The sequence below is a fragment of the Intrasporangium zincisolvens genome, assembly GCF_034724055.1.
Classification (GTDB): Bacteria; Actinomycetota; Actinomycetes; order Actinomycetales; family Dermatophilaceae; genus Monashia; species Monashia zincisolvens.
This window is the reverse complement of the sequence record NZ_JAWIIL010000009.1, coordinates 1-57,671: the sequence shown is the minus strand read 5'-3', so window position 1 is coordinate 57,671 and position 57,671 is coordinate 1. Positions and strand designations below refer to the sequence as shown.

Annotated in this window: 48 protein-coding genes (1 of these 48 running past the window's edge); 38 read left to right on the top strand and 10 right to left on the bottom strand. The window is 73.0% G+C overall.

What is annotated here, in order from left to right:
- Window positions 1-9,794, top strand: partial view of a calcium-binding protein gene (locus RY076_RS19105; RefSeq protein ID WP_323100832.1) — the 3' portion only. Its footprint begins 769 nt before the window's first position; 9,794 of the gene's 10,563 nt are visible here — the last part of the coding sequence; its start codon lies beyond the left edge, outside the window; it ends in the stop codon at window positions 9,792-9,794.
- A 72-nt stretch (window positions 9,795-9,866) separates the two neighbouring features.
- Here RY076_RS19105 and msrA read toward each other — a convergent pair whose 3' ends face one another.
- Both msrA and thrS read right to left on the bottom strand, forming a co-directional pair.
- On the bottom strand, window positions 9,867-10,571 hold the full coding sequence (gene msrA, locus RY076_RS19100; RefSeq protein ID WP_323100831.1) for a peptide-methionine (S)-S-oxide reductase MsrA: 705 nt from the start codon (window positions 10,569-10,571) through the stop codon (window positions 9,867-9,869).
- A gap of 140 nt (window positions 10,572-10,711) precedes the next feature.
- On the bottom strand, window positions 10,712-11,941 hold the full coding sequence (gene thrS / locus RY076_RS19095; protein ID WP_323100830.1) for a threonine--tRNA ligase: 1,230 nt from the start codon (window positions 11,939-11,941) through the stop codon (window positions 10,712-10,714).
- 293 nt (window positions 11,942-12,234) lie between these two features.
- Between thrS and RY076_RS19090 the strand changes: the two genes are divergently transcribed.
- The 5 genes from RY076_RS19090 (at window position 12,235) to RY076_RS19070 (ending at window position 16,763) form a co-directional block, all read left to right on the top strand.
- Entirely contained in the window at window positions 12,235-13,251 is a 1,017-nt protein-coding gene (locus tag RY076_RS19090) for a GNAT family N-acetyltransferase (protein WP_323100829.1), read from the top strand.
- Window positions 13,248-14,246, top strand: a complete 999-nt coding sequence (locus RY076_RS19085; protein ID WP_323100828.1) for a GNAT family N-acetyltransferase — start codon at window positions 13,248-13,250, stop codon at window positions 14,244-14,246. Before RY076_RS19090 ends, RY076_RS19085 begins: the two co-directional genes overlap by 4 nt.
- A gap of 183 nt (window positions 14,247-14,429) precedes the next feature.
- A complete protein-coding gene (locus tag RY076_RS19080) occupies window positions 14,430-15,239 on the top strand; it encodes an amino acid ABC transporter substrate-binding protein (protein ID WP_323100827.1) in 810 nt (269 codons plus the stop codon).
- A gap of 61 nt (window positions 15,240-15,300) precedes the next feature.
- Window positions 15,301-15,969, top strand: a complete 669-nt coding sequence (locus tag RY076_RS19075; protein ID WP_323100826.1) for an amino acid ABC transporter permease — start codon at window positions 15,301-15,303, stop codon at window positions 15,967-15,969.
- The gene (locus tag RY076_RS19070) at window positions 15,966-16,763 is read left to right on the top strand and encodes an amino acid ABC transporter ATP-binding protein (protein ID WP_323100824.1); all 798 of its coding nucleotides are present in this window, start codon (window positions 15,966-15,968) and stop codon (window positions 16,761-16,763) included. Before RY076_RS19075 ends, RY076_RS19070 begins: the two co-directional genes overlap by 4 nt.
- Window positions 16,764-16,782: 19 nt before the next feature.
- On the opposite strand, the gene RY076_RS19065 is transcribed toward RY076_RS19070, so the two are convergent.
- Entirely contained in the window at window positions 16,783-17,502 is a 720-nt protein-coding gene (locus RY076_RS19065; protein WP_323100822.1) for an SGNH/GDSL hydrolase family protein, read from the bottom strand.
- 101 nt (window positions 17,503-17,603) lie between these two features.
- On the opposite strand from RY076_RS19065, the gene RY076_RS19060 reads away from it, so the two are divergent.
- From RY076_RS19060 to RY076_RS19050, 3 genes are all read left to right on the top strand, one after another.
- On the top strand, window positions 17,604-18,782 hold the full coding sequence (locus RY076_RS19060; RefSeq protein ID WP_323100821.1) for a cystathionine gamma-synthase: 1,179 nt from the start codon (window positions 17,604-17,606) through the stop codon (window positions 18,780-18,782).
- A gap of 19 nt (window positions 18,783-18,801) precedes the next feature.
- Window positions 18,802-20,154 (top strand): glutamate mutase L, encoded by a 1,353-nt coding sequence (locus RY076_RS19055; protein ID WP_323100820.1) that lies wholly within the window; start codon window positions 18,802-18,804, stop codon window positions 20,152-20,154.
- Between the two features lie 1,064 nt (window positions 20,155-21,218).
- The gene (locus RY076_RS19050; RefSeq protein WP_323100818.1) at window positions 21,219-21,971 is read left to right on the top strand and encodes a hypothetical protein; all 753 of its coding nucleotides are present in this window, start codon (window positions 21,219-21,221) and stop codon (window positions 21,969-21,971) included.
- A 251-nt stretch (window positions 21,972-22,222) separates the two neighbouring features.
- Here the strand turns inward: RY076_RS19050 and greA are convergent, their stop codons facing one another.
- The gene (greA, locus tag RY076_RS19045) at window positions 22,223-22,711 is read right to left on the bottom strand and encodes a transcription elongation factor GreA (protein WP_323100816.1); all 489 of its coding nucleotides are present in this window, start codon (window positions 22,709-22,711) and stop codon (window positions 22,223-22,225) included.
- Between the two features lie 237 nt (window positions 22,712-22,948).
- On the bottom strand, window positions 22,949-23,317 hold the full coding sequence (locus RY076_RS19040) for a DUF4307 domain-containing protein (protein WP_323100814.1): 369 nt from the start codon (window positions 23,315-23,317) through the stop codon (window positions 22,949-22,951).
- Between the two features lie 236 nt (window positions 23,318-23,553).
- Between RY076_RS19040 and mca the strand changes: the two genes are divergently transcribed.
- Complete coding sequence (gene mca, locus RY076_RS19035; RefSeq protein ID WP_413785801.1) at window positions 23,554-24,606, top strand: mycothiol conjugate amidase Mca; 1,053 nt, start codon at window positions 23,554-23,556, stop codon at window positions 24,604-24,606.
- Window positions 24,606-24,887 carry a hypothetical protein gene (locus RY076_RS19030; RefSeq protein WP_323100810.1) on the top strand — a complete coding sequence of 94 codons (282 nt, stop codon included), beginning with the start codon at window positions 24,606-24,608 and terminating at the stop codon, window positions 24,885-24,887. Before mca ends, RY076_RS19030 begins: the two co-directional genes overlap by 1 nt.
- A gap of 100 nt (window positions 24,888-24,987) precedes the next feature.
- Here the strand turns inward: RY076_RS19030 and trhA are convergent, their stop codons facing one another.
- Window positions 24,988-25,707, bottom strand: a complete 720-nt coding sequence (trhA, locus tag RY076_RS19025; RefSeq protein WP_323100808.1) for a PAQR family membrane homeostasis protein TrhA — start codon at window positions 25,705-25,707, stop codon at window positions 24,988-24,990.
- Between the two features lie 228 nt (window positions 25,708-25,935).
- Here trhA and RY076_RS19020 point away from each other — a divergent pair, with 228 nt between their 5' ends.
- The 7 genes from RY076_RS19020 (at window position 25,936) to RY076_RS18990 (ending at window position 32,384) form a co-directional block, all read left to right on the top strand.
- On the top strand, window positions 25,936-26,697 hold the full coding sequence (locus RY076_RS19020) for an isoprenyl transferase (protein ID WP_323100806.1): 762 nt from the start codon (window positions 25,936-25,938) through the stop codon (window positions 26,695-26,697).
- Window positions 26,698-26,794: 97 nt separating this feature from the next.
- Window positions 26,795-27,751 (top strand): WXG100 family type VII secretion target, encoded by a 957-nt coding sequence (locus tag RY076_RS19015; protein WP_323100805.1) that lies wholly within the window; start codon window positions 26,795-26,797, stop codon window positions 27,749-27,751.
- Between the two features lie 37 nt (window positions 27,752-27,788).
- The gene (locus RY076_RS19010; RefSeq protein ID WP_323100803.1) at window positions 27,789-28,493 is read left to right on the top strand and encodes a hypothetical protein; all 705 of its coding nucleotides are present in this window, start codon (window positions 27,789-27,791) and stop codon (window positions 28,491-28,493) included.
- The gene (locus RY076_RS19005; protein WP_323100802.1) at window positions 28,490-28,813 is read left to right on the top strand and encodes a hypothetical protein; all 324 of its coding nucleotides are present in this window, start codon (window positions 28,490-28,492) and stop codon (window positions 28,811-28,813) included. Before RY076_RS19010 ends, RY076_RS19005 begins: the two co-directional genes overlap by 4 nt.
- A complete protein-coding gene (locus RY076_RS19000; RefSeq protein ID WP_323100800.1) occupies window positions 28,804-29,109 on the top strand; it encodes a hypothetical protein in 306 nt (101 codons plus the stop codon). Before RY076_RS19005 ends, RY076_RS19000 begins: the two co-directional genes overlap by 10 nt.
- A gap of 467 nt (window positions 29,110-29,576) precedes the next feature.
- The gene (locus tag RY076_RS18995) at window positions 29,577-30,812 is read left to right on the top strand and encodes a PhoH family protein (protein ID WP_413785803.1); all 1,236 of its coding nucleotides are present in this window, start codon (window positions 29,577-29,579) and stop codon (window positions 30,810-30,812) included.
- A gap of 342 nt (window positions 30,813-31,154) precedes the next feature.
- A complete protein-coding gene (locus RY076_RS18990; RefSeq protein ID WP_323100797.1) occupies window positions 31,155-32,384 on the top strand; it encodes an aggregation-promoting factor C-terminal-like domain-containing protein in 1,230 nt (409 codons plus the stop codon).
- Between the two features lie 77 nt (window positions 32,385-32,461).
- Here the strand turns inward: RY076_RS18990 and coaA are convergent, their stop codons facing one another.
- Window positions 32,462-33,460 (bottom strand): type I pantothenate kinase, encoded by a 999-nt coding sequence (coaA, locus tag RY076_RS18985; RefSeq protein WP_413785800.1) that lies wholly within the window; start codon window positions 33,458-33,460, stop codon window positions 32,462-32,464.
- 82 nt (window positions 33,461-33,542) lie between these two features.
- Between coaA and glmS the strand changes: the two genes are divergently transcribed.
- The 9 genes from glmS to tsaD all read left to right on the top strand — a co-directional run bounded on the left by glmS (window position 33,543) and on the right by tsaD (window position 42,947).
- Window positions 33,543-35,402, top strand: coding sequence for a glutamine--fructose-6-phosphate transaminase (isomerizing) (glmS, locus tag RY076_RS18980; RefSeq protein WP_323100796.1), 1,860 nt, complete (start codon window positions 33,543-33,545; stop codon window positions 35,400-35,402).
- A gap of 1 nt (window position 35,403) precedes the next feature.
- Entirely contained in the window at window positions 35,404-35,754 is a 351-nt protein-coding gene (locus RY076_RS18975; RefSeq protein WP_323100794.1) for a holo-ACP synthase, read from the top strand.
- Between the two features lie 56 nt (window positions 35,755-35,810).
- A complete protein-coding gene (locus tag RY076_RS18970) occupies window positions 35,811-37,382 on the top strand; it encodes a bifunctional ADP-dependent NAD(P)H-hydrate dehydratase/NAD(P)H-hydrate epimerase (RefSeq protein WP_323100793.1) in 1,572 nt (523 codons plus the stop codon).
- 140 nt (window positions 37,383-37,522) lie between these two features.
- Complete coding sequence (alr, locus tag RY076_RS18965; RefSeq protein ID WP_323100791.1) at window positions 37,523-38,812, top strand: alanine racemase; 1,290 nt, start codon at window positions 37,523-37,525, stop codon at window positions 38,810-38,812.
- Entirely contained in the window at window positions 38,809-40,095 is a 1,287-nt protein-coding gene (locus tag RY076_RS18960) for an alpha/beta fold hydrolase (RefSeq protein ID WP_323100789.1), read from the top strand. Before alr ends, RY076_RS18960 begins: the two co-directional genes overlap by 4 nt.
- Before the next feature lie 3 nt (window positions 40,096-40,098).
- Window positions 40,099-40,590, top strand: a complete 492-nt coding sequence (gene tsaE, locus RY076_RS18955; protein WP_323100788.1) for a tRNA (adenosine(37)-N6)-threonylcarbamoyltransferase complex ATPase subunit type 1 TsaE — start codon at window positions 40,099-40,101, stop codon at window positions 40,588-40,590.
- Between the two features lie 31 nt (window positions 40,591-40,621).
- Window positions 40,622-41,356 (top strand): tRNA (adenosine(37)-N6)-threonylcarbamoyltransferase complex dimerization subunit type 1 TsaB, encoded by a 735-nt coding sequence (gene tsaB / locus RY076_RS18950; RefSeq protein ID WP_323100786.1) that lies wholly within the window; start codon window positions 40,622-40,624, stop codon window positions 41,354-41,356.
- A gap of 5 nt (window positions 41,357-41,361) precedes the next feature.
- On the top strand, window positions 41,362-41,904 hold the full coding sequence (rimI, locus tag RY076_RS18945) for a ribosomal protein S18-alanine N-acetyltransferase (protein ID WP_413785799.1): 543 nt from the start codon (window positions 41,362-41,364) through the stop codon (window positions 41,902-41,904).
- On the top strand, window positions 41,901-42,947 hold the full coding sequence (gene tsaD / locus RY076_RS18940; protein WP_323100784.1) for a tRNA (adenosine(37)-N6)-threonylcarbamoyltransferase complex transferase subunit TsaD: 1,047 nt from the start codon (window positions 41,901-41,903) through the stop codon (window positions 42,945-42,947). The genes rimI and tsaD overlap by 4 nt, the downstream gene beginning before the upstream one ends.
- Before the next feature lie 26 nt (window positions 42,948-42,973).
- Here the strand turns inward: tsaD and RY076_RS18935 are convergent, their stop codons facing one another.
- On the bottom strand, window positions 42,974-44,287 hold the full coding sequence (locus RY076_RS18935; RefSeq protein WP_323100783.1) for a glycoside hydrolase family 3 N-terminal domain-containing protein: 1,314 nt from the start codon (window positions 44,285-44,287) through the stop codon (window positions 42,974-42,976).
- Window positions 44,288-44,420: 133 nt separating this feature from the next.
- Here RY076_RS18935 and RY076_RS18930 point away from each other — a divergent pair, with 133 nt between their 5' ends.
- The 4 genes from RY076_RS18930 to RY076_RS18915 are packed head-to-tail and all read left to right on the top strand — an operon-like array spanning window position 44,421 to window position 47,188.
- The gene (locus RY076_RS18930) at window positions 44,421-45,479 is read left to right on the top strand and encodes a nucleoside hydrolase (protein ID WP_323100781.1); all 1,059 of its coding nucleotides are present in this window, start codon (window positions 44,421-44,423) and stop codon (window positions 45,477-45,479) included.
- Window positions 45,479-46,303 carry a ribokinase gene (locus RY076_RS18925; protein ID WP_323100779.1) on the top strand — a complete coding sequence of 275 codons (825 nt, stop codon included), beginning with the start codon at window positions 45,479-45,481 and terminating at the stop codon, window positions 46,301-46,303. Before RY076_RS18930 ends, RY076_RS18925 begins: the two co-directional genes overlap by 1 nt.
- Window positions 46,304-46,355: 52 nt before the next feature.
- On the top strand, window positions 46,356-46,697 hold the full coding sequence (locus RY076_RS18920) for an ArsR/SmtB family transcription factor (RefSeq protein WP_323100778.1): 342 nt from the start codon (window positions 46,356-46,358) through the stop codon (window positions 46,695-46,697).
- Window positions 46,694-47,188: an SRPBCC family protein gene (locus RY076_RS18915; RefSeq protein WP_323100777.1), complete on the top strand. Its 495-nt coding sequence runs from the start codon at window positions 46,694-46,696 to the stop codon at window positions 47,186-47,188. Before RY076_RS18920 ends, RY076_RS18915 begins: the two co-directional genes overlap by 4 nt.
- Before the next feature lie 39 nt (window positions 47,189-47,227).
- Here RY076_RS18915 and RY076_RS18910 read toward each other — a convergent pair whose 3' ends face one another.
- Window positions 47,228-48,490 carry a class I SAM-dependent methyltransferase gene (locus tag RY076_RS18910; protein WP_323100776.1) on the bottom strand — a complete coding sequence of 421 codons (1,263 nt, stop codon included), beginning with the start codon at window positions 48,488-48,490 and terminating at the stop codon, window positions 47,228-47,230.
- Between the two features lie 225 nt (window positions 48,491-48,715).
- Here RY076_RS18910 and groES point away from each other — a divergent pair, with 225 nt between their 5' ends.
- Together groES and groL are read left to right on the top strand one after the other, a co-directional pair.
- Window positions 48,716-49,012, top strand: a complete 297-nt coding sequence (gene groES, locus RY076_RS18905) for a co-chaperone GroES (protein WP_076259712.1) — start codon at window positions 48,716-48,718, stop codon at window positions 49,010-49,012.
- Window positions 49,013-49,136: 124 nt separating this feature from the next.
- Window positions 49,137-50,753, top strand: a complete 1,617-nt coding sequence (groL, locus tag RY076_RS18900; RefSeq protein WP_323100774.1) for a chaperonin GroEL — start codon at window positions 49,137-49,139, stop codon at window positions 50,751-50,753.
- 228 nt (window positions 50,754-50,981) lie between these two features.
- Here the strand turns inward: groL and RY076_RS18895 are convergent, their stop codons facing one another.
- Window positions 50,982-51,269, bottom strand: a complete 288-nt coding sequence (locus tag RY076_RS18895; protein WP_323100772.1) for a WhiB family transcriptional regulator — start codon at window positions 51,267-51,269, stop codon at window positions 50,982-50,984.
- Between the two features lie 463 nt (window positions 51,270-51,732).
- Here RY076_RS18895 and RY076_RS18890 point away from each other — a divergent pair, with 463 nt between their 5' ends.
- The 5 genes from RY076_RS18890 to RY076_RS18870 form a co-directional block, all read left to right on the top strand.
- Entirely contained in the window at window positions 51,733-52,308 is a 576-nt protein-coding gene (locus tag RY076_RS18890) for a sigma-70 family RNA polymerase sigma factor (RefSeq protein ID WP_323100978.1), read from the top strand.
- Window positions 52,305-53,327 carry a hypothetical protein gene (locus tag RY076_RS18885; protein WP_323100771.1) on the top strand — a complete coding sequence of 341 codons (1,023 nt, stop codon included), beginning with the start codon at window positions 52,305-52,307 and terminating at the stop codon, window positions 53,325-53,327. The genes RY076_RS18890 and RY076_RS18885 overlap by 4 nt, the downstream gene beginning before the upstream one ends.
- A 42-nt stretch (window positions 53,328-53,369) precedes the next feature.
- Window positions 53,370-54,890 carry an IMP dehydrogenase gene (gene guaB / locus RY076_RS18880; protein ID WP_323100770.1) on the top strand — a complete coding sequence of 507 codons (1,521 nt, stop codon included), beginning with the start codon at window positions 53,370-53,372 and terminating at the stop codon, window positions 54,888-54,890.
- Between the two features lie 60 nt (window positions 54,891-54,950).
- A complete protein-coding gene (locus RY076_RS18875) occupies window positions 54,951-56,072 on the top strand; it encodes a GuaB3 family IMP dehydrogenase-related protein (protein ID WP_323100768.1) in 1,122 nt (373 codons plus the stop codon).
- Between the two features lie 169 nt (window positions 56,073-56,241).
- The coding region (locus RY076_RS18870) for a glycosyltransferase family 2 protein (protein WP_323100767.1) at window positions 56,242-57,671 on the top strand (1,430 nt) is incomplete at its 3' end.

Here is a 57,671-nt window from a genome sequence, read left to right as displayed (position 1 = left end):
CTGACGGCGAGCTGGCCGCCGACGGCTCGCTCGCCGGGCTCGTGTCGGCCGCGCTCGACCCGACCGGGTCGCCGACCGACCCGGGCACCGCCGGTTCCGTCTCGGGCACCCTGCACGTGGCTGCTGACACGAGCGGCCTTGCCGGAGTGGCCTTCCCGACGAACGTGGCCGCCGACGTCACGGTCGCCTGGCCGAACATCGCCACGGGCGCCCCGACCGTCACGGCCCCGACGCTCGCCGGGCTCGTCGGCAAGTTCCAGAACATGAGCCTGCGCGACCTCGCCGACGGCCTGGCCCAGGTGGCCACCGCGCTGACCGGCATCCAGGCCGCGAGGTTCGACCCCGACGGCGCCGGCCCGCTGCCCTCGACCGGCAACCTCGACCTGCCCTTCCTGCGCGGCACGGTGTCCGACGCCGTCAAGGCCAACCAGGTGCTCGTCGACTTCCTCAAGGCCAACGTCGTGCAGGCGCCAGACCCGAACCAGCCCTCGCCGCCGGGCTTCGACGCGTCGACCGTGGGCAACCCGACGTTCGACTCGCTCCAGGACCTCGTCGCCAAGCTCAAGACCGCCGGCATCGGCCTCGACAACCTGTCGTGGGACGCGACGACGAGCAAGCTCGTGTTCCGGATGCGCATGGTGAAGACGGCGCCCTCCGCCGGCATCGCGATGGATGCGGGCGCCGCACGCACGTCCCGCCCGTCGGCGACGTACTCGGCGAACGGCCTCGCGCTCGACGACGGCACGCAGCCGTGGACGGCGAACCAGTGGGTCGGCATGCGCGTCATGGCGGGGACCTCGGCCGGTGAGATCACGGCCAACACGAAGAGCTCGCTGACCCTCGCCAGCACGTGGATCGGTGGGCAGCCCTCCGCGAGCACGCCGTTCGTCATCGTCGGCCCGGAGGCGCAGCTCGGCGCCGTCACGTTCGGCGACCAGCTGACCGACCAGCCCGGCGGCACCGGCCCGCGACGCGGCATCCTCCGGGCGAACTCCGCCCAGACCTTCGCCACGGTCAAGCCGTCCTTCGCCGCCGACCTCACCCTCGTGCTCGACCTGCAGGACCCGAAGACCGGCACCGACTGCATCGGCGTCGAGGGCAACACCCAGGCGTGCCCGTTCGTGCAGAAGACCGGTGCGTTCTCGACGAACGTCACCTCGCTCCCGCTCGGCCCCGACCGCATCATGGTGCGCACCGGCAGCCCGCTGCTCACCGCGGACTTCCCGATCGACACCGCCGTCGACTTCACCGCCAATGCCGGCTTCTTCCAGGTGCGGCTCAAGGGCTCGCTGTCGGTGTGCAACAGCTCGGCGCCGGCCGACTGCTCGGCCGCCGGCACCGGCCACATGCTCTCGATCGGCCTCAAGCAGGCCGGCGACGCCCAGCACGACCTCCGGCTGCGCGACCTCTTCGCCACCCTCGTCACCGACACCCCGACGGGCACGAGCCAGGCCGGCGACCTGCTCGACGTCGACGTCAACGTGCGTGCGACCGCCGACCTCAAGGTCTCGGTGCCCGACGCCGCCGGGTTCCTCCCCGCCGGCTCCGACGTCGGCGTCTCGGCGCACTGGAACGACCTGACCCAGGTCAGCGGCGCCGACGGCCCGCAGCTCGACCTCAGCCGGCTGAGCAGGATCTTCGCCCTCGACATCAAGCCCGGCTCGCAGGCCGAGCTGTTCGCCATCGTCCTCAAGACCCTCCAGACGCTCGCCGCCCAGCTCGCCGAGGCGCAGCCCGGTGGTGCGTCCGGCATCTACAGCCGCGAGATCCCGGGCACGGGCACGTCGCTGCGCGACCTCATGCGCCGCGACGCGTCGGGTGTCGGCTCGGACGTCAACTACGGCACGAACACCCTTCAGCACGTGGGCCGCACGTTCGACGCGTCGTTCGTCGGGCGCACCGTCGTCGTCGGCACGCAGGTGGCCGTCGTCGCCTCGGCATCCGGCGACACCGTCACGCTGACCGAGCCGTGGACGACGAAGCCCGCCGACGACACGGCGTACTCGTTCCGCTCGCCGCTCGACGACGCCATCGACCTGATCTCTCTGCACCCGCCGCAGAACATGCAGGACCTCGTCAAGGTCCTCGACGACCGCCTCGGCACCGGCGCCCTGCACTTCCGCTACCTCGACACCGGCGGCACCCCGAACGTCGTGCTCGACCTCGACTGGAAGCGCGACTACCGCACGAGCACGCCGGTGCAGCTCGACCTCGGCGGCGACAAGTCCCTCGTCACGGCCGCCGCGACCGGCCAGGGCGCCGCCCACGTGACCGGCGGCGTCAAGGTCGGCCTCGTCGTGCCGCTCGCCCCGGGCACCGGGCCCGACGACGCGGCGTCGCTCAAGGTGCTCGCCGACTCGAAGGTCAGCATCGCCGCCGCCGCCGCCTTCGACGGCCGCGCCGCCGGCACCATCGGCCCGCTGACGGTGTCGGCGGGCGACCCCGGCGGCGACCCGGCCAAGCAGGCGAAGCTGCGGGCCGACCTCAGCCTCGAGCTGTCCGACGCCGGTGCCGCGGCGGACACCCCGGTCAGCTTCTCCACCTTCCTGTCCGGGCTCGACGTGAGCTTCAACGCCTCGAACACCCCGGTCGACTGCGGTGAGGGCCTGAGCACCCCGCTCATGGTCTGCGGCGTCATCCCGCTCTACGCGACGGTGTCGGGCGGGCCGACCACCTCGCTCGGATCGGTGGCCCTGCGCCTGCAGGACTCCACCGACCCGGCCACCCTGCTCGACCTGTCCGGCAACCTGCCGGCCCCCGACGACGCGAAGAAGCGGTTCGAGCTGCCCGACCTCTCGGCGGCCTTCGCGAACGCCTTCGCCGACTTCACCCAGATCGGCCCGGGCCTCGACGGGTACCTCGAGAAGATCGAGCAGTCGATGCGCCTCGCGACCTTCGACGGCAAGCTGCCCTTCGTCGGCAAGGACCTCCAGCAGGGCGCCGACTCGATCGGACGCCTGCGCGCCGAGATCAAGGCCAAGCTCGGCAACGTCCCGGCGAGCCCCAAGGAGGCCAAGGACTACGTCAACACCAAGATCGCCGAGGCGATCACCGCGGCCGGGCTCCAGAAGACGAGCCTGACCGTCGACTACGAGTGCAAGGCGAAGCTCGAGCCGACCGCCGCGCCGACGCTGGCGGCGACGCCGTCGACAACCGGTGCGACGAAGTGGCGCTACGAGATCGTCGCCAGCCAGGGCTCCGGCTCGGGCACCGACGGCGACACCGTCGCCTCGTCGCCGAGTGCGGAGACGACGACGTCGTGGACCGCGCTCGGCAGCGGCAACTCGATCAAGGTGTCGTGGACGAAGACCGACGGCGCGACGAAGTACAAGGTGCTGCGCAGCAAGGACGGCGGCGCCTTCCAGCTCGTCAAGGTGCTCGACGCCGTGTCCGGCAGCGCCCAGACCTTCACCGACGACGGCAGCGCGACCGCGACGGCGTACACGCCCGTCACGACGAAGCCGATGCTCGTCGACTGCCCGACGACGAGCATCAACGGCGTCAACCTCGCGTTCGACGTCAAGGCCGGCACCGTGACGCCCGACGACGGCTGCGTGCCCGGCTCAGGCTGCCTCGGCGACGGCAAGAAGCTGCCGCTCGACATCGGCATCCCGGGCCTCGCCCTCAAGGCCGGCGACGACGACGCGATCACCTACGGGCTCGGCCTGCAGCTGCACGTCAAGGCGGGCATCAACACGGACGACGGCTTCGTCATCTACACCCACGACAGCTGGCAGGACGGCGCCCCCGCACCGGAGTTCGGCCTCGGGGCGCGGTTCGACATGCCGGCGACGATGAAGGCCCAGCTGGCCTTCCTCGACATCGACGTCAAGAAGAACGGCACCGCGCCGCTGTTCGCCGGCGCCTTCCTCATCGACCTCACGTCGCGCGACGCGACGGAGACGGCCGACAGCGTCCTGACGATCTCCGACATCGCCCGCGGCGACGCGTCCTCGCTCTTCGGCATCTCGCTGACCGCGAAGATCAAGGCCGACTGGCTCGTCAAGGCGTCCGTCGACTCGGTGCTGCCGGGTGTGCAGGCGAACTTCGTTCTCGGGTGGGAGTTCTCGAACAAGAACCTCAAGAGCCTCGGCGCCCCGACGATCGAGTTCAAGGACGTCGCGATCGACGCGGGTGGGTTCCTGTCGAACCTGCTCGGGCCGGTCCTCAAGAAGGTCAAGTCGGTCACCGGGCCGCTCCAGCCGGTCATCGACACCCTTTACGCGCCGATCCCGGTGCTGTCCGACCTGAGCAGGATGGCCGGTGGCGGCGACGTCAGCCTCATCACCCTGGCCAAGACGTTCAACACGCTCGCGGGCGGCCCGAAGCTCGACTTCGTCGACAAGATCGCCGCCCTCACAACCCTCATCAACAACCTGCCCGACTGCGGTGGCGGGCCGGGCGACCCGACGTGCCTCATCCCGATCGGCAAGTTCTCGGTCGACGGCGACAAGGCGCTCGGCACCAGCGTGTCGCCGACCAGCAGCCTGTCGCCCGGATCGGCGAGCTCGCTCATCAAGACGGCCACGGCGGCGAGCAAGGACGCCGTGAAGGACGCCCTCAACAGCAAGGGCGGCAAGGGCAACGTGTTCGGCTCCGGCGCCACGGCCGGCAGCGCGAACAAGTCGGGCTTCACGTTCCCGATCCTCGACGACCCGGCGTCGGTCTTCAGCCTGCTCATGGGCAGCGACGTCTCGCTCGTCGAGTTCGACAGCGGGCCGCTGACGCTCGGCTTCACGTGGCGCCAGTCGTTCGGCCCGGTCTATGCGCCGCCGCCGGTCATGGTGACGCTGTCCGGCTCGGCGTCGGTGACGCTGCGCTTCATGGCCGGGCTCGACACCGCCGGCATCCGGTACGCGGTCGAGGCGGCCCAGGCAGGCACGTCCGTCGACGCCGTCAAGCTCCTCGACGGCCTCTACTTCAAGACGACCGACGCGAACGGGGTGCCCGTCCCCGTCGTGCAGCTCGACGGCGAGATCGCTGCAGGCGCAGCGGTGTCCGCGGTCATCATCACCGTCGGCATCGAGGGTGGACTGCATCTGACGATCGGCTTCCACTGGAACGACCCGAACAACGACGGCAAGTTCCGCGTCAGCGAGTTCCTCCACGCGGCGGCCAACAACCCCTTGTGCCTCTTCACGACCACCGGACGGCTCAGCCTCTTCCTGCGTCTCTACGTGACGCTCGGGTTCTCACCGTTCAGCGTGTCCTTCTCCATCAACATCGCCGACATCACGCTGCTCGACTTCACGGCGAAACCGAACTGTGAACCGCCACCGCCCAGGCTGGGCGGCACGACGGGTGACACGCTCGTCGTGTTCGCCGGGCGCTTCGGCACCGACGCCGCCCGCGGGACGCCGTGGGGGAACACGGCGGACACCGAGTCCGACACGGTCAAGGTGACGGCGCTCCACTTCGCCCAGAAGCCGGGCGACGACGCCGGCACGGACCCGGGCTTCGACGGCTTCAAGGTGCAGATGCTCGGCGAGACGCGCGAGTACCTCGACCCGGACCTCAAGCGAGTCGTGGTCGACGGGCGCGGCTCCTCGACGCCGCTCGTCGTCAGCTTCGTCGGCGACGGCAAGAAGGACTCGAACCCGTCGTCGTCGACGACGCAGGCCGACCTGTCGGTCTTCGACAAGGACGCCGTCGTCTTCGGCACCCCCGGCAAGGACCAGATCTCGACCGGCACCGGCAACGCGTGGGTCGACGGTGGCGCGGGCGACGACCGCATCGTCACCGCCGACGCCGTCGGCAAGGTCGCCCGCGTCGCGGGCGGTCCGGGAGCCGACGCCATCACGACCGGCCAGGGCAAGGACCTCGTCTCGGGCGACGGCGCCCTGCCGACGTCCGTCACCGACGTCGCCGCCGCGCTCAACCCCGTCGACGTCGACAACTCCTCGCCGAAGATCACCAAGGTCGACCTCACCGGCGTCGTCGACTGGACCAAGCTCGACGTCGACCCGACCCAGGGCGACCAGGGCAGCGGCGGCGCCGACGTCATCAGCGTCGGCCTCGGTCAGAACCGGGTCAACGGCGGTCCGGGCGACGACAAGATCGGCGTCGCGTCCGACCGCCCGGGCGCCACGGCCGGCACGACGATCGCCTCGGAGGGCAACGTCCTCATCGGCGGCCTCGGCAGCGACTCGGTGACCGGTGGCTCCGGCCCCGACACCATCTACGCCTCGACCGAGGGCACCTTCGGCGTCGACGCGGCAGGCACCTCCGACACGCTGACGACCCCGGCGGGCAAGCCGTCGATCCCGAACATCATCGAGACCGGCTCGGGCGACGACGAGGTGTGGGGCAGTTCCGTCGAGGACGTCGTGACGAGCCACTCGAAGAGCGGCGAGCACGCGCGGATCGTCGGTGGCGGCGGTCCCGATGCGCTCGTCGGCGGCTACGGCACCGATGCCGTGTACGGCGGTCCCGGCGACGACTACGTCATCGCCGAGCCGAGCCAGGTCGGGGCCCGTGGTCTCGACGCGGCCGGCAACGCCCGCGGGTCAGACGTCATCGAGGGCGTCGACTTCGGGGCCTTCCGCGTCGTGACGCACCTGCCGATCCCGGCGGGGGAGAGCTCGTCGCGCAAGACGCTCGTCGGCGGCCTCGGCAACGACCACGTCATCGGCGGCGACGGCCCGTCCACGGTGTTCGGTGACACCCTGCGTGACGCCGCGACGCTCGACGCCGCGAAGGACGAGACGTGCCGGCCCGGCAGCCTCGTCGCGAGCGACCCGGTGCCCGAGGGCACCTCGGCCGCCGGCGGCGACGGCAACGACCTCGTCCTCGGCGGGGCCGGCGTCGACACCATCTCGGCGGGCGGCGCGAGCGACCGCGTCCTCGCCGGCGGCGGCGCCGACCTCGTGTGCGGCCAGGAGGGCAGCGACGTCCTCTTCGGCGGCGACTACGCGGACCGCGTCTGGGGTGGCAGCGGCGACGACCGCGGCTACGGCGACGCCGGGGCCGACCTCGTCTTCGGCAACACCGGCCAGGACCAGCTCTACGGGCAGGCCGGAGCCGACGTCGTCGAGGGCAACAACGGCTCCGACCGCATCAGCGGCGGCGACGGGGACGACGTCCTCTACGGCGGCACCCGTGCCGCGGGTCGCACCGACGTCGGGCCGGCCGAGGCAGGAGACACGATCTCCGGCGACACCGGCAACGACGTCATCGTCGGCGACAACGGCACGGTCCACGACCCGACGAGCAGCGCCGACGCCCCGGCGATCCCGTACGACCTCGACGGCCTGACACCGAACGCCGGCCGCGGCGACGTCGTGTACGGCGGCGCCGGCGACGACACCGCGTACGGCGGCCTCGGCGACGACGAGGTCAACGGTGGCGACGACGCCGACCACCTCGAGGGCAACAACGGCGCCGACCTCGTGCACGGCGACGCCGGCGAGGACGAGGTCGTCGGCGGGTCCTTCCAGGAGGCGAGCCCCGGCGTCGGACGGCCCGACACCGGTGACCGCCTCTACGGCGACGCCGGCGCGGACCTCATCGCCGGCGACAACGCGGTCCTCGGGTCGGGGGTCGCCCCGGCCGACTCGACGCCGATCACACGGATGCGCGGCTTCGCGCGGACGCACCGGGTGACGCTGCTCGACCTCGGTGTGAGCCCGGTCCTCGCCAACTCCGGCGCCGACCAGGTCTTCGGCGGTGACGGACAGGACGTCATCCTCGGCCAGAGCGGCACCGACCGCCTCAAGGGCGAGGGCGACGACGACTACGTCGAGGGCGGTCCCGACGTCGACTGGGTCGAGGGCGGCCTCGGCGACGACGACCTCGTGGGTGGCAGCTCGACGCCGTCCGCCGGGGCAGGCCTCTCCGGCGCGACGACCGTCGGCCAGCCCGACACCGACGACGCCGTCTTCGGCGGGCCCGGCGACGACGTCGTGCTCGGCGACAACGGCCAGGTGCTGCGTCCGGTTTCCGGCCAGGCACCGAGCTCGGTCACGGTCCGCCTCGGCAGCACCGCCGGCACGGCGATGACCCCGCGGGTCATCCAGCCGTGGGACCTCGGCGCGAACCCGCTGACGACGCCCTCGGCGACGCTCTACGGCTTCGACCGGCTCTCCGGCGGCGACGGCGTCGACGTGCTCCTCGGCCAGGACGGCAACGACGCGGTCACCGGCGACGCCGGCGCCGACCACGTCGAGGGCAACGGAGGCGCCGACCAGATCTTCGGCGACCTGCCGTTCGGCCAGGCCTCGGCCCACGGCACGACGGTCCTGGCGGTCACGGCGCCCTGGCCCGGGTCGGCGAGCCCGGTCGCGCTGCTGGGCGGTACGAGCTCGGCGCCCGGACAGGACGACCTGATCGGCGGCTCCACGGCCCCCGGCTTCCGCGACGGCTCCGACGTCGTCGAGGGCAACGGCGGCGACGACGTCGTCCTCGGCGACAACGGCTCGCTCCTGCGCACCCTGCAGGGCAGCCCCGGGGCGCAGACCGAGAAGGTCTACGCCGACCGCTACCCCGACGGCGCAGTGCCGGCGGACGCCACGGCGTCGCGCACCCACGACCCGGCGCTGCCCGGTCCGAGCACCCGCTTCTGCACGACCGCGCAGGCGACCTGCGAGGTGGCCGGGGCGTTCGGCGCCGACACGCTCTGGGGCGACGACGGCAACGACGGCGTCTGGGGCCAGGACGGCAACGACGTCATCTCCGGCGGTGACGGCGACGACGACCTCTACGGAGAGCTCGGCGACGACCGGATCAACGGCGACGCAGGTCGTGACGCGATCGTCGGCGACCGCGGCGGCGTCGTGAACCAGTACCTGAGCGCCGGCGACAGCCCCGCCCAGGCGTCGGTGACGCTGAACAGCCCGCCGAAGGAGACGTTCACCGCGTTCGCGCGGGGCGCCTACGACCGACGCGTCGACCTGCTCCACGACGTCGACGGCGACCAGTGGGTCGGGGCCTCGACCGCCGCCGCCATGCCGCACAACGGCATGGACGAGGGCGGGCGCGACCTCATCCGCGGCGGCTCCGGCGACGACGCCATCCACGCCGGCTACGGCGACGACGTCGCGAACGGTGACAGCGGCGGCGACGACGTCTTCGGCGGCGACGGCGAGGACGTCCTCTGGGGCGGGCAGGGCTGCGACGCCGTGCTCGACGCCACGACGCCGGACTGCCTCGTGAACGGCGTCTTCACGCCGAGCTCGCGCGGCACCGACGACCGGTTCGTCGACCACCTCTTCGGCGGCGCCGGCGAGTCCGACCCGGCCAAGCAGGACGTGCTCGGCTCCGACCTGCTCGACGTGCGGCCGCGGGGCTCCTACGCCCCCGGCAGCGGGTGCACGCTCGGCGACTGGCCGCTGACGACCGGCACGAAGAAGGCCGTCGTCACGGTCGACCCGTGCCTGTGGTTCGAGATGACGGGGCTGGCCGACGCCGACCCCGCCAACGACAACCACCACCAGGGCACCGACTGGATCTACGGCGGCTGGGACCGCGACGTGCTCCAGGGCGACGTGACGGCCAACGGGCCCAACCCCGGCGACCGGCTCATCGACTGGAACGGCGCGTACAACCTCTTCACCCACTGCAACGCGGCGTACGGCGGCTTCAACGACGTGCGCGGGCACTCCCCGGCGATGCAGAGCTGGCTCCAGCAGCTGGCGTGGTCCTCGAGCGCCGGCCGGCCCGGCTCCGACGTGACGACCGACGGCACTGCGGCCTTCCGGGAGCTCGCCATGGTCTACCCGGGCCAGAACGAGCACGGGGCGGGGCAGGCCTACCCGGGCACGCCCGGCCACTTCGACGAGACGGCCTGCACGCCCTGACGTCGAGCGTGGACGCACGGACGCCCCCACCCGGTTCGGGTGGGGGCGTCCGTCGTTCTGGGCGTCGACGCGTCAGGCGGGCGGGGCGATGTCCTGCTGGGAGGGCAGCTGGTCCTGGCGCACGATCCCGACCGGGCACGTCATGCCGTTCGGACCGTGGTTGCAGTAGCCGCCGGGGTTCTTGTGCAGGTAGCCCTGGTGGTAGTCCTCGGCCAGGTAGAACGGCCCGGCGTCCTCGGCCGAGCGGATCTCGGTCGTGATCTGCCCGAACCCGTTGTCGTCGAGGACCTTCTGGAACGCCTCGCGGGTGGCCTCGGCGGCGAGCCGCTGGCCCTCGGTCGTCCAGTAGATGGCCGAGCGGTAGGCGGTGCCGATGTCGTTGCCCTGCCGGTTGGCCGTCGTCGGGTCGTGGTTCTCCCAGAAGGCCTTGAGCAGCAGCTCGGGGGAGGTCTTCTCGGGGTCGTAGACGACGCGGACCGTCTCGGCGTGACCGGTGCGCCCGGTGCACGTCTCCTCGTAAGTGGGGTTGGGCGTGTAGCCGCCCATGTAGCCGGCGGCCGTGCTGATGACGCCGTCCTGGCGCCAGAAGATCCGCTCCACGCCCCAGAAGCAGCCCATCGCGACGTAGAGCACCTCGGATCCCTCCGGCCACGGGCCCTCGAGCGGCGTGCCGAGGACGACGTGGGTCGGGTTCACCTGGAACGGCCGATCCGCACGGCCGGGGAGGGCCTCCTCGCGCACGGGCATCTGGGTCTTCCTGCCGAGTCCGAACACCATTCCAGTGTCACATCCTTCGTGTGGGGCGGGTCCTTCGCTCCTACAACACCGGGGCGCGCCCCCGTATGCCGGACGCCGCGGGAGGCCCGGTGGTGCGTGGTTCGCGGGGTCCTGGCCCCACGAACCACGCACCACACCCATCACGCCCAGTCGACGCTCGGGCAGCGTCCGTCGCGGGCGGCGACGACGCCCGCGACCAGGACGTCCACCGGCACGACGCCCCGGAACCCGCCCGCGACGTCGGTGACCTGCGCCGACGCATCCGCGGCCTCGCGCGCGCCGACGACGGCCACCACGGCCACCCGGCACCGTCGGGCCTCGCGGATCCGCGACCCGAGGGAGTCGCTGCAGTCGAGCTCGACCCGGACGCCGTGCGCGCGCAGGGCGTCGACGAGGGCCCGCGCGGGCCCGTCCTGCTCGGCCGACACCGGCAGCACGGCGACCTGCACCGGTGCGAGCCAGAGCGGCAGGCGGCCGTCGTAGCGCTCGAGCAGGGCCGCGGTGACGCGCTCCATCGACCCGACGGTGCCGCGGTGGATCATGACGACACGGTGCCGATCGCCGTCCTCGCCGTGGAAGGACAGGTCGAACCGCTCCGGCTGGTTGAAGTCCACCTGCACGGTGGCGATGGTCTCCTCGTGGCCGCGGTCGTCGACCACCTGCAGGTCGAGCTTCGGACCGTAGAAGGCCGCCTCGCCGGCGGCCTCGACGAGGGGCAGCCCGTGGTCGTCGAGCACCGACCGGGCCGCGTCGCGGAGGGCGTCCTGTGCGCCGCCCCACTGCTCGCGGCTGCCGAGCCACGCGTCGGACTCGTCGCGCAGCGACAGCCGCACGTGGTGCACCGGCAGGCCGAGGATGCGCTGGGCCTCGAGCGCGGCCCGCAGACCGCGGGCTGCCTCGTCGCCGGCCTGGTCGGGGCGGCAGAAGACGTGGGTGTCGTCGAGGCTGATCTGGCGCACGCGGGTCAGGCCCGAGAGCACCCCGGAGCGCTCAGCCCGGAACATCGGGGCCAGCTCGTTGAGGCGCACCGGCAGCTCGCGGTAGGAGTGGCTGCGCGCCTTGTAGACGAGGGCGTGGTGCGGGCAGTTGGCCGGGCGGAGCACGACCTCCTCGTCGCCGATGCGCATCGGGGGGAACATGTCGTCCTCGAACTTGGCCCAGTGCCCGGACCGCTCGAAGAGAGCGCGCTTGCCGAGCACCGGGGTGTGCACGCCCACGCACCCGTCGGCGTGGGCGAGGTCGCGGGCGAGTCGTTCTAGCTCGTGGCGGATCACCGAGCCGGCGGGCAGCCAGAGCGGCAGCCCGGCCCCGGCGAGCGGGTCGGTCGCGAAGACGTCGAGATCGTGGTTGAGGTCGCGGTGGTCGGGCATCAGGGTCTCCGTTCGGGCGGGCGGTCACGGTGGGTCGGACCGGAGCCGGCGGGAGACGACGAACGCCCCGGAGACGGCTCCGGGGCGTGGTGTGCGATCGGTGCTAGAGCAGCAGCAGCGCGCCGGAGAGGTCCGGCGTCGTCGTCTGCTGCGAGCGGTGCATGGCTCGAGGGTAGGCCGACGCGTCCTGCGCGGCAACGCGTTTGGCGCGAGGTGGGGCCGGCGCGACCCAGCAGCGAGGACCACCGACAAATGGGTGGCCCTCGCCGGACCGTCCCGACAGACTCGGGCCCGTGAGCGACGACCTCGACATCAGACCCATCGACCTGCTCGACGCCGCCCAGGAGGACGCGGCCCGCGCGTGGATCGGCGTGCACGGGTCGGTGCAGCGCGAGCTCTTCGGCGACCAGGGCAGCGAGTGGACGCTCGAGGAGATCCGCGGCTTCCACCAGTCGTCGACGAGCCGGCGCGTCGCCCTGGCGGCCTGGTCGGACGAGCGCCTCGTCGGCGCCCTCGAGGTGCGGATGCCGCTGGCGGACAACCTCGACCTCGCCCTCGTGTGGCTCTCGGTCCACCCCGAGCACCGACGCCGAGGGGCCGGGGGAGCGCTCCTGCGCGCGGGCGAGGCGGTCGCGGCCGAGCACGGCCGCGGCACCCTCATGGGGGAGACCGAGTGGCCCGAGGGGCGCTCCGACGAGTCGGAGCGCTTCGCCGGGCAGCACGGCTACTCCGTCGGCCAGACGATGCTGCGCAGCTCGATGGCATTGCCTGCGGACCGCGACTCGCTGACGGCCCTGGCCGCCGCCGACGACGACTACGCCGTCGAGACGTTCGTCGACCACATCCCCGAGGCCTGGCTCGAGGACCGCGCGGTCCTGCAGCAGCGGATGAGCACCGACGCGCCGCTCGACGACCTCGCCCTCGAGGAGGAGGCCTGGGACGCCGAGCGGCTCCGGGAGACGTTCGCCCGAACGCTCGCCTCCGGGCGTCGCATCGTCGAGTCCGCCGTGCGGCACGTGCCGACGGGCCGCCTCGTCGCCTTCACGACGGTCGCCGTCTCCGCGGGCAGCCCCGACCTCGGCTTCCAGCAGGACACGCTCGTGCTCAAGGAGCACCGGGGTCACGGTCTCGGCCTGCGGCTCAAGGCCGTCAACGCCCTGGCCGTCATGGACGAGCTGCCTGCGGTCACCTCGATCCGCACGTGGAACGCCGCATCGAACGAGCACATGCTCGCCGTCAACCGCCGCCTCGGCTACCGCGTCGACGGGTACAGCCGCGAGTGGCAGAAGCAGACTGGGGCTACCGAATGACCAGGCCGCTCAAGGAGATCCAGCTCGCACCCGGTGAAGCCACCAGCGAAGCCTGGCTGGAGGTGCACCACGCCGCCAACCGAGCTGTGTGGGGCGCCGGCGCGCAGCGCGCCACGGTCGAGGAGATCATCGACCTCACCGGCCGGCGTCACGACGCCCGGCGCACGTTCGGCGTCTGGGTCGAAGGCGCCGACGATCCGGTGGCCGCCGCACAGACCATCCGGAACACCCGCGAGAACACCGAGACGGGCGGCGTCTGGCTCTCGGTGCACCCCGACCACCAGCGTGCCGGCCACGGCCGGCGCCTGCTCGCCCACTGCGAGCAGGTGCTCCGAGACGAGGGCTGCACCCGCGTCCACGAGCACAGTGGCTCCCCGGTCGAGCACGGCGATGCCGCAACGGAGTTCGCGCTCGCCAACGGCTACCGACAGACGCTGGTGGACCTCCGCCAGGACCTCACCCTGCCGGTCGAGGCGGGGACGCTCGAGGCCCTCACGCCTGCCCTAGACGCGGGTGAGTACGTCGTCGAGGTGGCGGTCGACGGGTTGCCGGAGGAGTGGCTCGAGGACCGTGCCCTGCTGGCGCGACGCATGAGCACCGACGCGCCGATGGGCGACATCGACCTCGACGAAGAGGACTGGGACGCCGACCGGGTGCGCCAGCAGTGGAACACCCCGAGCCCGATCTGGGCGATCGAGTCGGTGGCCCGGCACGTGCCGTCGGGCCGGCTCGTGGCGTTCACCGACCTCGTCGTGCGTCCGGGGCAGACCGACCTCGCCCTGCAGGGGGACACCCTCGTGCTGCGCGAGCACCGCGGCCGCGGTCTCGGGCTCGCGACGAAGGTGGCCAACCTCGCGGCGCTCCAGCGGGAGAAGCCGGGCGTCACGACGGTGCGCACGTGGAACGCCGACACCAACACCCACATGATCGCCATCAACGAGCGGATGGGCTTCGCGGTGACCGGATGGACGAGGGAGTGGGCCACCGACCTCTGAACCAGGGCTGACCGGGTCCGCCCGGGCTGGGCATCCGGGCCCGGGAATGTCCGGGCGGGGCCGTGGGTTGACGCCTGACGGGGATTCGCACGTTCGATTATGTCGATCCCAACACTGCGTTATATCGTGCGCCGTCGACGCATCCCGCCCACCGACCCGCCTCCAGATCAGGAAGTCCCACCCATGCGCTCGAGGTCCGCCCTCACCGTCCTGCTCGTCACCCTCCTGACCGCGGTGCTCGCCGCGTGCAGCTCGACCTCGGGCGGCGGCTCGGACCTGCAGGCCGTCAAGGACGCCAAGGTCCTCAAGGTCGGGACCGAGGGCACGTACTCGCCCTTCTCCTTCCACGACCCGAAGACCAATGCCCTCACCGGCTACGACGTCGAGGTCGCCAAGGCCGTCGCCGACAAGCTCGGCGTCAAGGTCGAGTACGTCGAGACCCCGTGGGACGCGATCTTCGCCGGTCTCACCTCCAAGCGCTTCGACGTCGTCGTCAACCAGGTCACGAAGAACCCCGAGCGCGCCGGCCTCTACGGACTGTCCTCGACGTACACGTGGTCCGAGGGCGTCATCGCGACGCGCGCCGACGACGCGTCGATCACCTCGATGGCCGGCCTCTCCGGCAAGAAGTCCGCGCAGAGCCTGACGAGCAACTGGGCGCAGGTCGCCAAGGACGCCGGCGCCCAGGTCGAGTCGGTCGAGGGCTTCACCCAGGCCGTCACCCTGCTCAAGCAGAAGCGTGTCGACGCCACCGTCAACGACAGCCTCGCCGTCCTCGACTACCAGAAGTCGACGGGTGACCAGGGCGTCAAGATCGCCGCGAAGACCGGCGACGTCTCCGAGCAGGTCGTCGCCACCCGCAAGGACTCCGACCTCGTCGCCGCCATCGACAAGGCCCTGGCCGACCTCGAGGCCGACGGCACGCTGAAGAAGCTGTCGGAGAAGTACTTCGGCTCCGACGTGTCGGTCAAGCCCGCCGCGTCCGCCTCCTGACCCGGGGCACGGCGACCCGCATGACGACGACTCCCATGCCGACCCCGACGTCCACCGCCTCGTGAACGACCAGACCGTCCAGCTGATCCTCGACTCGCTCGGGCCGCTGCTGCGCGCGACCGTCACCGCGACGATCCCGCTCACCCTCATCAGCTTCGTGCTCGGGCTCGTCGTGGCGCTCGCCGTCGCCCTGATGCGCCTGTCGAAGGTGCGCGTCGTGTCGGGCATCGCCCGGGTCTACGTCTCGGTCATCCGCGGCACGCCGCTGCTGCTGCAGCTGTTCATCATCTACTACGGCCTGCCCTCGCTCGGCGTCAGCTTCGACCCCTTCCCGGCCGCGATCCTCGCCTTCACCCTCAACGTCGGCGGCTACGCCGCGGAGATCATCCGCTCGGCGATCCTGTCGGTGCCCAAGGGGCAGTGGGAGGCGGCGTCGACGGTCGGCATGGGCTACGTGACGACGCTGCGACGCGTCGTCCTGCCGCAGGCGGCGCGCACCGCGATCCCGCCGCTGTCCAACACCCTCATCTCCCTCGTCAAGGACACCTCGCTGGCCTCGACGATCCAGGTGACCGAGCTGCTCCGCGTCGCCCAGGAGGCCGCGGCCCCGACGTACCAGTTCTTCGCGCTGTACAGCGTCGCCGCGGTCTACTACTGGGTCGTCTGCCTCGTGCTGTCCATCGGGCAGGCCCGGCTCGAGGAACGACAGAACAGGTACGTGGCCGCATGACCGACCAGCCCACCACCCCAGCGTTCCCCGACGCGACGCGTCCGCTCGTGTCGGTCACCGGCCTCGCCAAGGCGTTCGGCGAGCACGAGGTGCTCCGGTCCGTCGACTTCGAGGTGCCGGCCGGCAGCGTCACCGTCGTCATCGGGCCGTCCGGCTCCGGCAAGACGACCCTGCTGCGCTCGCTCAACGCCCTCGACGTCGCGGACGCCGGGCTCGTGCGCATCGGCGACGTCGAGGTCGACTTCGGCGCGCGCCCGGTGACCAAGCGGCAGGTCGCCGACCTCCGGGCCCGCAGCGGCATGGTCTTCCAGGCGCACAACCTCTTCCCGCACCTCACCGTGCTGCAGAACGTCACGTCAGGGCCGGTCCTCGTGCAGGGCCGCGACCGGTCCGTGGCCGAGCGCGAGGGCCGCGAGCTGCTCTCGCTCGTCGGGCTCGCCGAGAAGGCCGACGCCTACCCCTACCAGCTCTCCGGCGGCCAGCAGCAGCGCGTCGGCATCGCCCGGGCCCTCGCGATCCGGCCCGAGCTGATGCTCTTCGACGAGCCGACGTCGGCCCTCGACCCCGAGCTCGTCGGCGAGGTGCTCACGGTCATGAAGGACCTTGCGGCACAAGGATGGACGATGGTCGTCGTGACGCACGAGATCCGCTTCGCGCAGCAGGTCGCCGACCAGGTGCTCTTCATGGACGGCGGCGTCGTCGTCGAGCGCGGGACCCCGGCCGAGGTGCTGACGCGTCCGGCCACCGAGCGCGCCCGGCAGTTCCTGCACCGCATCCTCGACCCGCTCGACTGAGCGTCCCGGGTCGGACCGCTCAGGACCGGGTCAGCAGCCCGGAGCGTTCCAGCGCGCGCTCGACGATCGTCGCCAGGTCGGCGTAGCCCCGGTCGTTCGGGTGGAACCGGTCGGAGGCGAGGCGCCCCCGCCACGAGCGCGGCCCCTCGCGTCGGAGGTCGACGAGCACCAGCCGTCCGGCCTCGGCGCGCTCGCGGAGCATGGCGTCGATGGCCCGGGCCTCGTGGCGCGGGTTGGGCAGGTTCGACACGACGGCGTGCTCGGGGAGGAGGTCGAGCATCCGGCCGAATCGCTCGACGAGCGAGCGGCGGTGGCGGCGCAGCACGATGTCGTTCGAGCCGATGAGGACCGTGACGAGGACGGCAGGACGGTCCGCGGTGCTCAGCGCCTCGAGCACCGGCAGCTGCCGGTCGAGCAGGTCCTCGACGCGCGCGCCGTTGACCCCGAGGTTGACGACGCGGTGCTCCCAGCCACGCCGGGTGAGTCGGTCGTCGAGCTGCCCGACCCAGCCGCGGTCGGGCGCGGTCGCGCCGATGCCCTGGGTCATGGAGTCGCCGAGGGCCACCCACAACGGCTCGCGGCCCGACGCCGCCACCCGGTTGTGCGTCTCCCACCACGTGGCGTACGGCTGCACCTGCTCCTGCACGACGCGGACGGCGGGCACGACGGCCGACAACGTCGAGAGCACCGGCCCCCGGGGTCGGTGGCTGTGGTTCGAGTAGGCGAAGTCGGACCCCACGTCGGCAGCATCTCAGAGGTGGATGCGGGCTCACGGCCGATTCCATCGCACCCACAGGTGGGCGGTGGGAGGGGCCGGTGTCAGGGCATAGGCTCGTGCCCATGTCTGACGAGCACGGCTTCTCCACACGCGCCATCCACGCCGGCCAGGAGGCCGACGCGTCGACCGGGGCGGTCGTCACCCCGATCTACCAGGTGTCGACGTACAAGCAGGACGGCATCGGCGGCTTCCGGAACGGCTACGAGTACAGCCGGTCGGCCAACCCGACCCGCACCGCGCTCGAGGAGTGCATCGCCGCGCTCGAGGGCGGCAGCCGTGGCTTCGCCTTCGCCTCGGGCCTCGCGGGCCAGGACACCGTGGCGCGCGCCCTGCTGCTGCCGGGCGACCACGTCGTCGTGCCCGACGACGCGTACGGCGGCACGTACCGCTACTTCAACAAGGTGGCGCGGCCGCAGGGCATCGAGCACTCGATCGCGCACATGGGCGACCTCGAGGCCGTCCGCGCGGCTGTCCGTCCCGGCCAGACGAAGATGGTCTGGGTCGAGACGCCCACCAACCCGCTCCTCGGCATCGCCGACATCGAGGCCATCGCCGCCATCGCCCACGAGGCCGGGGCCGTGCTCGTCGTCGACAACACCTTCGCCACGGCGTACCTGCAGAGTCCAATCGCGCTGGGCGCCGACATCGTCACGCACTCGACGACGAAGTACTCCGGCGGCCACAGCGACGTCGTCGGTGGCGCCGTCGTCACTCGCGCCGACATCACCGTGCCCGGGATGACCGACGCCGAGGACCGGATCGCCTTCCACCAGAACAGCATCGGCGGCGTCGCCGGACCGTTCGACTCGTGGCTGACGCTGCGCGGCCTCAAGACCCTCGCCGTGCGCATGGAGCGCCACTGCGACAACGCCGAGAAGGTCGTGGAGTTCCTCCAGGGCCACGACGGCGTCTCGCAGGTGCTCTACCCGGGCCTGCCCGAACACGCCAACCACGACGTCGCCGCGCGCCAGATGAAGCGCTTCGGCGGCATGGTCAGCTTCCGGATGCGCCGGGGCGAGGACGCCGCCGTCAAGGCGTGCGCGGCCGTCAGCCTCTGGACCCTCGGGGAGTCCCTCGGCGGCGTCGAGTCGCTCATCGAGCACCCGGGCCGCATGACGCACGCGAGCGTCGCCGGCACCGAGCTCGAGGTGCCCGGCGACCTCATCCGCCTCTCGGTGGGCATCGAGGACGTCGACGACCTCATCGACGACCTCCGCGAGGCGCTCGACATCCACGGCTGAGCCCGGCACCCTCTCCCGCGTGACGCTCCTCGCGGTCGACTTCGGCTCGACCTTCACCAAAGGTGCGCTGCTCGCCGACGACGGCACGGTCGTGGCGACCGCTGCCACGCCGACGACCGGCACGCTCGGTCGCGGTGACGTCCTCGACGGCTACCGCACGCTCCGCGCGTCGCTCGAGGTGCCGGCCGACGCGTCGGTCCGGGCCTGCTCGAGCGCCGGGGGAGGGCTGCGGCTCGCGGTCGTAGGCTACGAGGCCACCGTCACCGCGCAGGCCGGCCACCGCGTCGGGCTGTCGGCGGGTGCCAAGGTCGTGCATGTCGCCGCGGGCGCCCTGACGACCGATGCCGCTGCCGCGGTCCGCGCGTCGCGACCCGACATCGTGCTGCTCGTCGGCGGCACCGACGGCGGCAACGCCGACGTGCTGCTCCACAACGCCGAGCGGCTCGCGCGCCTCGCGGTCGGCGGGCACGGGGCCCATGCCGTACCTGTCGTCGTCGCCGGCAACGTGGGGGCGCGCGACGAGGCGCTCGCCCTGCTCGCCGCGACGGCGCGGCCGACCGTCGCGGCGGACAACGTCCTGCCGCAGATCGGCGTCATCGCCCCGGAGTCGGCGCGGGCCGCGATCCGGCAGGCCTTCCTGCACCACGTCATCGGCGGCAAGGGCCTGTCGCGCGACCCAGCCTTCGCCGCCATGGTGCAGGCCGCGACGCCAGACGCCGTGCTGCGCGGCGTCGAGGTGCTCGCCGGGCTCGGCGGCGGCGACGTCATGGTCGTCGACGTCGGGGGAGCGACGACCGACGTCTACTCGTGCCTGACGCCGGAAGGCGAGGACGCGTCGCTGCGCAAGGACGTCGTCGCGCCGCTCTGGCACGCGCGCACCGTCGAGGGCGACCTCGGCCTGCGCTGGAACGCCCTGCACGTCCTCGAGGCGGCCGCCGACGAGCACCTCCTGGCCCCGGTCTCCGACGCGTCGGGCGTCGAGGGCCTGCGCGCGTGGGCCGCGCGCGCCCACGAGCAGCCGGGCCTGCTGCCGACCGACGCCACCGAGCGAGGCCTCGACCTCGAGCTGGCCCGCCTCGCCGCGCTCGTCGCGGTCCGCCGCCACGCGCGTCCGGCCCAGCCCACCGAGTCGCCGCGGCCGCTCGCCAACGTCACGACGCTCGCCGGCTCGGGCGGCGTCCTGCGCCACGCCGACGCCTCGGGCCGCGACCGCGTCCTGGGGGCGGTGCTCGCCGACCATGCCGGTGGCTGGAAGGTACCGCGCGGGGCCCGGGCCCGGGTCGACGAGCGCTACCTGCTCTTCGCCGCCGGGCTCCTCGCCGCCGATGCCCCCGACCTCGCCCGTGCCGTCGCCGCCCAGATCCTCCCGTGACGCCTCCGCCTCAACCGTCGAGAGGCCACGTTCGGCTGCCTCCCACTCGTCGAGAGGCCACGTTCGGCTGCCTCCCACTCGTCGAGAGGCCACGTTCGGCTGCCTCCCACTCGTCGAGAGGCCACGTTCGGCTGCCTCCCACTCGTCGAGAGGCCACGTTCGGCTGCCTCCCACTCGTCGAGAGGCCACGTTCGGCTGCCTCCCACTCGTCGAGAGGCCACGTTCGGCTGCCTCCCACTCGTCGAGAGGCCACGTTCGGCTGCCTCCCACTCGTCGAGAGGCCACGTTCGGCTGCCTCCCACTCGTCGAGAGGCCACGTTCGGCTGCCTCCCACTCGTCGAGAGGCCACGTTCGGCTGCCTCCCACTCGTCGAGAGGCCACGTTCGGCTGCCTCCCACTCGTCGAGAGGCCACGTTCGGCTGCCTCCCACTCGTCGAGAGGCCACGTTCGGCTGCCTCCCACTCGTCGAGAGGCCACGTTCGGCTGCCTCCCACTCGTCGAGAGGCCACGTTCGGCTGCCTCCCACTCGTCGAGAGGCCACGTTCGGCTGCCTCCCACTCGTCGAGAGGCCACGTTCGGCTGCCTCCCACTCGTCGAGAGGCCACGTTCGGCTGCCTCCCACTCGTCGAGAGGCCACGTTCGGCTGCCTCCCACTCGTCGAGAGGCCACGTTCGGCTGCTTCTGGCCTGTCGAAAGGCCACGTTCGGCTGCTTCTGGCCTGTCGAAAGGCCACCTATCCACATCCCCGCGCCGGGGAGGTGGTCATCCACACCGGGGCGTCGAGGCCGTGGCCTGTTCGCTCAGGCAGAAGCACCGTGCTGGTCATGGACCCTGCGCCTCTGCCTTCAGACCTCGAGTCGCGTCCGTTCCTGGTGTCCGAGGCGCGCCGTCGCGGCGTAGCTCGAGCGCGAACACGCGCCCACGACCTGTGGACGCCGACCTGGGGAGTGCGCCGCACCGGTCTCCCCGAGACCCTCGTCGACCAGCTCCGGGCCTTCGCGGTCGCGGCTCCCCGCCCGTTCGCCTTCTCCCACGTCACGGCTGCACGACTGCTCGGCATCCCGGTGCCCCTCGCACTCGAGGACGACGGTCTGGTCCACATCATCACGCCGACCAGTGCCAACCGGGTGCGTCGGGCGGAGGTGTCAGGGCATCGTGGGCTCGAGAGCCGTTCCGTCGTCCAGGTGCAGGGGCTGCCCGTTGTCGACGCGGCGGACACCTGGGTCGACCTCGGAGAGTACGTGGGGCCGGGCAGACCTGTCGGCCTCGACGACCTGATCGCCGCGGGCGACGCAGCCCTCAACCTCGTCGGCAGCGAGGCGCGACTCCGCGAGGCACTGGAGCGCAGGGTGCGGCCCCGCGGAAAGGTCACGCTCAGCTATGCGCGGCACCGCGTGCGGCCGCGGGCCTGGTCACCGATGGAGACCCGCAGTCGGCTCATGGTCGTGCGAGCCGGCCTGCCCGAACCGACGCACAATGCGGACGTGGTCAGCCTCGACGGGGACTGGCTCGGGCTCGGCGATCTCGTCTGGGCGGAGCAGCGCGTCGTCGGCGAGTACCAGGGAGCGCAGTTCCACAGCCGGACGCGCGACCGGAACCACGACCGCGGCCGGCGCCGGAGCTTCGAAGCCGGGGACTGGACCGTCGTCGAGATCGAGGCCGAGCACATCTTCCGTGCCGAAGCTCGGGCCGCGAAGCTGAGTGAGCTGGCTGGGCACCTGGGCATCAGCCCGCACCTGGTGGACGTGGCGGGCAGTGCGCCGCAGTTCCTGGCGCCCCAGCAGTTCCAGACGCTGCGCCGCCGACGAGCCCGCTGACGCGCCCAGGAGCCTTTCGACGGGTGAGAGGCGACCGAACGTGGCCACTCGACGGGTGGGAGGCGACCGAACGTGGCCACTCGACGGGTGGGAGGCGACCGAACGTGGCCACTCGACGGGTGGAAGGCGACCGAACGTGGCCACTCGACGGGTGGAGGCGACCGAACGTGGCCTTTCGACGGGTGGGAGGGGTTGGGATGCGGAACGGGCCGGCTCCCCGTGAGGGGATCCGGCCCGTTCGACGCGTGGGGTCAGGCCTTGTAGGGCTTGGCCTTGAGGATCTTCACCTCGACGGTCTTGCCGTTCGGGGCCTCGTAGGAGGTGCTGTCGCCGACGCTCTTGCCGTTGATGGCGGCGCCCATGGCGGACTTCTCCGAGAAGACCTGCAGGTCGGAGCCGTCGGCGATCTCACGGTTGCCGAGAAGGAAGGTCTCCTCGTCGCCGAAGATCTCGACGGTGACTACCATGCCGGGCTCGACGACACCGTCGTCGGCCGGGGTCTCGCCGATCTTCGCGTTGTGGAGCAGCTCGGTGAGCTGTCGGATGCGGGCCTCCATCTTGCCCTGCTCCTCGCGCGCGGCGTGGTAGCCGCCGTTCTCCTTGAGGTCGCCCTCCTCGCGGGCCTCCTCGATCTTCTGCGCGATCTCGATGCGACCCTCGCCGGACAGGTGGTCCAGCTCCGCCTTGAGGCGGTCGTAGGCCTCCTGCGTCAGGAAACCACCAGCAGCAGTCTCGGTCACTTGTGTCACTCCTCTATGAACCGACGCCCACGCGGGTCCGCGTGGGCGTCTCACATGTACGAAGGGCCCGACCGTGGCTGTCGCCTGCTGGCATCTGCCTGCGCGGGCAACCGGTCCGGACCCTGGGTGAAGGACCAAGCGTAGCAAAGGGGCTCTCGAAGACGCAGGTCATGACCGGTTCAGTGGTGCCGCGCGCCGGTCCGGTCCGTGGCGGTTCGTCCCGGTCTCGCAGGCGCGTCAGCCGCAGTCGCGGACCTGTCCCGTGACGGCCCGCGACGTCGTGCGCAGCGTGGCCGTCGTCGTCACCGTGTCGGGGCCGGCCGGCACGGTGACGCGCGCCGTGCCGACGGGGGAGAAGTCGCGGGCCAGGGCCTCGACGGTGCACGTCAGGGCCTTGCCGTCCGGACGCGTCAGGGTGAAGGTGACGCGGACGGTGCGGTCGTCGACGACCTTGTAGCCGACGGTCTCGAACGCGGGCCGACCGAGCGTCGCCGACAGCCCGAACCACACGGCGATCGCCGACATCGCGAGGACGCCGAGGGTGCCGATGACCCACCACTTCGTCGTGCCGGGAGCGGGGCGGGGGAGCGTCGGTCGGGACGGCATGCAGTGGTCCTGGCGGTCGAGGCCCGGGCGGCAGGCGCGACGGGTGGTGAGAGGATGGCGGACGGGTCAAGTGTCCCCCACGGGACGCGGGCCTCCGACGGCGGTCCGGCAGCAGCCCAGCAGCCGCCCGTCGACGCGTCCGCGGCACGCCCACCCGGCATCGCCGCGCGACCCCCAACCACCGATCACAACGACGGACGACAGCAGGGAGCCACGTGGCCGAGGGCATGAGGTTGATGGCGGTGCACGCGCACCCCGACGACGAGTCGAGCAAGGGCGCCGCGACCACCGCGAAGTACGTCGCGGAGGGCGCGTCGGTGATGGTCGTCTCCTGCACGGGCGGGGAGCGGGGCGACATCCTCAACGAGAAGCTGAAGAACGACGCCCACATCCTGCGCGACATCGCGCAGGTACGGCGCGACGAGATGAAGGCGGCCCAGGAGGTCCTCGGCTGCGAGCACACGTGGCTCGGCTTCGTCGACTCCGGCCTGCCCGAGGGAGACCCGCTGCCGCCGCTGCCCGTCGGCTGCTTCGGCCTCGAGGACCTCGAGGTGACCACCGAGGCGCTCGTGCGCGTCATCCGGCAGTGGCGTCCGCACGTCATGACGACCTACGACGAGAAGGGTGGCTACCCGCACCCGGACCACATCATGTGCCACACGGTGTCGATGGCGGCGTTCGAGGCGGCCGGCGACCCCGAACGCTACCCGCACGCCGGCGAGCCGTGGCAGCCGCTGAAGATCTACTACAACGGCGGCTGGAGCAAGGAGCGCCTCACCCTCATCCACGAGGCGATGGTGCAGGAGGGCCTCGAGAGCCCGTACGCCGAGTGGCTCGCGAACTGGAAGCCGCGCCGCGACGGCCGCACGACGACCATCGACTGCGGCGAGTACTTCGAGACGCGTGACCGCGCGCTGCTGGCCCACGCGACGCAGGTCGATCCCGACGGCTTCTGGTTCCAGGTGCCGCTGTCGATCCAGCAGCGGGTCTGGCCCATCGAGCAGTTCGAGGCCGCACTCTCGTACGTGCCGGTCGCCGACGGCGAGGACGACCTCTTCGCCGGCCTCGGCACGCCGGCCGACGCCGACGCGCTCGCGACCCGCCGCGACCTCTCGGTCGCCTACGACGGGCGACTCCCCGAGGCGCCCGAGCCGCAGGAGGGCGCCGCCGAGGCTGTCACCTCGACCGGCGCGGTCCGCGGCGACAGCGCCGAGACGCACTCGGACGCCGACACCACTACCGACGAGCAGGCCGGAGCAGACGCGTCCGGCGAGGAGGTGCAGGACTGATGGCCGACGGCGGCAACCTGCCCATCGGCCCCGGGATCTGGGGCTTCATCGCGTTCTTCGTCCTTGCCGTGGCGCTGTGGTTCCTCGTGCGCAACATGAACTCGCGGCTGCGCCGGATGGCCTACCGCGACCGTGAGCGTGCCCAGGAGGACGCCACCCGCGACGGTCTGGGCGCCGACGCCACGGACGCGTCGGGCACCGACGCGTCGAGCACCGGCCCGACGGACGGGCCGGACGCATCGGGCGGCGACGGTACCGACCCGCAGGGTCCGACGCGCTGAGGAGCGACCAGCGCGCGCGACGTCGACCCGACGCACACGCAAGAGGCCCCCGGCATCGCCGGGGGCCTCTTCCGCGTCTGGGCTCAGGGGTGGCGACGCCTCAGCTGACGGCCTGGTAGCCGACGACCGCGAGCGTGACCGCGGCGAAGTGCGAGGCGAACCCGCCGAGGGTGAAGGCGTGGAAGACCTCGTGGAAGCCGAACCAGCGCGGCGAGGGGTTGGGGCGCTTCGTGCCGTAGATGACGCCGCCGACGGTGTAGAGGATGCCGCCGAGGCCGATGAGCGAGCCGATGAGCGGGCCGCCGGCCTTCCAGAACGGCACGACGTAGAAGACCGCGGTCCAGCCGAGCGCGATGTAGAGGCCGGTGTAGAGCCAGCGCGGCGCGCTGACCCACAGGATGCGGAACACGACGCCGCCGATCGCCGCGGACCAGATGATCGACAGCAGGATCCGGGCCTGGGTGGTGGGCAGCAGCGTCACGGCGAACGGCGTGTAGGTGCCGGCGATGATGAGGTAGATGTTCGAGTGGTCGAGCCGCTTGAGCAGCGCGCCGGCGCGCGGCCCCCACGTGCCGCGGTGGTAGACCGCGGACACCCCGAAGAGCAGGGCGGCGGTGATCGTGAAGACGACCGACGCGGTACGCACGGCCCCCGGGTCGGAGAGGAGCACGAGGACGAGCCCGCCGACGACGGCGACGGGGAACATGCCGAGGTGCAGCCAGCCGCGCAGCCGTGGCTTGACGGCGGCGACGAGCTCGGCGACGGGGCCCGCGGCGTCCTCGACGTCCGGACCGGGGGTGCGGTGCTGCTCGGGGGTCATGGCGCGAGTCTAACCTACGCAACCGTAGGTTACGGGGGCGTAGGTGCTGCGCTCCTCCTGTGAAGGTCGTGTGAAGGCCCGGTGCGGCGGCGCCCGGCTGCGGTCGGACCTGAGCGGGCGAGGGGTACGGTGGGTGCGTGGCCCACCGGGGCTGCCCGAACGGTGGACGGCGGTCCGGCAGCGGCCCATCCGCGGTCGGCGACGTCCGACATCGACGAGGAGGCCCCCGTGGGGTGGCGCGATGTGGTCTACGGCGCGTACGAGCGCCGGGTCCTCAAGGACCTCCCCAAGGAGTCCCTCCCTCGTCACGTCGCCGTCATGCTCGACGGCAACCGTCGCTGGGCCAAGGCCCGCGGCGAGGGCACGGCCACCGGCCACCAGGCCGGCGCCGACAAGATCGAGGAGCTGCTCGAGTGGTGCCGCGAGGCCGGCGTCGAGTACGTGACCCTCTGGCTGCTCTCGACCGACAACCTGCACCGCCCGCAGGAGGAGCTCGAGCCGCTGCTCAAGATCATCGAGTCCGCGGTCTCCGACCTCGCCGACGCGGGTCACTGGCACGTGCGCATCGTCGGTGCCCTCGACCTGCTCCCGGCCGCCACCGCGGAGAGCCTGCGCGCCTCGGCCGAGCGCACCGCCGCCGTCACCGGCATGACGGTCAACGTCGCCGTGCCGTACGGCGGGCGTCGTGAGATCGCCGACGCCGTCCGCGACCTCCTGCTCGAGCGCGCCGCCCGAGGCGAGTCGATCGAGCAGATCGCCGCCGGCATCACCGTCGAGGACATCGCCGGGCACCTCTACACCAAGGGCCAGCCCGACCCCGACCTCGTCATCCGCACGTCGGGGGAGCAGCGCCTGGGCGGCTTCCTGCTCTGGCAGAGCGCGACGTCCGAGTTCTACTTCTGCGAGGCCTACTGGCCCGACTTCCGGCACGTCGACTTCCTCCGCGCGCTGCGCGCCTATGCCGGGAGGCACCGACGCTTCGGAACGTGAGCGGGGCTCGACCCGCGCCGCGACGGGGACTGCTCCCCATTGCAGGCCGGGGGACCAATGCATAGGTTTCGGACGTCGTCCATCACAGGGGAGAGCAATGGCCATCTACAAGAAGGGTGCCGACCCGGTCGCGCTGCGATCTGCGGCCGAGCGGATCACCGGCCACGTGCGCGAGTGCGAGACCGTCCGCGGCGAGGCCACGCGGGCCGTCAACGCCATCAAGGGCAACTGGGGCGGGGGCGACCTCGAGCACCTCATGAGCAAGTGGCCGCCGCTCGACGCGCAGCTGGGCCAGTTCGGCACCGACCTCGGCAAGCTCGCGGAGGCGCTGCGCCGCAACGCCGGCGCGCAGGACACGACGAGCGGCCAGGGCTCCGGCGGTGCCGGCCCCCTCGGCCCGGGTGGCGGCAACGGCGGCAGCGGCAACGGCGGCATCCCCGGCTACGACCTGACGAAGGCGCTCTTCACGCCCTTCAAGCTGGCCGGGACACTCGGCACGGTGGCCGGCCTGGCCCTGAAGCTGAAGAACTTCTCCAACAACCTCGGCAACTTCGACCGCGAGCTCGGGCTGTTCAAGAACCTCGGGAATGCCTGGAAGACAGGGCGGCTCGCCGAGTTCGGTGACGCCCTCGCCCCGAAGAACTGGTCGACGCTGTCACGCTTCGTCCCGGCGCTCGAAGAGGGCTCGAAGCTGGCCAAGGGCCTCGGCACCTTCGGCAAGGTGCTCGGTCCGGCCGGCGTGGCCCTGGGCGGCTTCACGGTGGCCAACGACATCGCCGAGGGCCACTACGGGCGTGCGGGGTACGACGGTGCCATGACCGCGCTCGGTGCCGTCGCCCTCGTGCCGATCCCGCCGGTCAACGCGATCGCCGGAGCCGCCGCGGGCGCGATGGCCGTGGGCCAGCTGGTCTACGACCACTGGGACGACATCTCGGACTTCGCCGGCGATGCGGGCCACGCCATCAGTGACGCCGCCGGCGACGTCGCCGACTTCGCGGGCGACGTGGCCGACAAGGCCGGCGACGTGATCTCTTCGCTGAACCCCTTCGACTGACGACCTGAGACGAGCACGAGGACAGGTGGACACGCACATGAGCGACACGACCGACACCCGCGACGGCCGAGCCGACGACCCGCTGCGCGGGACGCCCATCGCCGCCATCGAGCTGCCCGACGACATCGTCGGCATCGGGGCCAGCGAGCTGGCCTACCTCCTGTCACGACACGACTCTGCGGCGTCGCGCACGTCGGGCGACTTCCTGCTCAGCGACCCGCGGATCGCGCAGGAGGGGGCCCTCATCGGGGGCGCGTCCTCGCTCGTGTCACGCGGCTGGCTCACCCTCGACGAGGACGGCAACCGCCAGACCCGGTCCTACGCGGCGCTCATCGAGTACGTGACCGGCAAGGCGTACCGGTGGTCGCGCATCGGTTTCGTGGGTGCCGACGGGGGCGACGTCGAGTACGTCGCGCTGCTCGAGTCCGACACCGTCACCGCGCTCATGCAGCCGCGCCAGCTCGCCTCGTGGTTCGTCCGGCTCGGGGAGCCCGACGTGGACCGGGCCGCGCTCGTCACCGGGATGATGAAGGAGCGCTTCGCCGTCGACGCGGGGGCTGCGGTCATCCTCCAGGTGCGGACCGCCGACGGCGACCGCACGCTGGCGGTGCGCCCCCAGGGCGACGGGTACGAGGCGCTGCGCGACGTGTCCGGCCCGGGGACCGGCACGGGCGGGATCGTCGACGAGGCAGGCCTGCTCGACGAGGTCGCCCGCCTCTACGGCGAGGTGGCTGCCGCGTGAACCAGGTTGAGCAGCCCCGGTCCGGCGCGACCCCGCCCAAGGAACCGTTCCCGGTGCCCGAGGGCGGCCTGTTCATCGGCCAGATCCGCGAACCGTGGGTCATGACGGTCTTCTTCGCCGTCATCGCCGCCGCCGGAGTCGGATTCTTCGTCGTGTGCAAGAAGGCCGCGGACGGCGGGGCCGAGGGTGCGCTCGGGGCCGGCTGGGGCCTGCTCGCGATGTTCGGGGCGGTCGGCCTGCTCGGCATGTTCGTCGGGATCCGCCGCTGGCGGTGGAAGCGCGAGTACGTCCGCGTCATGGGCCGCTCGCCGTGGGCCTGACGCCTCCGGAGGAGCCGTTCGCCTACATCAGCCAGGACCGCGGGCTGCTGACACTGAAGATCCGCGAGCCCGCACTCATGGCGCTGTTCTTCCTCGCCTTCATCGTCGTCGGCGTCGTCTTCTTCCTCCTGCTCGAGAAGCAGGCTGACGCCGGAGCCGACGCAGCGATGAACGTCGGCTACCTCATCCTCGCCGTCTTCGGCGGTCTCGGCCTCGTCGGGCTCGGCATCGCGCTGCGCCGGTGGGCCTGGAAGCGCGAGTACGTCCGCGTCATGGGCCGCTCGCCCTGGTCCTGACGCACTGACGGGTCGTCCGGGGCCTCGAGGCCGACGAGGGTCTGGACGCCTGGTGGGCGTCGATGTTTCCGGCAGGTGAACACTCTGGCGACACGACGACGCGCGAGCCCTCAATCCGCGTCACCGTCGGTTGCTGGTCGTACCGTCGTGCCAACGCCCGACACCCGTCGGACGTTGCCAGGAGGCCCACCGATGGAGCGATCGCTCAGGACGGAGGGCCGGGCCCTGCGCCACCCTCTGGTGGTCACCGCCCGGCACCTCGGGAGCGAGTAGGCGCGCGACGCGCGCCGCGTAGGGAGTGGGACATGGCACGCACGACTCGTCCGGTCACGACGGACTCCGCCAGCACGACCACCAAGCCGGCCGCGGCCTCCACACGCGCCACTTCACGCAGCACGACGAGCGAACGTCCGTCGCACAAGACGTACGTCCTCGACACGTCGGTGCTCCTGTCCGACCCTCGGGCCATGCTCCGGTTCGCCGAGCACGAGGTGGTCCTGCCCGTCGTCGTCGTCACCGAGCTCGAGGGCAAGCGCCACCACCCCGAGCTCGGCTACTTCGCCCGGCAGGCGCTGCGCCTGCTCGACGACCTGCGCATCAGCTCCGGGCGCCTCGACGAGCCGGTCCGCGTCGGCGACTCCGGCGGCACGCTCCGCGTCGAGCTCAACCACACCGACCCGATGTCCCTGCCGGCCGGCTTCCGCCTCGGCGACAACGACACCCGCATCCTGTCGGTGGCCAAGAACCTGTCGAACGAGGGCGCGGACGTCACCATCGTCAGCAAGGACCTGCCGATGCGGGTCAAGGCGTCGGCGTGCGGCCTCGAGGCGGAGGAGTACCGGCACGAGCAGGGCGTCGACTCCGGCTGGACCGGCATGACCGAGCTCGAGGTGACCACCGACGAGCTCGACCAGCTCTACGACCGCGGCCGCATCGAGCACGCCGGCGCGGCCGAGCTGCCCTGCCACACAGGCCTGGTCCTGCTCTCGCCGCGGGGAAGCGGTCTGGGGCGGGTCGGTGCCGACAAGCAGGTCCGGCTCGTGCGCGGCGACCGCGACGCGTTCGGCCTGCACGGCCGCAGCGCCGAGCAGCGCATCGCCCTCGACCTGCTGCTCGACCCCGACGTCGGCATCGTCAGCCTCGGTGGCCGCGCCGGCACCGGCAAGTCGGCGCTCGCGCTGTGCGCCGGCCTCGAGTCGGTCATGGAGCGACGCGCGCAGCGCAAGGTCATCGTCTTCCGGCCGCTGTTCGCCGTCGGCGGCCAGGAGCTCGGCTACCTGCCGGGCTCCGAGGCCGAGAAGATGAACCCGTGGGGGCAGGCGGTGTTCGACACCCTGAGCGCCCTCGTGTCGACGGAGGTCGTCGAGGAGGTCATGGACCGTGGGCTGCTCGAGGTGCTGCCGCTGACCCACATCCGCGGCCGCTCCCTGCACGACGCGTTCGTCATCGTCGACGAGGCCCAGTCGCTCGAGCGCAACGTGCTGCTCACGGTCCTGTCGCGCATCGGGCAGAACAGCAAGGTGGTGCTGACCCACGACGTCGCCCAGCGCGACAACCTGCGGGTCGGGCGGCACGACGGCGTCGCGGCGGTCATCGAGAAGCTCAAGGGCCACCCGCTCTTCGCCCACGTCACCCTGACGCGCAGTGAGCGCAGCCCCATCGCCGCGCTCGTCACGGACCTGCTCGAAGGCATCGAGATGTGACCTGAGTCACACCGCGGTACAGGGCCCCCGGGTGCTCGACTCGGGGACCCTTACCGCTGGGTCACCTGCGTGACCCGGGCCCCGTGCGGTGGGGCCGACTTGCTTCGAGGCAGGGTCGGCTGGCACCGTGGGGGGCTGAAGATCTCGGAACGATAACGACTTGGCTACGGGGAGCGAGGCCGTGATGGGCCCGAGATCGCCTCGAACACCCCCCCTCCACCGTCGCGCCGCCCGCATCCACCGTCGTGCCCCCAGTCGCACCCTCATGCGCACTGGCCAGGGGCCCGGCCCGCGCGGACGGCCGACGTGCCCCGAGACCGCAGGAAGGCTGACTCCACCTCTATGGCACGGTACGAAGGCCGCCATCGCAACGCGTCGAGCCCCGCACCCGGCCCGACCGGGTCGACCCGACCCCAGCCGGGACACCACGCCGACCGTCACGCCGACCGTGAACGCGTCGACGCCCCCCAGACCGCCCGGGCCGAGAGCGCTGACCGCACCGCCCGGGTCGACCGCGTCCAGCCCGAGCGCCCGACGCCGCAGCGCGCCGAGCGACCCGAGCGCCCCGCCCGGGTCGAGCGCCCCCTGCACGAGTGGGCCCGGGCCGAGCGTCCGGCGCCGACGGCCCGGCTGACGCGCCCCGACGCCTCCCGCCCCGACGCGCCCCGTCGCGACGGCGCGCAGCCCGCAGCGCCGCGCCGTGAGGCGCCGGTCCGCCCGGAGCCCCGCGAGCGCTCGACCGATGACCGCACCCGCCGCCACTCGGCGCTCGGCGCCGACGCGTCGGCCCCGCTGCGACGCGGCTCCACCCCGGCCGTCCCGTCCCCGGCCGCGGCCGTGTCGGAGGACACGCAGGTGCTGACGCGTCGCCGCGACCACAAGCCGGCCAAGCGCACGCGCCGCGTCGGCCGCCCGGTCCTCGCCGGCGCCCTGGCCCTGGGCCTCGGCGCGTCCGGCTTCGCCTACGCCCGGTCGGCCAACCTCATCGGCGCCGACCCGGCCGCGTTCGTCGTCGGCTCCGGCGTCGTCGCCCAGACCGACGAGCTGGCCCGCGCCTCGACCGTGGACACGACCTACCGCGCCGCGGCGTCGGTGTCGCGCAACGAGCGCCGCACCGCCATCGCCGCCACCGGCCTGCGCGACGCGGCCGCCCTGGAGGTCAAGAAGAAGAAGGAGAAGGCCCGGGCCGCCGCCGAGGCCAAGGCCGCCGCCGAGCAGGCCGCGCTGGAGAAGGAGCGCCAGCGCGCCATCGGCAACGCCATCGACGACCCGAAGAGCGCCGCCCGCGTCCTCATGGCCGACTACGGCTGGACGAGTGACGCCCAGTACAACTGCCTCGTCAACCTGTGGACCGGCGAGAGCGGCTGGCGCTACACGGCCGAGAACCCGTCCTCGGGCGCCTACGGCATCCCGCAGTCGCTCCCGGGCCGCAAGATGGCCCAGATGGGCGGCGACTGGCGCACCAACCCGCTGACCCAGATCAAGTGGGGCCTCTGGTACATCGACATGTCCTACGGCAACCCGTGCAACGCGTGGTCGACGTGGCAGGCCCGCTCGCCGCACTGGTACTGAGCTGACCCGCGCCGACGGCGAGAGACGACGAGAGACGACGAGCGGCCCGCCCACGCCGGGGCGGGCCCGGGGTGCGGTCAGATCTTGCGGAGCCGGACGCGTCGGACGCCGTGGTCGGCGCCCTTGGTCAGCACGAGCGTCGCCCGCGAGCGCGTCGGCTGGATGTTCTGCACGAGGTTGGGGCCGTTGATCTCGCGCCAGATGCGGTTGGCCGTCGCGACCGCCTCGTCGTCGGACAGGACGGCGTAGCGGTGGAAGTAGGAGTGCGGGTCCGAGAACGCCGTCTCGCGCAGGCGCAGGAAGCGCTCGACGTACCAGCTGCGGATGTCATCGACCCACGCGTCGACGAAGACGGAGAAGTCGAAGAAGTCGCTGACGGCCAGGCCCGTGCCCCGCACCGGGTGCACCTCGGGGGCCTGCAGCACGTTGAGGCCCTCGACGATGAGCACGTCGGGCTGGCGCACGACGATGCGCTCGCCCGGGACGATGTCGTAGGTCAGGTGCGAGTACACGGGCGCCGACACCTCGGCGCGGCCGGACTTGATGTCGGCGACGAAGCGCAGCAGCGCCCGGCGGTCGTAGGACTCCGGGAAGCCCTTGCGCCCGAGCAGCCCGCGCTCCTCCAGGACCGCGTTGGGGAAGAGGAACCCGTCGGTCGTCACGAGCGCGACCTCGGGGGTGTCCGGCCAGCGCGCGAGCATCTCGCGCAGGATGCGGGCCGTCGTCGACTTGCCCACGGCGACCGAGCCGGCGACGCCGATGACGAACGGCGTCTTGGCCGGTCGCTCCCCGAGGAAGTCGCTCGTCACCTGGTGCAGCTGGCGGGTCGCCCCGACGTAGAAGTTGAGCAGGCGCGACAGCGGCAGGTACACCTCCTCGACCTCGTTGAGGTCGACGCGGTCACCGAGGCCGCGCAGCCGCGTCAGGTCGGCGTCGTCGAGGTTGAGCGGGTGGTTCTCGCGCAGCCGCGACCAGGCAGCGCGGTCGAACTCCACGTACGGCGAGGGGACCGGCGAGCCGGGCCCCCCGTTACCGGGGCCGGGATCGACGGACGGCCGGCTGGTTCGCTGCGACACGCCGCCATTGTGTCGGACGCGCCCCGCTGCTGCCGCGCGGGCGTGGCTGTGGGTGCCCGGCGGGTCCCCTAGGCTGGGGACCATGTGCGGAATCGTTGGATACGTCGGGCGCTCGGACGACGGGACGGCGCTCGACGTCGTCATGGAGGGGCTGGCCCGGCTCGAGTACCGGGGCTACGACTCCGCCGGTGTCGCCCTCATCGACGGCGACCACGTGGAGACCCGCAAGAAGTCCGGCAAGCTGGCCAACCTCGCCGCAGAGCTCGAGGCGCACCCGCTGCCCAGCTCGACCACCGGCATCGGGCACACCCGCTGGGCCACGCACGGCGGGCCGACCGACGAGAACGCCCACCCGCACCGTGGTGGCAAGGACGGCAAGCTCGCCCTGATCCACAACGGCATCATCGAGAACTTCCACGCCCTGAAGAAGGGCCTGCTCGCCGACGGCGTCGAGTTCACGAGCGAGACCGACACCGAGGTCGTCGCGCACCTCGTCGCGGCGGCCTACGAGCGCGAGCACGACCTCACGGCCGCCATGCGCGCCGTCGTCGCCGACCTCGAGGGCGCCTTCACGCTCCTCGCGATCCACGCCGACCAGCCTGGCGTCGTCGTCGGGGCCCGCCGCAACAGCCCGCTCGTCGTCGGCCTCGGCGACGACGCGAACTACCTCGGCTCCGACGTCGCGGCCTTCATCGGCCACACCCGCCACGCCCTCGAGCTGGCCCAGGACCAGATCGTCACGATCACGCCCGACGGCGCCACCGTCGTCAACTTCGACGGCACGCCCGCCGAGGGCAAGGCCTACGAGGTCACGTGGGACGCCGCGGCCGCCGAGAAGGGCGGCTACGCGACGTTCATGGAGAAGGAGATCAACGACCAGCCGCACGCCGTCGCCGACACGCTCCTCGGCCGCACGGACGCCGACGGCCGGCTCGTCCTCGACGAGATGAGCATCTCCGAGGAGCAGCTCAAGGCCGTCGACCGCATCACGATCGTCGCCTGCGGCACGGCCGCCTACGCCGGCATGGTCGCCAAGTACGCCATCGAGCACTGGACGCGGATCCCGGTCGAGGTCGCCCTCGCCCACGAGTTCCGCTACTGCGACCCGATCGTGAACGAGCGCACCCTCGTCGTGTCGATCAGCCAGTCCGGCGAGACGATGGACACGCTCATGGCCGTCAAGCACGCCCGCGAGCTCGGCGCCCTCACCGTCTCGGTGTGCAACACGCACGGCTCGACGATCCCGCGCGAGTCCGACGCCGTCCTCTACACGCACGCCGGCCCCGAGATCGCCGTCGCCTCGACGAAGGCGTTCCTCGCCCAGATCACCGCCTGCTACGTGCTCGGCCTCTACCTCGCCCAGCTGCGCGGAGGGTCCTTCGCCGACGACGCCGCCGCGGTCATGAAGGAGCTCGCGCAGGTCCCGGCCAAGATCGAGACCCTGCTCGGCCAGATGGGCCGGGTCAAGGAGATCGCCAAGTTCATGGCCGACACCCGCTCGGTCCTCTTCCTCGGCCGCCACGTCGGCTACCCGATCGCCATGGAGGGCGCGCTCAAGCTCAAGGAGCTCGCCTACATCCACGCCGAGGGCTTCGCGGCCGGCGAGCTCAAGCACGGCCCGATCGCGCTCATCGAGCCCGGCCAGCCGGTCTTCGTCGTCGTGCCCTCGCCGACCAGTGAGCACGGGCTGCACGGCAAGGTCGTCTCCAACATCCAGGAGATCCGTGCCCGCGGCGCCCGCACCCTCGTCATCGCCGAGGAGGGCGACGACTCCGTCGAGCCCTTCGCCGACGAGGTCATCCGGGTGCCCGCCACGTCGCCGCTGCTCGCACCGCTCCTGACGGTCGTGCCGCTGCAGGTCTTCGCGCTGTGGCTGTCCACGGCCAAGGGCCTCGACGTCGACCAGCCCCGCAACCTCGCCAAGTCCGTCACGGTCGAGTGACGTGATCGTCGGGGTCGGCATCGACGTCGTCGACATCGCGCGCTTCGAGCAGACGCTCGAGCGCACGCCGGCGCTGCGCGACCGTCTCTTCACCCCCGAGGAGCGCGACCTCGGGATCGCCTCGCTCGCCGCTCGGTTCGCCGCCAAGGAGGCCCTGGCCAAGGCGCTCGGCGCGCCGGTCGGGCTGCACTGGACCGACGCGCGCGTCGTGACGAACGACGACGGCCGGCCCTCCCTCGAGATCGGCGGCACCGTCGCGGCGCGCGCCGGCGACCTCGGCGTCGACAGCTTCCACGTGTCCCTGTCCCACGACGCCGGCATCGCCTCCGCGGTCGTCATCGCCGAGGGCTAGCGGCCGTTCCTGATCGACCCGCTCCCGCTGTCCCGCCACACCACCGAGGAGAGCCGATGATCCGCGCGTACGACGTCGAGACGGTCCGCGCCGCCGAGCAGGCGGCGATGGCCGAGCTGCCCGAGGGCGAGCTGATGGACCGCGCCTCTCGGGGTCTGGCCGAGATCGCGGCCGCGCGGCTGGCCGACCACGACGGCGCCACCGTCGTCGGCCTCGTCGGGGCCGGGGCCAACGGGGGAGACACCCTGTACGCCGTCGCCCATCTCGCCGACGCCGGCTACCCGGCCGCCGTCGTGCTGCTGCCCGCGAACGGACGCGACGGCGTCCACCCGGCCGGCCTGGCCGCCGCCGAGGAGGCCGGCACCGTCGTGCGCGTGGCTGCGGACGACCCCGCCGCGGCCGCGCGGGCCGTCGCCGAGGCCGACGTCGTGCTCGACGGGATCGTCGGCATCGGGGGTCGTCCGGGCCTGCGTCCCGACGCCGCCCGGCTCGTCGACGCCGTCGACGACGACGCGTGGGTGCTGGCCGTCGACGTCGCGAGCGGCCTCGACCCCGACGGCGGCTGGCGCGAGGCGTCGGGGGTCGGCCAGCCGGGCGGCGACGCCACCGGCGACGAGCCCACCGACGACGACGCCGTGTGGGCCGACGAGACCGTCACCTTCGGCGCACCGAAGCCGGTGCACCTCCTCCCGCCCGGCGAGGCGGCCTCGGGCCGGCTCACCGTCGTCGACATCGGCCTGCCCCTCGACGACGTCGACGCGGCGGTCGAGCGGCTGACCCATGACGACGTTGCCCGGCTGTGGCCGGTGCCCGGCCAGTCGGACGACAAGTACTCGCGCGGCGTTCTCGGCGTCGTCGCGGGCGGCGAGGCATACACGGGCGCGGCAGTGCTCTGCACGACGGCCGCGGCCGAGGCCGGCGTCGGGATGCTGCGCTACGTCGGCACCCCGACCCCGACGGCCCTCGTGCGCCAGGCGGTGCCCGAGGCGGTCATCGGCGAGGGCCGCGTGCAGGCGTGGGTCGTCGGCCCCGGGCTCGACGCGTCGAGCGGCGACGCCGACGCCGACGCCGGTGCCCAGCTCGCCGTGGCCCGTGCCGCGCTCGCCGGCGACCTGCCCGTCGTCGTCGACGCCGGTGGCCTCGACCTCGTCACCGGGCGACGCGACGCCCCGACCCTGCTGACCCCGCACGCCGGGGAGCTCGCGCGCCTGCTGACGCGCCTCGAGGCGTCGGGCACCGAGCTGTCGGGCACCGAGGTCACCGCGGACGCCGTCAAGGCCCACCCGCTGCGCCACGCGCGTCGGCTCGCCGCGCTGACCGGCGCCACCGTGCTGCTCAAGGGCGCGACGACGCTCGTCGTCACCGAGGGCGAGCCGGTGCGCAGCCAGGCCGACGCACCGCCGTGGCTCGCGACGGCCGGCGCCGGCGACGTGCTGTCCGGGATCGTCGGCACCCTGCTCGCCTCGGGCCTGTCACCCCACGACGCCGGGTCGCTCGGCGCGCTCGTGCACGGGGTGACCGCCGACCGGGTGTCCGGGGGAGGGCCGCTGCGGGCGCTCGCCGTGGCTCAGGGCGTGCGCACGACGGTCCGCGACCTCATCCGGCGGGGCCGCTCGTCCCCCGAGTGAGCCACGTGTCCCGAGCTGTCCGTGGGGCCAGAGTGACCGAGCGCTCACTCGATGCGGGGAGTGGGTGAGCGCGGAGTTCCACGCGCCACACGACGACCCTGCGAACGCGGACGGCGTCCGGAACTGCGAGACTGCTGCCGATGAGCACGACGCACGCCACCGCACCCGACGAGCCGGGCACCCCCGACGCGTCCCGCCCACAGCCCGGGCCCGACGCCGGCCCGGGCCTGTCCCCGACGCACGGCACCACGGTGTGGGCCGAGATCGACCACGACGCGCTGGCCGCCAACGTGCGGAGGCTGCGCGCCCTCGCGCCGTCCTCGGAGTTCATGGCCGTCGTCAAGGCCGACGCGTACGGACACGGCCTGCTGCCGGTGGCGCGCACCGCGGTGGCCGCCGGCGCCACGTGGCTCGGCGCGGCCCAGTTCGCCGAGGCGTTCGCGCTGCGCGATGCGGGCCTCACCGAGCCCCGCCTGCTCACCTGGCTCAGCGTGCCGGGCAGCGACTTCGCCGGCGCCGTGGCCCGCGACATCGACCTGTCCGCCTCGGCCCCGTGGGTGCTCGACGAGGTCGCCGTCGCCGCGCGGGCGCTCGGGCGCACCGCACGCATCCACCTCAAGGTCGACAGCGGCCTCGGGCGGGGTGGCGCGTACGGCGCCGACTGGAGCACCCTCGTCGACCACGCCCGACGCCTCGAGGCCGAGGGCGTCATCCGCGTCGTCGGCGTCTGGACCCACTTCGCGCACGCGGACGCCCCGGAGCACCCGACGGTCCTCGCCCAGCAGGAGCGGTTCTTCGAGGCCGTCGCCGAGGGCGAGCGTGCCGGGCTGCGGCCCGAGCTGCGCCACCTGGCCAACTCGGCCGCGACGCTCGTGCACCCGTCCGCGCACGCCGACCTCGTGCGGCCCGGTATCGCGATGTACGGCCTGACCCCCGTGCCGCAGGTCGACGACGACTTCGGCCTGCGGCCGGTCATGACGCTCCGAGCCCGGCTCGCGCTCGTCAAGCGGCTCCCGGCCGGCCAGGGCATCAGCTACGGCCACGTCTACACCCCAGAGGTCGACACCGTCGTCGGCCTGGTGCCCGCCGGCTACGGCGACGGCATCCCGCGCGACGCGACGAACGTGGGCCCGGTGCGCGTCGGCGACCTCCGCACGACGATCGCCGGACGCGTCTGCATGGACCAGTTCGTCGTCGACCTCGGCCCCGGCGCCACGGCGCAGGCGGGCGACGTCGTCACCCTCTTCGGTGGCGCGCCGGGCGAGCCGACGGCGCAGGACTGGGCCGACGCCACCGACACCATCAGCTACGAGATCGTGACCCGCCTCGGTGCCCGCGTACCGAGACTGCATGTGGGCGAGGCGCTACCCGCGGGTACGTCCACCGCCGACGACGCGTCCGGCGTCGCGGTGACGAAGGACCAGGCATGACCGAACGGCAGAGGCGAAACCCCGTCCTCGGGATCGCCGCCGCGAGCATCGGCGTGGCCGCGGGCGTCGCGGCCGGCGTGGCCGCGGGCATCGCGGCCGACCGCGCGGGCAAGCACCGCGCGGCGATGGCTGCGCTCGAGACCCCCGAGCTGCTCGACATCACCCCCGACGAGGAGCACGTCGTGCTGACGAGCGACGGGGTCGCGCTCCACGCCGAGGTCGACGTGCCCGACGCCGCCACGGCGACTGCCGCGGCGCGGGGCACGACGCGGCGCGGTCGGGCGTCCGAGCTGCCGACCGTCGTGCTGACCCACGGCTACTGCCTCAGCCTGCGCTGCTGGGTCTACCAGCGCCGCGCCCTCAAGGCGGCCGGGTTCCGCGTCGTCAGCTGGGACCAGCGCGGTCACGGCCGCTCCGGCCGCGGGGAGCGCGACAGCTACACGATCGAGCGCCTCGGCGAGGACCTCCGCCACGTCATCGAGCAGCTCGTGCCCACCGGCGACGTCGTCCTCGTCGGCCACTCCATGGGCGGCATGACGATGATGTCGCTCGCCGAGCACGACCCCTCGCTCGTCGCCGACCGCGTCATCGGCGCGGGCTTCGTCGCGACGAGCCCCGGCGGCCTCACCCTCGCCAACGGCGGGCGGATGGCCACGTTCGGGCGCACCTTCCTCGAGCGGCTCGGACCCGGCGTCCTCGGGCCGCTGTCGAGCCGCCCCGAGGTGTTCAGCCGCATCCGGCGGGTCGGCCGCGACGTCGAGCTGTTCCTCGTCGAGCAGAACTCCTTCGCCTCGCCGGTGCCCCGCTCGGTGGTGCGCTACACCGCCGACATCCTCCTCGGCACGCCGCTCGACGTCATCAACGACTACCTCAGGACCTTCGACGGCTTCGACAAGCGGCCGACGCTCGCCTCGTTCCGGCACGCCGTCGTCCTCGTCTTCAACGGCCGCGAGGACATCCTCACCCCGCCCTCGCACAGCGAGCTCATCGTCGAGGCGATCCCCGGCGCCGAGCACGTCGTCGTCAACGACGCCGGGCACGTCATCATGCTCGAGCACCCCGACCTGCTGAACACCCAGCTCGTGACGCTGGCCGAGCAGTCCGCGCGGGCGCGGGCCGAGCAGGTCGACGTGTCGCGCCAGCCCCGCGTGCGTCGCATCGTCACCGACGTCGCCAAGGGCCGTCGCCAGCGGCGTCTCGAGCAGCAAGCCGACGAGCTCGTCCGCTCCCAGCGCCGACGCGGCACGCGCAGCCGGACGGCGCGGCCGGCCCGCGAGGCTTGAGCCGTGGCGCGCTCCGCGACCTTCACGTGGCGCTCGACCGAGGACACCCAGGCGTTCGGGCGCCGGCTCGGCGAGGTGCTGCGCGGCGGTGACCTGATCGTGCTCACCGGCGACCTCGGTGCGGGCAAGACGACCCTGACCCAGGGCATCGCCGAGGGGCTCGGCGTCCGCGGGCCGATCACATCGCCGACCTTCGTCATCGCGCGGGTGCACCCCTCGCTCGTCGGCGGTCCTGCGCTCGTGCACGTCGACGCCTACCGCCTCGGCAGCGCCCTCGAGCTCGACGACCTCGACCTCGACGCCGACCTCGATGCCAGCGTCACCGTCGTCGAGTGGGGCGCGGGGCTCGCCGAGCAGCTGAGCGAGGAACGGCTCGAGCTGACCCTGAACGGCGAGGCCGTGCGCACCGTCCACGCGCACGGCGTCGGCGCCCGGTGGGACGCCGTGCTGGGCGGGCTCGCCGACCTCGCCGACGACGCCCCCGCCACGTCCTGACGCCCGGCGGCGCTCGGATAGCCTGACGCACGTGCTCCTGCTCGCGATCGACACCTCGACGACGGCCATCACCGTCGCCCTGCACGACGGGTCGTCGGTGCTGGCCCGCGCCACCACCCTCGACGCGCGGGCGCACGCCGAGTACCTGGCCCCCGGCATCCGCTCCGCCCTCGCCGAGGCCGGGGCCGAGCCGGCCGACGTCACCGACGTCGTCGTCGGCATCGGGCCCGGTCCGTTCACCGGCCTGCGGGTCGGGATCGTCACCGGACGCACCTTCGCCTTCGCGCTCGGCCTGCCCGTGCGCGGCCTGACGAGCCTCGACGCGCTCGCCCACGAGGCCTGGCTCGGCGGCCGGCGCGGTGACCTCCTCGTGGCGACCGACGCCCGGCGCAAGGAGGTGTACGCCGCCCGGTACGCCCTCGACGACGCCGGTGCCACCCGTGTCCTCGACCCCGTGGTTGCGCGCGCCGCCGACCTCGACGCCGACCTCCGGTCCCTGCCGACCGTCGGACGCGGGCCGCAGCTCTACCCCGACGCGCTGCCGCACGGCGTCGGACCCCTCGACGTCGACGCAGGGGCGCTCGCGGACCTCGCGGCCGCTCGCCTCACGAGCGTCGACGGGCACGGGCCCGCCCCGGACGGCGCCCACGGGTCGGCGCTGCAGCTCCTCGACCCGGGCCACGGCTTCGACGGGCTCGAGCCGCTGTACCTGCGCCGGCCCGATGCCGCGCCCGCCGCGCCCTCGACCAAGTCGACGCTCGGGTGAGCGCGGTGGCCGACGCCGTGCCCGACGTGCCCGTGCCGGTTCCCGACGCGCCCGACGCGCCCGACGCGCCCAAGAGTGCGCCGGTCGGCGTGACGCTGCGCGAGCTCGAGTGGACCGACCTGCCGACCCTGGCCGGCCTCGAGCAGCAGCTCTTCGCCGACGACGCGTGGTCGCCGCAGACGTGGTGGTCCGAGCTCGCCGCCCGGCCGCGCCGCGAGTACGTCGTGGCGCATGACGCGTCGGGCGCCGTCGCCGGGTACGCCGGCCTCGACCTCGCCGGCGACACCGCCGACGTCATGACCGTCGCCACCGCCCCCACCCACCAGGGCCGCGGCGTCGGGCGCCTGCTGCTCGGCGAGCTGCTCCGACGCGCCCGCGCCCACGGCGTCGAGGCCGTGCTGCTCGAGGTGCGCGCCGACAACGACGCCGCCCGCCACCTCTACGACCGCGCCGGCTTCGAGGTCATCTCGGTGCGCCGCCGCTACTACCAGCCGGGAGACGTCGACGCCCTCGTCATGCGCCTCCTGGTGACGAAGGGAGAGGCATGAGCGATGCGCCGCTCGTCCTCGGCATCGAGACCTCCTGCGACGAGACCGGGGTCGGCATCGTCCACGGTCAGACGCTGCTCGTCGACACCGTCGCAAGCAGCGTCGACGAGCACGCCCGCTTCGGCGGCGTCGTGCCCGAGGTCGCGAGCCGTGCCCACCTCGAGGCGATGATCCCGACCATCGAGCGCGCCTGCCGCGAGGCCGGTGTCGCGCTGCGCGACCTGGACGCCATCTCGGTGACGAGCGGGCCGGGCCTGGCCGGGGCCCTGCTCGTCGGCGTCGCGTCGGCCAAGGCGCTCGCCGTCGCGCTCGGGAAGCCGATCTACGGCGTCAACCACCTCGCCTCGCACGTCGCCGTCGACATCGTCGAGCACGGGCCGCTGCCCGAGCCGACGATGGCGATGCTCGTCTCCGGCGGCCACTCCTCGTTGCTGCTCGTGCCCGACGTGACCAACGACGTGCGCTCGCTCGGCTCGACGATGGACGACGCCGCCGGCGAGGCCTTCGACAAGGTGGCGCGCGTGCTCGGCCTGCCGTTCCCCGGCGGACCGCACGTGGATCGCGCTGCGCGAGAAGGCAACCGGGTCGCCATCGACTTCCCGCGCGGCCTCACCACGGGGCGCGACATGGAGCGGCACCGTTTCGACTTCTCCTTCTCCGGCCTCAAGACCGCCGTCGCGCGGTGGGTGGAGACGCGTCAGCGGGCGGGCGAGTCGGTGCCGGTCGCCGACGTCGCGGCGAGCTTCCAGGAGGCCGTCGTCGACGTGCTGACCCGCAAGGCCCTGCTCGCCTGCAAGGAGAACGACGTCGACCACCTGCTCATCGGCGGCGGGGTCGCGGCCAACTCCCGACTGCGGGCGCTCGCCGAGGAACGCTGCGCCAAGGCGGGCGTGACGCTGCGCGTGCCGCGGCCGGGCCTCTGCACCGACAACGGCGCGATGGTCGCGGCTCTCGGCGCGCAGATGGTGGCCAAGGGGCGCGAGCCGAGCGACCTCGGCCTGCCCACCGACTCCTCGATGCCGGTCGAGGTCGTCAGCGCCTGACGCGACGGGCGCGTCAGGTCGGCCGCTCAGCGGCAGCGGGCCAGGCCCATCCGGATCTTGAGGTCGACGACGCGCGTGGCGGCCGCCTGCACCTTCGCCGCGAAGCCGGGGTCGGCGGCCATGGCTGCCTTGAGCGCCCGGTGCATCGCCCCGACGGTCGAGGGCCGGGCGGTGAGGACGATGTCGCCGCCAGCCGCGACGAACCGCGTGGCCCGTTCGCCGGCGGGCACGGCCGCGACGGCCTTCGCCGCGCCGACGTCGTCGGTGATGACGACGCCGTCGTAGCCGAGCCGGCCGCGCAGCAGGTCGGTGACGATCGGCTTGGAGAAGACCGCGTTGGTGCCGGGGTCGATGCGGCTGTAGATCGCCGAGCCGACCATGACGAGGTCGGCGCCCGCGCGGATGCCGGACTCGAACGGCTCGAGGTAGGCGTCGTCGGTCGTCGTCGTGCGGTCGGTGATCCCGGTGGCCGTGACGTCGGTGTTGCCGGTGACCCGGCCGAGGCCGGGGAAGTGCTTGACCGTCGCCGCGACCTTGCCCGCGCTCATGCCCTTGACGAAGGCGGCGACCATGCGGGAGTTCGTCGACGGGTCGCTCGAGTACTCGCGGCCGTAGCGGCCGATGGGCTGGTTGGCGCGGCCGATCGACTCGGGCACGGTGTCGGCGACCGGCGCGAGGTTGACGTTGATGCCGGCGGCGGCCAGCTGCCGGGCCCAGCGGGCGGCGTCGGACTGCAGGCCCGACGCGCCGTCGGCGGTCTGGTCGAGGGCCGAGGGGATGGTGCTGAAGCCGTCGCCCTGCAGCTGCTGCACGGCGCCGCCCTCCTGGTCGGCGGCGAGGAGCAGCCCGAGGTTCGCGGTGCTCGGCCCGGCGAGCGCGGCCAGGTGGCGGGTGGTGGCCTCGACCCGCGCCGACCCGGTGTGCCACCCGCCGAGGAGGATGACGCCGCCGAGGTGGCGCGCCTGGATGAGCGCGTCGAGGCTCGTGCGGCTCGCCTTCGAGTCGAGGCCGACCATGAGCAGCTGCCCGGCGCGCTGGGTGGTGCTCATGCCGGCGACGATGCGCTCGGCGCAGGACTGCGTCGGGGTCGGCGTCGGGGTGGCGGGGCTCGTCGCCGGGCTCGTCGTGGTGGGGGGCGCCGTGGACGTGCCCGGCGCGCTCGTGCCCGCGGGCGAGGACCCGACGGGGGAGGGGGCGCCCGAGGGCCCCGGCGTCGACGAGCAGGCCGCGAGGAGCGCGACCGCGACCACCGCGACGACCGCGCCCAGGCGAACGCGACCACCTCCGGTCGCCCGCGGGCGTCGGTGGCGGCGGGGGCGTCGGGGCTCTCGCTCGTTCACCACACGACCCTAACGCTGCCGGCGCGGCGTCCCGGACCGCCCCGCGACGTCCCGGCGACAACCCCACTGCGACCCCGGCGACAACCCCGTGACGACCCAGCCCGGACGCGTGGCGCGGCGGTAGGTTGCCGACGTGACGAACGACCCTGCCGTGCCCGCCCAGCCCGTCCCGGTGGTCCTCGACGTCGACACCGGCGTCGACGACGCGTGCGCCCTGCTGCTCGCCGCGCTGCACCCGGCCCTCGACCTGCGCGCGGTCTCGTGCGTCGGCGGCAACGCGCCGGTGGACGACGTCGTGCGCAACACGCTGCGCGTCCTCGAGACCGCCGGGCGCACCGACGTGCCGGTCGCGCGCGGCGCCGAGCGGCCGCTCCTCGAGCCGGCGCTGCGCGCGCGCCACGTGCACGGGCAGGACGGCATGGGCGACCTCGGCTGGGACGCGCCGACCACCGCCCCCGACCCGCGCCACGGGGTCGAGCTGCTCCGCGACGTGTGCCGCGACGCCGCGACACAGGGGCGGCCGGTGACACTCGTGCCGCTCGCCCCGCTGACGAACATCGCGCTGCTGCTGCGCACCTACCCCGACGCGGCGGCCGGCATCGCCGAGATCGTCTTCATGGGTGGGGCCGCCGACGTCGGCAACGCGACGGCCTCGGCCGAGTTCAACGTCTTCCACGACCCCGAGGCGGCGGCGGTGGTCCTCGACGCGGCCGCCGACCTGGGTATCCGCGTCACGATGTACGGCCTCGACGTCTTCTACGCGCCCGTCGTCGGACCGGCGGAGTCGGCACGGCTCGTCGCCGTCGGTGGCCGCGGGCCGGCAGAGCTCGGCGGGCGGCTCATGGACTTCCAGCGGGCCCGGCTCGGCGACGCCTCGACGATCGGCGACGCCGGGGCCGTCTGTGCCGTCATCGACCGCGGGGCCCTGACGACGCGGATGCTCCCGTTGCGCGTCGAGCTGGCCGGCAGCTGGTCGCGCGGCCGCACCATCGTCGACCGCCGCGAGTGGGAGGGCGCCCGCGCGCACGACCCGCACGGCGAGGCGCCGGTGCGCGTCGAGGTCGCGCTCGGCGTGGACGGGCAGGGGTACGCCCGGCTCTGGGTCGACACCCTCCTCGCCGCCGGCGGGGCTGCCGGCGGCGCGGCCGACGGGTCTGGTGTCGGCGCGGCCGGAGGGACGGGGGAGCGCTGATGGGCCGGGTCGTCGTCCTCGGTTCGCTCAACGTCGACGTCGTGACGCGCGTCGACCGCCACCCGCAGCCCGGCGAGACGCTGCTCGGCGAGCCCGCCGGGCGGTTCGCCGGCGGCAAGGGCGGCAACCAGGCGCTCGCGGCGCGCCGCGCCGGCGCCGACGTCGTCATGGTCGGGGCGGTCGGCGCCGACGAGGCCGGCGAGGCCTACCTCGCGCGTCTCCGGGCGGCCGGCGTCGACGTCGCGGTGACCCGCTGCACCGACGCCCCGACCGGCACCGCGTTCATCACCGTCGACGAAGCCGGCGAGAACACCATCGTCGTCGTGCCCGGCGCGAACCACCGGGTGGCGGACGACGCGCTCGCCGGCGTCGGGCTGGGGTCGGGCGACGTGCTGCTGTGCTCGCTCGAGGTACCGACCGGCGTCGTGGCCCGTGCCGTGCTGGCCGCGGACCGGGCCGGTGCGCGCGTGGTGCTCAACCTCGCGCCGTACGCGTCGGTGCTGCCCGACGCCGTCGCGGTGGCCGACCCGGTCGTCGTCAACGAGTCGGAGATGCGCCAGCTCGCCGACTCCGACCTGCTCCCGGGCTCGCTCCTCGTGACGTTCGGGGCGGCCGGGGCGCGGTGGGGACTCGAGCAGGTCGACGGCGTCGCGGTGCCCGCCGGCGAGGTCGTGGACACGGTGGGGGCGGGCGACGCGTTCTGCGGCGCCCTCGCTGCAGCGCTCGCGGCAGGAGCCGACGACCGCTCGGCGCTCGAGGCGGCCAACCACGCCGGAGCCGAGGCGGTCCGCTGGTCCGGAGCCCAGCCGGATGCCGCCCTCTGACGACTCGACGGGTACCTTGCCGGTTACGTAACTGATCGGTTACCATCGTTTCATGAACGGGACGTGGGAGGCGATGGCCGACCCGACGCGTCGAGCCATCGTCGAGAACCTGGCCCGCGCCGAGCTGACGGCCGGCGAGGTCGCCGACCTCTTCGACACCGCCCGGCCCGGCGTCTCCCGGCACCTCCGGGTGCTGCGCGAGGCCGGGGTCGTCGAGGCGCGGGCCGAGGGGCAGCGGCGGGTGTACCGGCTCGTGCCGGGGGCGCTCGACGAGGTCGAGCAGTGGTGCCACGACGTCCGCGCGTTCTGGGGGCAGCGACTCGACGCCCTCGACACCGAGGTGGCCCGCGGCGTGCGGGCCCGCCCCGACGAACAGGGACAGGAGCAGGGATGAGCGAGATCACGCACGTGCTCGGACGCATCGAGAAGGACGCCCCCGAGGGTGGTGTCGCCGTCGTCCTCGACCGCCGCTACGCCACCGACGCCGCCGACCTCTGGCAGGCGTGCACCGACCCCGACCGGCTCGCTCGGTGGTTCGCCCGGGTCAGCGGCGACCTGCACGAGGGCGGTGACTTCACGATCCACTTCGACGACGCCGACACCCCGCGCTGCCGGGTCGTCTCGTGCGAGGCCCCGAGCCGTCTGGTCTGGGAGTGGCCCGTCGGCGAGGTCACCACCGTCGTCACCGTCGAGGTGGCGCCGGCGGCCGACGGCGCCCGCCTCGTGCTGCGCCACGCGCGCCTCGGCGAGGCCCAGGTCGCCGGGTACGCGGCCGGGTGGGACACCTACGTGCGCCGGCTCGACGCCGACCTCGCCGGCAAGGTGCTGCCCGACTGGGACGCCACGTGGAGCGCCCTCTTCGCCCGCTACGGCGCAGGCGCCTGACGCCCCGGGCCCGGGCGCGGACGCCCGTGGGCTCGGGCGTCAGGCGGGGGTGACGACGAGGGCGACCTGACCGCCCGACACCCGGGTGACGACGAGCGTGGCCTCGGAACCGCCCTTGCCGCGTCCGGTCATCTTCAGCTGCCGGCGCAGCCGGTCGGCGTCGAGGGTGACGCCGCGCTTCTTGACGGTGACGCGGTCGAAGCCGTGGTCGCGCAGCCAGCGGGCCAGGTGCTTGGTCGACAGCGGCATCGCCGCATCGACGCGGAAGCGCCGGGCCCACGGCACGTCGACGGCGCGGTCGGCGCCGACGTACCCGACGCCGGTGGCGAGCTCGCGCCCGTCGGTCGCGGCCACGAGGGCCCCGGTCAGGCCGGCGCGGATCACCGCCCGGTCGGGCTCGTAGAGCCACCCGCCGACGTCCGCCACGGACCCGAGCGGCTCGACGCCGGCGCCGCCCGACGCGTCGGCCTCGGTCACGACGTGCGTGGCGGTCATGCTCGCGACCGACGCGGTGCGCCCGGGCGTCTGCGCGAGGGGGCCCCACCACACGGCGCACTCGAGCACCTCGCCGTGCCAGGAGGTCCACTGGGCCTCGGCGCCGGCGGGCAGGGCCCCGTGCGGGAAGCCGGGGGAGAGCTTGGCGCCGGTGGCCGGCACGGCGTCGGCGACGGCGAGCACCTGCTGCCACGACGGCGAGATCGCGTCCAGGGAGAAGACGCGACGCGTGCGGCCACGCGCGTCGGCGACGCCGGAGATGCGTCGGGCCGGGTCGAGCCACACCCCGACGCGCGACGCGTCGGTTGCGCCCAGCGCACTGCCGGGGGAGCCGGGCAGCGCGACGTCCTCGGCGCGGCCGTACTCGACGTCGGCGCCGGGCCAGTGCCGGAGGTTCACGGCCGCGATCCGCGCGGTGGCCTCGTCGGCGTCGACGCCACGGACGCGCAGGTCGAGGCTCGCGAAGGCCATGGCGTCGGCCCCGAGGCCGCAGCCGAGGTCCCACACCTCCTCGACACCGGCGGCGACGAACCGGTGTGCGTGTCGGGCCGCGACGGCCAGCCGGGTCGACTGCTCGAGGCCGTCGGCGGTGAAGAGCATGCCCGCCGCGAAGTCGCCGAACTTCTCGACGCCACGGGTGCGCAGACGCGACTGGTTGAGCGCCGCGGCGACGAGGTCGGGCTCGTAGCCGGCCTCGCGCAGCTTCGTCTGCAGGTGCAGGGCGCCCGACTCGTCGTACGGTGGCAGCGACTGGAGCAGTGCCCACCCCTCGCCGGTGGCCAGGCGGTCGACCATCGCTGCGTCCATGGCGTCATCCTGCCAGCAGCCGGCCGGCGCGACGCGACCGATGATTTCTGGCACTCGACTTGACCGAGTGCTAATGGCAAACCTAGATTTGCCGTGTTGGCACTCTCGGTCTGAAAGTGCCAGCGCCCTCCTCGAGGGAGGTCGACCCCCGCGACGGCGACCGGCCTCGAAGAGCCCCACAGTCCGCAAGTCATCTCCGACTGTCCCGAAGGGAAGGTCACCACCGTGTCGGTTTCCATCAAGCCGCTCGAGGACCGCATCGTCGTCAAGTCCCTCGAGGCCGAGCAGACCACCGCGTCCGGCCTCGTCATCCCCGACACCGCCAAGGAGAAGCCCCAGGAGGGCGAGGTCCTCGCCGTCGGCCCGGGCCGCTTCAACGACAACGGCACCGAGCGCGTCCCGCTCGACGTCAAGGTCGGGGACAAGGTCATCTACAGCAAGTACGGCGGCACCGAGGTCAAGTACGGCGGCGAGGAGTACCTCATCCTCTCCGCGCGCGACGTCCTCGCCATCGTCGGCTGACCGACACCCCCGCACGCAGCTGCGCCGTTGACCGCACCCCGGTGAGCCCCTACCGGGCTCCCGGGGTGCGTCCGGTTCCCGGCCCCCACCACTTCACCGCAACACCCGAGCCAGAAGGATCACCATGGCCAAGATGCTGGAGTTCGACGACTCCGCCCGCAAGTCCCTCGAGCGCGGCGTCGACGCGCTCGCCAACGCCGTCAAGGTGACGCTCGGCCCCAAGGGCCGCAACGTCGTCATCGACAAGAAGTGGGGTGCCCCCACGATCACGAACGACGGCGTGACGATCGCCCGCGAGATCGAGCTCGAGGACGCGTACGAGAACCTCGGCGCGCAGCTCGCCAAGGAGGTCGCGACCAAGACCAACGACGTCGCCGGTGACGGTACGACCACCGCGACCGTGCTGGCCCAGGCCATGGTCAAGGAGGGCCTGCGCAACGTCGCCGCCGGCGCCGCCCCGGCCGCGCTCAAGCGCGGCATGGACAAGGCCGTGACCGCCGTCAACGACGAGCTGCTCAAGCACGCCCGCGACGTCGACGGCAAGGACGAGATCGCCTCCGTCGCCACGCTGTCCGCCCAGGACGCCACCCTCGGTGGCCTCATCGGTGAGGCGTTCGACAAGGTCGGCAAGGACGGCGTCATCACCGTCGAGGAGTCCTCGACGACCGCCACCGAGCTCGAGTTCACCGAGGGCATGCAGTTCGACAAGGGCTACCTCTCGGCCTACTTCGTCACCGACACCGAGCGCATGGAGACCGTCCTCGAGGACGCCTACGTCCTCATCAACCAGGGCAAGATCTCCTCGGTCGCCGAGGTGCTCCCGGTCCTGGAGAAGGTCGTCCAGTCGGGCAAGCCGCTGCTGATCATCGCCGAGGACGTCGACGGCGAGGCCCTCTCGACGCTCGTCGTCAACAAGATCCGCGGCACGTTCAACGTCGCCGCCGTCAAGGCCCCCGGCTTCGGCGACCGCCGCAAGGCGATGCTCCAGGACATCGCCGTGCTCACCGGTGGCCAGGTCATCGCGCCCGAGGTCGGGCTCTCGCTCGACCAGGCCGACCTCACCGTGCTCGGCCAGGCCCGCCGCGTCGTCCTCACCAAGGACGACACGACGATCATCGACGGCGCGGGCGAGCAGTCCGAGGTCGCCGGCCGCGTCAACCAGATCAAGGCCGAGATCGAGCGCACCGACTCCGACTGGGACCGCGAGAAGCTCCAGGAGCGCCTCGCCAAGCTCGCCGGTGGCGTCTGCGTCATCAAGGTCGGCGCGCACACCGAGGTCGAGCTCAAGGAGAAGAAGCACCGCATCGAGGACGCGATCTCCGCGACGCGCGCCGCGATCGAGGAGGGCATCGTCGCCGGTGGCGGCACCGCCCTCATCCACGCGGCGACCGTCATCGACGGCCTGGGCCTGTCCGGCGACGAGGCCACCGGTGCCGCGATCGTCCGCAAGGCCGTGCAGGAGCCCCTGCGCTGGATCGCCGAGAACGCGGGCCTGCAGGGCTACGTCGTCACCTCGAAGGTCGCCGAGATGCCGCTGGGCCAGGGCCTCAACGCCGCCACGGGCGAGTACGGCGACCTCATCGGCGCCGGCGTCATCGACCCGGTGAAGGTGACGCGCTCCGCGCTGCGCAACGCCGAGTCGATCGCCTCGATGATCCTGACGACCGACACGCTCGTCGTCGAGAAGCCCGAGGACGAGCCGGAGGCCGCCGGCGGCCACGGTCACGGCCACGGTCACTGATCACAACCACCGCACACAGAGAGGGCCGCTCCCCGATGGGGGAGCGGCCCTCTCCGCGTTCCGGTGGCGCCACCCCGTCGTGGGGCCGCCGGAGCGTCCGGGTCCCGCCCGGTGCCGGCCGGTCGACGTCGTCGGCGACCGTGGTCGATGGGTGGGTCGGGGTCGATGGTGGAGGTTGGGAGGTGCGGTGGTTGGTGGAGGTGGGTGTAGGTCAGCCGGTGGCGTCGGTCAGGACGCCGCCGCCACGCCGTCGTAGAGCAGCTCGCGCTCGCCCTCGGTGAGGCCGCCCCAGACGCCGTAGGGCTCGCGGACCTCGAGCGCGTGGGAGCGGCAGGCGGTCACGACGGGGCAGTCCGCGCACACGGCCTTGGCCTGGGCGTCGCGGTTGCGCCGGCGCGGTCCGCGCTCGCCCTCGGGGTGGAAGAACACGTCGGGGCTGACCCCGCGGCATGCTCCCTCGAGCTGCCAGTCCCAGAGGTCTGCAACCGGTCCGGGCAGGCGGGTGATCTCGGCCATGAAGTCGTCTTTCGGGTCGGGCGGGTGGAGACGCCGGGTCGAACGTGCGGCCGGAGGTTTCGCCTTGCGAGGCCACGGAATCGACGCTAACCGGGCGCAGGATCACGGTAAAAGAGCGGAATCTTCAAGACTTGTTCAAGACTTGCCAACCAGATGGCATGCTCGTCGGGAGGCCCCGGCTCGGGCGGGTGAGGCTGCTCGATCGGCTCGGAACGGGTCCGGAACGACTAGCATGAGGGCGCTGCGCAGGACCGCGGGGGGACCGGGGGCGTTGCCCCACCACGGGTGCGGCACCGGTGCGGCAGGGGGTCCGACCGCACCGACCGGCACCGACAAGAACCGACCAGGACCGACCAGCACGAGCACGGCAGACGAGCACGACACACGACCATCGGGGGAGCGAGGTGCCATGGGTCTGGGACGCTCGACGTCCGTCCGCGTAACGCCGGGCGCTGTCGCCGCGATGGAGCGGGTGGATGCACGCCCCCTACGCGACCTCGCGGCCGCCGCCGGCCGTGACGCCCGCGCCCACGAGCTCCTGCTCGCCCGGGTGCGGGACATGGCGTTGAAGTATGCGCGCGTCCGCCTCGGCCGGTTCGGTGCCGAGGACATCGCGCAGGACGTCGCCCAGGAGGTGTGCATGGCTGTCATGACGGCCCTGCCGACCTACGAGGAGCGCGGCCTGCCCTTCGAGGCGTTCGTGTACACGATCACCTCCCGCAAGCTCGCCGACGCGCAGCGTGCGGCCATGCGCGGCCCGGCCCCCGTCCCGGAGGTGCCGGACGCTCCGGACGACGCGCCCTCGCCCGAGTCGGTGGCCGTGATGCGTGACCAGGCCGCCACCGTCATGGCCCTCATGCAGCGGCTGCCCGGGCAGCAGCGCGAGATCCTGACGCTGCGCGTCGCGGTCGGCCTGTCCGCCGACGAGACCGCCGCAGCGCTCGGCATGTCCGCCGGCGCGGTGCGCGTCGCCCAGCACCGGGCGCTCGGCAAGCTGCGCGCGCTCGTCGCCGAGGCCGAGGCGGGTGACGTCGCATGACCGACCTGCACCCCATCGACGACGTCATCGCCGACGACCTGCTCCTCGACTCCCTCGGGCGTCGCTCGGGCGGCTCCGGTGAGCCGGTGGCGGCCCTGCTCGGGGCGCTCGCCGCGCACGCCGACACCCCGCTGCCCGGACGCTCCGGCGCGCGCCGGCGTCGGACCCAGCACCGCTACCTCGGTGCGTTCGCCGCGCTCGCCATCGCCGCGTCCGGCGCGGGCGTCGCGGCCGCCGTGTCGCTGCCCGACCGCGGCCCGAGCGGTGCCGACCGGGCTCGCGTGCTCCAGCAGATGGAGGACAGCGCGCGCAGCTCGGCACCGAGTGGCCTCTTCGAGCGGCTCGGCCTGCCCCAGACCGCCGGATCGACCCAGGCCAAGGGCCTCGTCCTCGTCCGTCGCGCCGACGGCGCCATCGTGCTGCTGCCGCCGGCGCAGGCCGCGGCCGTCGAGGCGGCGGTGGCGGAGGCCGGGCCGGGCACCGTCGGCGACGCCGCCCAGCAGGGCGGCCCCGGCCACCAGGGCGGCCCGGGCAACCAGGGCGCCGTCGGCGCCGGCCAGACCGCTCACCCGCCGGCCGGGGGGAACGGCCAGGGTGGCGATGCTCAGGGTGGAGATGGTCAGGGCGGCGACGGTCAGGGCGGAGACCAGGGGACCGACAGCACGAAGAACGGCAACGGCACCCAGGGCACCAAGGGAACCAAGGGCACCAAGGGCGGCAAGAACGCGACGGGCACCCCCACGCCGACCACCCCTACGCCGACCGAGCCCGCAACCTCGACCCAGACGCTCGGCACGACCGCCCCGAGCCCGTCCGGTTCCACAGGCTCGGGAGGCGCTGCTCGCAAGTCGTCGCCCACGCCGCCGCCGGCCAAGGGTCGCGCCGGCGCCACGGGCGGAGCCACCGGTAGTGGCGTCGTGCCGGGCAGCAGCGACACGCTGACGCTCCTCGGCGACACCACGTCGACGCTCGTCGACGGCACCAGCACGGCCGTCGGCGGCCTGCTCGGCGCCGGCTGAGACGCGTCCGAGCGCCCTTCGCGCAGCCCTTAGACTTGGGCAATGAGCCTCGGATCGTCTGACGTCCCCGCTGCTTTCGCCACGATGGGGCTGACGTACGACGACGTCCTGCTCCTGCCGGGCTACAGCGACCTCGCCCCCAGCGACATCGACACCACGACGCGCCTCACCCGCGAGCTGTCGATCACGTCGCCGCTGATCTCGGCGGCCATGGACACCGTCACCGAGGCCCGCATGGCCATCGCCATGGCTCGCCAGGGCGGTCTCGGCGTGCTGCACCGCAACCTCTCGATCGCCGACCAGGCCTACCAGGTCGACCTCGTCAAGCGCACCCAGACCGGGATGATCTCCAACCCGATCACCATCGGCCCGGACCGCACCCTCGAGGAGCTCGACCAGATCTGCGGCGAGTACCGCGTCTCGGGCCTGCCGGTCATCGGTGAGGACAAGAAGCTCATCGGCATGGTGACCAACCGCGACCTGCGCTTCACGCCGGTCGCCGAGTGGGCCACGACCCTCGTGCGTGACGTCATGACGCCGATGCCGCTCATCACCGGCCACGTCGGCATCACCCGCGACGAGGCGACGGCACTGCTGCGCCAGCACAAGCGCGAGCGGCTCCCGCTCGTCGACGACGAGGGCCACCTCACCGGCCTCATCACCGTCAAGGACTTCGTCAAGAGCGAGCAGTTCCCCGATGCGAGCAACGACGCCGACGGCCGCCTCATGGTCGGCGCAGCGATCGGATACTTCGGCGACGCGTGGGAGCGGGCCACGACCCTCATCGAGGCCGGCGTCGACGTGCTCGTCGCCGACACCGCGCACGGCCACGTGCGCCTGCTCATCGAGATGGTCGAGCGGCTCAAGAAGGACCCCGCGACGCGTCACGTGCAGGTCATCGGCGGCAACGTCGCCACGACCGCGGGCGCGCAGGCGTTCGTCGACGCCGGAGCCGACGCCGTCAAGGTCGGGGTGGGCCCGGGCTCGATCTGCACGACCCGCATCGTCACCGGCGTGGGCGCCCCGCAGGTCACGGCCGTGCACGCCGCCGCCGTGGCCTGCAAGCCGGCCGGCGTCCCTGTCATCGCCGACGGCGGCCTCCAGTACTCCGGCGACATCGCCAAGGCCATCGTCGCCGGCGCCGACTCCGTCATGATCGGCTCGCTGCTCGCGGGCTGCGAGGAGAGCCCCGGCGAGCTGATCTTCGTCAACGGCAAGCAGTTCAAGAGCTACCGGGGCATGGGCTCGCTCGGGGCGATGAGCAGCCGCGGCAAGAAGTCGTTCTCCAAGGACCGCTACTTCCAGGCCGAGGTCGAGTCCGACGACAAGATCGTGCCCGAGGGCATCGAGGGGCGGGTCGCCTACCGTGGCCCGCTGTCGGCCGTGGCCCACCAGATGCTCGGCGGCCTGCGCCAGTCGATGTTCTACGTCGGCGCGCGCACGGTCACCGAGCTGCAGGAGAAGGGCCAGTTCGTCCGGATCACCTCGGCCTCGCTCAAGGAGAGCCACCCGCACGACATCCAGGGCATCGTCGAGGCGCCGAACTACTCGACGGGCGGCTGAGCCGGCCGCCTCCACGAACGCCGGGTCCGGGCACGGGCGCGGGCTCGATAGGATCTGCCGGTGACCGAGATCGAGATTGGCCGAGGCAAGCGCGGCCGCCGCGCGTACTCCTTCGACGACATCGCGGTCGTGCCCTCGCGGCGCACCCGTGACCCCGAGGAGGTCTCGGTCGGTTGGCAGATCGACGCCTACCACTTCGACATCCCGGTCATGGCGGCGCCCATGGACTCGGTCGTCTCGCCCGAGACGGCCATCGCCCTCGGCAAGCTCGGCGCCCTGCCGGTCCTCGACCTCGAGGGCCTGTGGACGCGCTACGAGGACCCGACGGCCCAGCTGCGCGAGATCGCCGCGACCCCGCCCCACGCGGCCACCGGCCGGATGCAGGAGATCTACGCCGAGCCGATCAAGCCCGAGCTCATCACCGAGCGCCTGCGCCAGCTGCGCGAGGCCGGCGTCACCGTCGCCGGTGCCCTGTCGCCGCAGCGCACCCAGCAGCACTGGAAGACCGTCGTCGACGCCGGCGTCGACCTCTTCGTCATCCGCGGCACGACGGTCTCGGCCGAGCACGTCAGCGGTAGGGCCGAGCCGCTCAACCTCAAGCGGTTCATCTACGAGCTCGACGTGCCGGTCATCGTCGGCGGCGCCGCCTCGTACACGGCAGCCCTGCACCTGATGCGCACCGGCGCGGCGGGCGTCCTCGTCGGGTTCGGCGGCGGCGCGGCCCACACGACCCGCACCGCCCTCGGCATCCACGCGCCGATGGCCTCCGCCGTCGCCGACGTCGCCGCGGCGCGCCGCGACTACCTCGACGAGTCGGGCGGCCGCTACGTGCACGTCATCGCCGACGGCGGTGTCGGCACGTCCGGCGACATCGTCAAGGCGATCGCCTGCGGGGCCGACGCGGTCATGCTCGGGGCGGCGCTCGCCCGCGCCACCGACGCCCCCGGTGGCGGCTACCACTGGGGCCCCGAGGCGCACCACGCCGAGCTGCCCCGTGGCGAGCGCATCGAGCTCGGCACCCAGGCCTCGCTCGAGGAGATCCTCTTCGGCCCGGGCCGTAGAGCCGACGGCACGACGAACATCGTCGGCGCGCTGCGTCGGGCCATGGCCACGACCGGCTACTCCGACGTCAAGGAGTTCCAGCGCGTCGAGGTCGTCGTCTCGCCCTACCTCGGCAACTGACCCGGCTGGGCCTGCGCGAGCCGAGTCGCTAGGATCGATCGATCGGTCGATCGACCGATCGCGTTCCGCCGGGGGAGGACAGGGAGCGCAGCGTGCGGGCAGCCCCCGCACGACCGCCGACACCGACACCAGCGCGAGGTACGCCCTGCGCGGGAAGGCCGTTTCTTCCATGACCGACCCGACACCGGAGACGACGCCGACGCCACCCGAGCCGGGCCCCCCGCTGTTCAGCATCGTCACCGCGGTGTTCAACGTCTCGCGGTACCTGCCGGAGTACTTCGCCTCGATCGAGGCCCAGACCTTCGACCTCTCCCGGCTGCAGGTCGTCCTCGTCGACGACGGCTCGACGGACGACAGCCTCGAGGTCGCCCGTGCGTGGGCCGAGCGCGTCCCGTTCGAGGTCGTCGTGCTCACCCAGGAGAACGCCGGTCAGGCCGCGGCGCGCAACGCCGGCCTCGAGCAGGCGACGGGCGAGTGGGTGACGTTCACCGACCCCGACGACACCGTCAACCCCGGCTACCTGGCCTCGATGGCCACCTTCGCCGCGCAGCACCCCGACGTGCAGTTCCTGTCGGCCAACGTCGTGCTGCGGATGGAGGCCACCGGCGAGGAGCGCAAGCACCCGCGTTTCCGCATGTACGGCAGCAACCTGCTCGTCGACCTCGACGTCGCCACCTCCTTCATCCCGGGCAGCTCGACCACCTCGGCGATGCGCCGCGACGTCATCGGCGACCTGCGCTTCAACCCCGGCCTGCGCCCGAACTTCGAGGACGGCGACTTCGCCGTCCGGTACCTGCTGCGGGCCCCGAGCCGCCGCGCGGGCTTCCTCGCCTCGGCGAAGTACTACTACCGCAAGCGGGCCGACCAGTCCTCGACGCTGCAGACCGGCATCTCGGCGCTCGGCCGCTATGCGACGGTCCCGCGTGACGGCTACCTCGCCCTGCTGCGCGAGGCCACCGAGCAGTACGGCCGAGCCCCGATGTGGCTCCAGCACGTCATCCTCTACGAGCTGTCGTGGTACTTCTCCTCCGAGGACGCCATGGGCGCGTCCGCGGCCGCAATCGAGGGCGAGCTCGCGGCGTCGTTCCGTGAGGTCCTCGCCGGCATCGCGCAGCTGCTCGACACCGACGTCGTCGACTCCTTCGGCATCCGCAAGCTGCAGCCGCACTGGCGCGACATCCTGCTGCACGGCCTCGGCACCGAGCCCTGGCACACCCCGTACGTCGTCACCGACCGGTACGACCGCGTCAGGCGGGAGGTCCGCGTCCGGTACCGCTACGTCGGCGAGGCGCCGTCCGAGCAGGTCTACACCCGCGGCTCCCTCGGGGCCCCGCGCCACGGCAAGCTGCGCGCCATCGAGTTCTTCGGCGACACGCTGATGTGGGAGCGCGTCATGTGGGTCGATGCCCGGGGCACCCTCGAGGTCCGCCTCGACGGCAAGCGCGTCGAGCTCTACGGCGACTGGCCCGGCCAGCGCACCCGGGCGCTCGGCGCCAAGGCGATCGCCCGACGCTTCCGGCCGGCGCCCAAGCGTCGCAAGGAGGCCCTCTCCCGCCTGAAGGTCGATCCGGTGCGGTTGTTGGCGGCGCGGCCGCAGGT

Bases quoted from the DNA above. Each gene is read 5' to 3' on its own strand.
- msrA (WP_323100831.1), bottom strand. From the start codon at position 10,571: ATGGTGTTCGGACTCGGCAGGAAGACCCAGATGCCCGTGCGCGAGGAG.
- thrS (WP_323100830.1), bottom strand. From the start codon at position 11,941: ATGCCCGACCACCGCGACCTCAACCACGATCTCGACGTCTTCGCGACC.
- RY076_RS19085 (WP_323100828.1), top strand. From the start codon at position 13,248: ATGACCAGGCCGCTCAAGGAGATCCAGCTCGCACCCGGTGAAGCCACC.
- RY076_RS19080 (WP_323100827.1), top strand. From the start codon at position 14,430: ATGCGCTCGAGGTCCGCCCTCACCGTCCTGCTCGTCACCCTCCTGACC.
- RY076_RS19070 (WP_323100824.1), top strand. From the start codon at position 15,966: ATGACCGACCAGCCCACCACCCCAGCGTTCCCCGACGCGACGCGTCCG.
- RY076_RS19060 (WP_323100821.1), top strand. From the start codon at position 17,604: ATGTCTGACGAGCACGGCTTCTCCACACGCGCCATCCACGCCGGCCAG.
- RY076_RS19040 (WP_323100814.1), bottom strand. From the start codon at position 23,317: ATGCCGTCCCGACCGACGCTCCCCCGCCCCGCTCCCGGCACGACGAAG.
- mca (WP_413785801.1), top strand. From the start codon at position 23,554: ATGGCGGTGCACGCGCACCCCGACGACGAGTCGAGCAAGGGCGCCGCG.
- RY076_RS19030 (WP_323100810.1), top strand. From the start codon at position 24,606: ATGGCCGACGGCGGCAACCTGCCCATCGGCCCCGGGATCTGGGGCTTC.
- trhA (WP_323100808.1), bottom strand. From the start codon at position 25,707: ATGACCCCCGAGCAGCACCGCACCCCCGGTCCGGACGTCGAGGACGCC.
- RY076_RS19015 (WP_323100805.1), top strand. From the start codon at position 26,795: ATGGCCATCTACAAGAAGGGTGCCGACCCGGTCGCGCTGCGATCTGCG.
- RY076_RS19010 (WP_323100803.1), top strand. From the start codon at position 27,789: ATGAGCGACACGACCGACACCCGCGACGGCCGAGCCGACGACCCGCTG.
- RY076_RS18995 (WP_413785803.1), top strand. From the start codon at position 29,577: ATGCTCCGGTTCGCCGAGCACGAGGTGGTCCTGCCCGTCGTCGTCGTC.
- RY076_RS18990 (WP_323100797.1), top strand. From the start codon at position 31,155: ATGGCACGGTACGAAGGCCGCCATCGCAACGCGTCGAGCCCCGCACCC.
- glmS (WP_323100796.1), top strand. From the start codon at position 33,543: ATGTGCGGAATCGTTGGATACGTCGGGCGCTCGGACGACGGGACGGCG.
- RY076_RS18970 (WP_323100793.1), top strand. From the start codon at position 35,811: ATGATCCGCGCGTACGACGTCGAGACGGTCCGCGCCGCCGAGCAGGCG.
- alr (WP_323100791.1), top strand. From the start codon at position 37,523: ATGAGCACGACGCACGCCACCGCACCCGACGAGCCGGGCACCCCCGAC.
- RY076_RS18960 (WP_323100789.1), top strand. From the start codon at position 38,809: ATGACCGAACGGCAGAGGCGAAACCCCGTCCTCGGGATCGCCGCCGCG.
- tsaD (WP_323100784.1), top strand. From the start codon at position 41,901: ATGAGCGATGCGCCGCTCGTCCTCGGCATCGAGACCTCCTGCGACGAG.
- RY076_RS18925 (WP_323100779.1), top strand. From the start codon at position 45,479: ATGGGCCGGGTCGTCGTCCTCGGTTCGCTCAACGTCGACGTCGTGACG.
- RY076_RS18920 (WP_323100778.1), top strand. From the start codon at position 46,356: ATGAACGGGACGTGGGAGGCGATGGCCGACCCGACGCGTCGAGCCATC.
- RY076_RS18915 (WP_323100777.1), top strand. From the start codon at position 46,694: ATGAGCGAGATCACGCACGTGCTCGGACGCATCGAGAAGGACGCCCCC.
- RY076_RS18910 (WP_323100776.1), bottom strand. From the start codon at position 48,490: ATGGACGCAGCGATGGTCGACCGCCTGGCCACCGGCGAGGGGTGGGCA.
- groL (WP_323100774.1), top strand. From the start codon at position 49,137: ATGGCCAAGATGCTGGAGTTCGACGACTCCGCCCGCAAGTCCCTCGAG.
- RY076_RS18895 (WP_323100772.1), bottom strand. From the start codon at position 51,269: ATGGCCGAGATCACCCGCCTGCCCGGACCGGTTGCAGACCTCTGGGAC.
- RY076_RS18890 (WP_323100978.1), top strand. From the start codon at position 51,733: ATGGAGCGGGTGGATGCACGCCCCCTACGCGACCTCGCGGCCGCCGCC.
- RY076_RS18885 (WP_323100771.1), top strand. From the start codon at position 52,305: ATGACCGACCTGCACCCCATCGACGACGTCATCGCCGACGACCTGCTC.
- guaB (WP_323100770.1), top strand. From the start codon at position 53,370: ATGAGCCTCGGATCGTCTGACGTCCCCGCTGCTTTCGCCACGATGGGG.